53 protein-coding genes, 1 tRNA gene and 2 pseudogenes (1 of these 56 running past the window's edge) are annotated in these 55,920 nt (G+C 62.7%); 34 read left to right on the forward strand and 22 right to left on the reverse strand.

What is annotated here, in order from left to right; all coding sequences use genetic code 11:
- Positions 1–53: 53 nt before the first annotated feature.
- Both Q7J44_RS11125 and Q7J44_RS11130 read left to right on the forward strand, forming a co-directional pair.
- Positions 54–1,490 (forward strand): flagellar hook-length control protein FliK, encoded by a 1,437-nt coding sequence (locus Q7J44_RS11125; RefSeq protein ID WP_304879834.1) that lies wholly within the window; start codon positions 54–56, stop codon positions 1,488–1,490.
- Positions 1,491–1,502: 12 nt separating this feature from the next.
- The gene (locus tag Q7J44_RS11130) at positions 1,503–2,165 is read left to right on the forward strand and encodes a flagellar hook capping FlgD N-terminal domain-containing protein (RefSeq protein WP_304879836.1); all 663 of its coding nucleotides are present in this window, start codon (positions 1,503–1,505) and stop codon (positions 2,163–2,165) included.
- A gap of 144 nt (positions 2,166–2,309) precedes the next feature.
- On the opposite strand, the gene ubiB is transcribed toward Q7J44_RS11130, so the two are convergent.
- Both ubiB and ubiE read right to left on the reverse strand, forming a co-directional pair.
- Positions 2,310–3,839, reverse strand: coding sequence for a 2-polyprenylphenol 6-hydroxylase (ubiB, locus tag Q7J44_RS11135; RefSeq protein ID WP_304879838.1), 1,530 nt, complete (start codon positions 3,837–3,839; stop codon positions 2,310–2,312).
- Positions 3,840–4,592 carry a bifunctional demethylmenaquinone methyltransferase/2-methoxy-6-polyprenyl-1,4-benzoquinol methylase UbiE gene (gene ubiE / locus Q7J44_RS11140; RefSeq protein WP_304879840.1) on the reverse strand — a complete coding sequence of 251 codons (753 nt, stop codon included), beginning with the start codon at positions 4,590–4,592 and terminating at the stop codon, positions 3,840–3,842.
- A 111-nt stretch (positions 4,593–4,703) separates the two neighbouring features.
- Here ubiE and mutM point away from each other — a divergent pair, with 111 nt between their 5' ends.
- The 9 genes from mutM to Q7J44_RS11185 all read left to right on the forward strand — a co-directional run bounded on the left by mutM (position 4,704) and on the right by Q7J44_RS11185 (position 14,744).
- A complete protein-coding gene (mutM, locus tag Q7J44_RS11145; protein WP_304880367.1) occupies positions 4,704–5,555 on the forward strand; it encodes a bifunctional DNA-formamidopyrimidine glycosylase/DNA-(apurinic or apyrimidinic site) lyase in 852 nt (283 codons plus the stop codon).
- A 60-nt stretch (positions 5,556–5,615) separates the two neighbouring features.
- On the forward strand, positions 5,616–6,392 hold the full coding sequence (locus tag Q7J44_RS11150) for an enoyl-CoA hydratase (protein WP_304879841.1): 777 nt from the start codon (positions 5,616–5,618) through the stop codon (positions 6,390–6,392).
- A 154-nt stretch (positions 6,393–6,546) separates the two neighbouring features.
- Entirely contained in the window at positions 6,547–6,822 is a 276-nt protein-coding gene (rpsT, locus tag Q7J44_RS11155; RefSeq protein ID WP_103332077.1) for a 30S ribosomal protein S20, read from the forward strand.
- Between the two features lie 529 nt (positions 6,823–7,351).
- Positions 7,352–8,728 (forward strand): chromosomal replication initiator protein DnaA, encoded by a 1,377-nt coding sequence (gene dnaA / locus Q7J44_RS11160; protein WP_304879844.1) that lies wholly within the window; start codon positions 7,352–7,354, stop codon positions 8,726–8,728.
- Between the two features lie 217 nt (positions 8,729–8,945).
- Positions 8,946–10,064: a DNA polymerase III subunit beta gene (dnaN, locus tag Q7J44_RS11165; protein ID WP_304879847.1), complete on the forward strand. Its 1,119-nt coding sequence runs from the start codon at positions 8,946–8,948 to the stop codon at positions 10,062–10,064.
- Between the two features lie 68 nt (positions 10,065–10,132).
- Positions 10,133–11,221 carry a DNA replication/repair protein RecF gene (gene recF / locus Q7J44_RS11170; protein WP_304879849.1) on the forward strand — a complete coding sequence of 363 codons (1,089 nt, stop codon included), beginning with the start codon at positions 10,133–10,135 and terminating at the stop codon, positions 11,219–11,221.
- On the forward strand, positions 11,218–11,838 hold the full coding sequence (locus Q7J44_RS11175; RefSeq protein ID WP_304879851.1) for a LysE family translocator: 621 nt from the start codon (positions 11,218–11,220) through the stop codon (positions 11,836–11,838). The genes recF and Q7J44_RS11175 overlap by 4 nt, the downstream gene beginning before the upstream one ends.
- An 81-nt stretch (positions 11,839–11,919) precedes the next feature.
- A complete protein-coding gene (gyrB, locus tag Q7J44_RS11180) occupies positions 11,920–14,370 on the forward strand; it encodes a DNA topoisomerase (ATP-hydrolyzing) subunit B (RefSeq protein ID WP_304879853.1) in 2,451 nt (816 codons plus the stop codon).
- A 203-nt stretch (positions 14,371–14,573) separates the two neighbouring features.
- Complete coding sequence (locus Q7J44_RS11185; protein WP_304879855.1) at positions 14,574–14,744, forward strand: hypothetical protein; 171 nt, start codon at positions 14,574–14,576, stop codon at positions 14,742–14,744.
- A gap of 104 nt (positions 14,745–14,848) precedes the next feature.
- Here Q7J44_RS11185 and Q7J44_RS11190 read toward each other — a convergent pair whose 3' ends face one another.
- Positions 14,849–15,151 carry an SH3 domain-containing protein gene (locus Q7J44_RS11190; RefSeq protein ID WP_304879857.1) on the reverse strand — a complete coding sequence of 101 codons (303 nt, stop codon included), beginning with the start codon at positions 15,149–15,151 and terminating at the stop codon, positions 14,849–14,851.
- Between the two features lie 85 nt (positions 15,152–15,236).
- Positions 15,237–15,557, reverse strand: coding sequence for a hypothetical protein (locus tag Q7J44_RS11195; RefSeq protein ID WP_304879859.1), 321 nt, complete (start codon positions 15,555–15,557; stop codon positions 15,237–15,239).
- A gap of 150 nt (positions 15,558–15,707) precedes the next feature.
- Between Q7J44_RS11195 and yiaK the strand changes: the two genes are divergently transcribed.
- From yiaK to Q7J44_RS11215, 4 genes are all read left to right on the forward strand, one after another.
- Positions 15,708–16,736, forward strand: coding sequence for a 3-dehydro-L-gulonate 2-dehydrogenase (gene yiaK, locus Q7J44_RS11200; RefSeq protein WP_304879861.1), 1,029 nt, complete (start codon positions 15,708–15,710; stop codon positions 16,734–16,736).
- A 67-nt stretch (positions 16,737–16,803) separates the two neighbouring features.
- Positions 16,804–17,301: a TRAP transporter small permease gene (locus tag Q7J44_RS11205; protein WP_304879863.1), complete on the forward strand. Its 498-nt coding sequence runs from the start codon at positions 16,804–16,806 to the stop codon at positions 17,299–17,301.
- Entirely contained in the window at positions 17,298–18,575 is a 1,278-nt protein-coding gene (locus tag Q7J44_RS11210) for a TRAP transporter large permease subunit (protein ID WP_304879865.1), read from the forward strand. The genes Q7J44_RS11205 and Q7J44_RS11210 overlap by 4 nt, the downstream gene beginning before the upstream one ends.
- 37 nt (positions 18,576–18,612) lie before the next feature.
- Positions 18,613–19,590: a TRAP transporter substrate-binding protein gene (locus tag Q7J44_RS11215; protein WP_304879867.1), complete on the forward strand. Its 978-nt coding sequence runs from the start codon at positions 18,613–18,615 to the stop codon at positions 19,588–19,590.
- Between the two features lie 48 nt (positions 19,591–19,638).
- Here the strand turns inward: Q7J44_RS11215 and Q7J44_RS11220 are convergent, their stop codons facing one another.
- Positions 19,639–20,391: a GntR family transcriptional regulator gene (locus Q7J44_RS11220; protein WP_304879869.1), complete on the reverse strand. Its 753-nt coding sequence runs from the start codon at positions 20,389–20,391 to the stop codon at positions 19,639–19,641.
- Positions 20,392–20,578: 187 nt separating this feature from the next.
- On the opposite strand from Q7J44_RS11220, the gene Q7J44_RS11225 reads away from it, so the two are divergent.
- From Q7J44_RS11225 to uxuA, 6 genes are read left to right on the forward strand one after another with little or no spacing between them, the layout of a single operon-like run.
- Positions 20,579–21,268: a GntR family transcriptional regulator gene (locus Q7J44_RS11225; RefSeq protein ID WP_304879871.1), complete on the forward strand. Its 690-nt coding sequence runs from the start codon at positions 20,579–20,581 to the stop codon at positions 21,266–21,268.
- A gap of 42 nt (positions 21,269–21,310) precedes the next feature.
- On the forward strand, positions 21,311–22,285 hold the full coding sequence (locus tag Q7J44_RS11230; RefSeq protein WP_304879873.1) for a TRAP transporter substrate-binding protein: 975 nt from the start codon (positions 21,311–21,313) through the stop codon (positions 22,283–22,285).
- A 53-nt stretch (positions 22,286–22,338) separates the two neighbouring features.
- Positions 22,339–22,839 carry a TRAP transporter small permease gene (locus Q7J44_RS11235; RefSeq protein ID WP_304879875.1) on the forward strand — a complete coding sequence of 167 codons (501 nt, stop codon included), beginning with the start codon at positions 22,339–22,341 and terminating at the stop codon, positions 22,837–22,839.
- A complete protein-coding gene (locus Q7J44_RS11240) occupies positions 22,839–24,116 on the forward strand; it encodes a TRAP transporter large permease (protein ID WP_304879877.1) in 1,278 nt (425 codons plus the stop codon). Before Q7J44_RS11235 ends, Q7J44_RS11240 begins: the two co-directional genes overlap by 1 nt.
- 7 nt (positions 24,117–24,123) lie before the next feature.
- Positions 24,124–25,194 (forward strand): L-idonate 5-dehydrogenase, encoded by a 1,071-nt coding sequence (locus tag Q7J44_RS11245; RefSeq protein WP_304879879.1) that lies wholly within the window; start codon positions 24,124–24,126, stop codon positions 25,192–25,194.
- 29 nt (positions 25,195–25,223) lie between these two features.
- Positions 25,224–26,441, forward strand: coding sequence for a mannonate dehydratase (gene uxuA / locus Q7J44_RS11250; RefSeq protein WP_304879881.1), 1,218 nt, complete (start codon positions 25,224–25,226; stop codon positions 26,439–26,441).
- 37 nt (positions 26,442–26,478) lie between these two features.
- Here uxuA and Q7J44_RS11255 read toward each other — a convergent pair whose 3' ends face one another.
- Positions 26,479–27,204: a GntR family transcriptional regulator gene (locus Q7J44_RS11255; RefSeq protein ID WP_304879883.1), complete on the reverse strand. Its 726-nt coding sequence runs from the start codon at positions 27,202–27,204 to the stop codon at positions 26,479–26,481.
- Positions 27,205–27,371: 167 nt separating this feature from the next.
- Between Q7J44_RS11255 and dctP the strand changes: the two genes are divergently transcribed.
- The 4 genes from dctP to Q7J44_RS11275 all read left to right on the forward strand — a co-directional run bounded on the left by dctP (position 27,372) and on the right by Q7J44_RS11275 (position 31,303).
- A complete protein-coding gene (gene dctP / locus Q7J44_RS11260; protein WP_304879885.1) occupies positions 27,372–28,388 on the forward strand; it encodes a TRAP transporter substrate-binding protein DctP in 1,017 nt (338 codons plus the stop codon).
- Positions 28,389–28,479: 91 nt separating this feature from the next.
- On the forward strand, positions 28,480–29,043 hold the full coding sequence (locus tag Q7J44_RS11265) for a TRAP transporter small permease (RefSeq protein ID WP_304879887.1): 564 nt from the start codon (positions 28,480–28,482) through the stop codon (positions 29,041–29,043).
- Positions 29,040–30,335 carry a TRAP transporter large permease gene (locus tag Q7J44_RS11270; RefSeq protein ID WP_304879889.1) on the forward strand — a complete coding sequence of 432 codons (1,296 nt, stop codon included), beginning with the start codon at positions 29,040–29,042 and terminating at the stop codon, positions 30,333–30,335. The genes Q7J44_RS11265 and Q7J44_RS11270 overlap by 4 nt, the downstream gene beginning before the upstream one ends.
- A gap of 38 nt (positions 30,336–30,373) precedes the next feature.
- Positions 30,374–31,303 (forward strand): dihydrodipicolinate synthase family protein, encoded by a 930-nt coding sequence (locus Q7J44_RS11275; RefSeq protein ID WP_304879891.1) that lies wholly within the window; start codon positions 30,374–30,376, stop codon positions 31,301–31,303.
- On the opposite strand, the gene Q7J44_RS11280 is transcribed toward Q7J44_RS11275, so the two are convergent.
- Complete coding sequence (locus Q7J44_RS11280; protein ID WP_304879893.1) at positions 31,300–33,360, reverse strand: TRAP transporter permease; 2,061 nt, start codon at positions 33,358–33,360, stop codon at positions 31,300–31,302. The genes Q7J44_RS11275 and Q7J44_RS11280 overlap by 4 nt on opposite strands.
- A gap of 91 nt (positions 33,361–33,451) precedes the next feature.
- Complete coding sequence (locus Q7J44_RS11285) at positions 33,452–34,462, reverse strand: TAXI family TRAP transporter solute-binding subunit (RefSeq protein ID WP_304879895.1); 1,011 nt, start codon at positions 34,460–34,462, stop codon at positions 33,452–33,454.
- 382 nt (positions 34,463–34,844) lie between these two features.
- Between Q7J44_RS11285 and Q7J44_RS11290 the strand changes: the two genes are divergently transcribed.
- The gene (locus Q7J44_RS11290) at positions 34,845–36,512 is read left to right on the forward strand and encodes a BCCT family transporter (protein WP_304879897.1); all 1,668 of its coding nucleotides are present in this window, start codon (positions 34,845–34,847) and stop codon (positions 36,510–36,512) included.
- A 169-nt stretch (positions 36,513–36,681) separates the two neighbouring features.
- Here Q7J44_RS11290 and Q7J44_RS11295 read toward each other — a convergent pair whose 3' ends face one another.
- The 7 genes and pseudogenes from Q7J44_RS11295 to Q7J44_RS11325 all read right to left on the reverse strand — a co-directional run bounded on the left by Q7J44_RS11295 (position 36,682) and on the right by Q7J44_RS11325 (position 41,178).
- Complete coding sequence (locus Q7J44_RS11295; protein ID WP_304879898.1) at positions 36,682–37,788, reverse strand: tyrosine-type recombinase/integrase; 1,107 nt, start codon at positions 37,786–37,788, stop codon at positions 36,682–36,684.
- A pseudogene (locus tag Q7J44_RS11300) lies at positions 37,788–38,273 on the reverse strand (IS66 family transposase zinc-finger binding domain-containing protein); the annotation flags it as partial. The pseudogene Q7J44_RS11300 and the gene Q7J44_RS11295, both read right to left, overlap by 1 nt.
- A gap of 78 nt (positions 38,274–38,351) precedes the next feature.
- Positions 38,352–38,705, reverse strand: a complete 354-nt coding sequence (gene tnpB / locus Q7J44_RS11305) for an IS66 family insertion sequence element accessory protein TnpB (protein ID WP_304879900.1) — start codon at positions 38,703–38,705, stop codon at positions 38,352–38,354.
- Positions 38,702–39,076, reverse strand: coding sequence for a transposase (locus Q7J44_RS11310; RefSeq protein ID WP_304879902.1), 375 nt, complete (start codon positions 39,074–39,076; stop codon positions 38,702–38,704). The genes tnpB (Q7J44_RS11305) and Q7J44_RS11310 overlap by 4 nt, the downstream gene beginning before the upstream one ends.
- 250 nt (positions 39,077–39,326) lie before the next feature.
- Positions 39,327–40,385, reverse strand: a pseudogene (locus Q7J44_RS11315) (IS66 family transposase); the annotation flags it as partial.
- Positions 40,386–40,438: 53 nt separating this feature from the next.
- Positions 40,439–40,792, reverse strand: a complete 354-nt coding sequence (gene tnpB / locus Q7J44_RS11320; RefSeq protein ID WP_304879904.1) for an IS66 family insertion sequence element accessory protein TnpB — start codon at positions 40,790–40,792, stop codon at positions 40,439–40,441.
- Positions 40,789–41,178: a transposase gene (locus Q7J44_RS11325; RefSeq protein WP_304879906.1), complete on the reverse strand. Its 390-nt coding sequence runs from the start codon at positions 41,176–41,178 to the stop codon at positions 40,789–40,791. Before Q7J44_RS11325 ends, tnpB (Q7J44_RS11320) begins: the two co-directional genes overlap by 4 nt.
- A 268-nt stretch (positions 41,179–41,446) precedes the next feature.
- On the opposite strand from Q7J44_RS11325, the gene Q7J44_RS11330 reads away from it, so the two are divergent.
- Complete coding sequence (locus Q7J44_RS11330; RefSeq protein WP_304879908.1) at positions 41,447–41,695, forward strand: helix-turn-helix domain-containing protein; 249 nt, start codon at positions 41,447–41,449, stop codon at positions 41,693–41,695.
- Between the two features lies 1 nt (position 41,696).
- Positions 41,697–43,022, forward strand: a complete 1,326-nt coding sequence (locus Q7J44_RS11335) for a HipA domain-containing protein (protein ID WP_304879910.1) — start codon at positions 41,697–41,699, stop codon at positions 43,020–43,022.
- Here Q7J44_RS11335 and Q7J44_RS11340 read toward each other — a convergent pair.
- The 4 genes from Q7J44_RS11340 to Q7J44_RS11355 form a co-directional block, all read right to left on the reverse strand.
- Positions 43,019–43,594, reverse strand: a complete 576-nt coding sequence (locus Q7J44_RS11340; RefSeq protein WP_304879912.1) for a helix-turn-helix domain-containing protein — start codon at positions 43,592–43,594, stop codon at positions 43,019–43,021. The two genes, Q7J44_RS11335 and Q7J44_RS11340, sit on opposite strands and share 4 nt — an antisense overlap.
- 289 nt (positions 43,595–43,883) lie before the next feature.
- A complete protein-coding gene (locus Q7J44_RS11345) occupies positions 43,884–44,063 on the reverse strand; it encodes a hypothetical protein (protein WP_304879914.1) in 180 nt (59 codons plus the stop codon).
- Between the two features lie 36 nt (positions 44,064–44,099).
- Positions 44,100–44,744 carry a hypothetical protein gene (locus tag Q7J44_RS11350; protein ID WP_304879916.1) on the reverse strand — a complete coding sequence of 215 codons (645 nt, stop codon included), beginning with the start codon at positions 44,742–44,744 and terminating at the stop codon, positions 44,100–44,102.
- 134 nt (positions 44,745–44,878) lie between these two features.
- A tRNA-Arg gene (locus tag Q7J44_RS11355) sits at positions 44,879–44,955 on the reverse strand.
- Between the two features lie 270 nt (positions 44,956–45,225).
- Between Q7J44_RS11355 and Q7J44_RS11360 the strand changes: the two genes are divergently transcribed.
- The gene (locus Q7J44_RS11360) at positions 45,226–46,260 is read left to right on the forward strand and encodes a LacI family DNA-binding transcriptional regulator (RefSeq protein WP_304879918.1); all 1,035 of its coding nucleotides are present in this window, start codon (positions 45,226–45,228) and stop codon (positions 46,258–46,260) included.
- On the opposite strand, the gene Q7J44_RS11365 is transcribed toward Q7J44_RS11360, so the two are convergent.
- Both Q7J44_RS11365 and Q7J44_RS11370 read right to left on the reverse strand, forming a co-directional pair.
- The gene (locus Q7J44_RS11365; protein ID WP_304879920.1) at positions 46,257–46,877 is read right to left on the reverse strand and encodes an enoyl-CoA hydratase/isomerase family protein; all 621 of its coding nucleotides are present in this window, start codon (positions 46,875–46,877) and stop codon (positions 46,257–46,259) included. The genes Q7J44_RS11360 and Q7J44_RS11365 overlap by 4 nt on opposite strands.
- The gene (locus Q7J44_RS11370) at positions 46,874–47,620 is read right to left on the reverse strand and encodes an SDR family oxidoreductase (protein WP_304879922.1); all 747 of its coding nucleotides are present in this window, start codon (positions 47,618–47,620) and stop codon (positions 46,874–46,876) included. The genes Q7J44_RS11365 and Q7J44_RS11370 overlap by 4 nt, the downstream gene beginning before the upstream one ends.
- Before the next feature lie 128 nt (positions 47,621–47,748).
- Here Q7J44_RS11370 and Q7J44_RS11375 point away from each other — a divergent pair, with 128 nt between their 5' ends.
- From Q7J44_RS11375 to Q7J44_RS11385, 3 genes are all read left to right on the forward strand, one after another.
- Positions 47,749–49,245, forward strand: a complete 1,497-nt coding sequence (locus Q7J44_RS11375) for a DUF2125 domain-containing protein (RefSeq protein WP_304879925.1) — start codon at positions 47,749–47,751, stop codon at positions 49,243–49,245.
- A gap of 104 nt (positions 49,246–49,349) precedes the next feature.
- Positions 49,350–50,690: a TldD/PmbA family protein gene (locus tag Q7J44_RS11380; RefSeq protein WP_304879927.1), complete on the forward strand. Its 1,341-nt coding sequence runs from the start codon at positions 49,350–49,352 to the stop codon at positions 50,688–50,690.
- Positions 50,677–51,447: a 3'(2'),5'-bisphosphate nucleotidase CysQ gene (locus Q7J44_RS11385; protein ID WP_304879929.1), complete on the forward strand. Its 771-nt coding sequence runs from the start codon at positions 50,677–50,679 to the stop codon at positions 51,445–51,447. The genes Q7J44_RS11380 and Q7J44_RS11385 overlap by 14 nt, the downstream gene beginning before the upstream one ends.
- 55 nt (positions 51,448–51,502) lie before the next feature.
- On the opposite strand, the gene Q7J44_RS11390 is transcribed toward Q7J44_RS11385, so the two are convergent.
- Positions 51,503–53,824 (reverse strand): DEAD/DEAH box helicase, encoded by a 2,322-nt coding sequence (locus Q7J44_RS11390; RefSeq protein WP_304879931.1) that lies wholly within the window; start codon positions 53,822–53,824, stop codon positions 51,503–51,505.
- A gap of 278 nt (positions 53,825–54,102) precedes the next feature.
- On the opposite strand from Q7J44_RS11390, the gene hisD reads away from it, so the two are divergent.
- Together hisD and Q7J44_RS11400 are read left to right on the forward strand one after the other, a co-directional pair.
- The gene (gene hisD / locus Q7J44_RS11395; protein ID WP_304879932.1) at positions 54,103–55,389 is read left to right on the forward strand and encodes a histidinol dehydrogenase; all 1,287 of its coding nucleotides are present in this window, start codon (positions 54,103–54,105) and stop codon (positions 55,387–55,389) included.
- Positions 55,390–55,500: 111 nt separating this feature from the next.
- Positions 55,501–55,920: the 5' end (the start) of a D-cysteine desulfhydrase gene (locus Q7J44_RS11400; protein WP_304879934.1), read on the forward strand. It continues 582 nt past the right edge of the window; 420 of the gene's 1,002 nt are visible here — the first part of the coding sequence; the start codon lies at positions 55,501–55,503; its stop codon lies off the right edge, out of view.

Below are 55,920 nucleotides of genomic sequence, written 5' to 3' on the forward strand. Positions count from 1 at the left end.
TAAGCAATTCCGCGCAATTTCAGGGGCAGTCCTGTCAGACAACGGAATGCAGAATGCTGATCACCCCGTTCTCCCCGCCCCTGACACCCGCTGCTGTGGCACCGGGTGGTGTGTCCGGCGATGGGGCCGCGTTTGAAAAGTTGATGACCACGTTTCGCCCGGCAGGGCGGGAAGATGCCGCCTCTGGCCAGAGCAATGGGTCGGGGATGGATAGGGGTGAGAAGGAACCAGTGGATACCGTCCTTGCGGTTGCAGATCCGGCGACGACATCCCCAGAGCCGGATGCCGCAGGCGAAGGCCTGCAGGACACGCTGGCCATCTCTGTACAGACCGCGCCAGTTGCATGGCAGAGCGCGACCGCGCCCCCGGTTGCGGCCCCTGCTTCCGGCGACGCACCCCTGACACAGCCGACAATGCTAGGCGCAGCGATTGTGGCAGCATCCCCAGCCGTTGCGATTGGTGCGGGACAGATGATCGTCGGCGCAATGGATGCAGCGTGGGACCAGACAAAGGCTGCAGCGCAGCAGGCAGAGGGGGCCACGACCACCGGCAGCGCTGCACCACGGTTCGCGGCGGTGGCGGAGGTGCAGACTGCACCAGTCCGGCCACCGGTTGCGGATGCGCCCGATACCGCGGTGCCTGCGCCCCTCCTGAGCGGCTCGCAAGCGGCCGGTCTGGCAATGCAACCGGGCGCGGGCGGCGCAATTCAGGCAGCGCCTGCGGGGCCATCCGGCGGTGGCGCAGACCTGCCGTTGACTGCGGCTGCGGCACCGCCCGTGTCAGAGAAGACAAGTCGAAAACCGGGATCGGCTGCGGCACAAGGCACCGGAGCTGCGGTCGCGGCAAACGCAGCGGCAGAGGCTGGCAAACGCGTAGAGGCGACGGCCAGCGCCTATGACGCAAGCAGGGCACCGCCCGATGCAAGACACGCCAAGCCCACCGATGCCTCGACTCCGGCTCCCAGCCTGTCCAACCCTGTGCCAATGGTGACAGAGTTCTGGCCTGACCTCGCCGCTGCATCCGGCATTGGCCGGGACGGTGTGGCGGGTGCCGGGCCCGCTACCGGCGGCGGCGGCGCGGCCAGCCCCGCCACGCCGCCCCCCGCCAGCCAGCTTTCGCAAACCATTGTGCAGATCATTCAGCGGGGTGCAGATACTCCGGTTGAGGTGACACTGCGGCCGGAAGAACTGGGCAAGGTGCGCTTTGACATGCTGACAACCGGCGACAGGCTGCACATCACGCTGTTTATCGAACGGCCCGAGGCCATGGATCTGATCCGGCGTCATGGCGAACAGTTGCTGAACGATCTGCGTCAGTCCGGGTTCAGCAACCCTTCGCTCAGTTTTGGCGACTGGTCGCAACGCGATACGCGTCCCGCGAAACCCGCCACACCACCCAAACCGGCCGAAGGTGGCACGGCTGCTTATGACATAACCGCCGGTGCACCGGCCCGCACGATTGCTGCCGGGCGGCTGGATCTGCGGCTTTGAAAGGATGTTGACATGAACATTACCTCTACCCAGACCGGCATGAGCTATGCCGGGGCGCAGGCGGACACTGCCACAAAATCTGCGTTTGCAAACTCAGACTTCGAGACCTTTCTGCGCATGCTGACGGTGCAGATGCAGAATCAAGACCCGTTGAATCCAATTGATTCAGCGGATTACGCGGTGCAGCTTGCAACCTTTTCCGGGGTGGAACAGGCGGTTCGCACCAACCAGCTGCTGGAGAGCCTGCAATCGCAATTTGGCCTGCTGGGCATGGCGCAGCTTGCGGGTTGGGTCGGGCAAGAGGCACGGGCGGCGGCCCCGGTCTTTTTTGACGGAACGCCGGTGACGCTGTCGCCCGACCCGGCTGCATCGGCGGACCGGGCGGTTCTTGTCGTCAGAGATGCGCAGGGCCGGGTGGTGTCGCGCGAAGATCTGCCGGTTTCAACCGCGCCTTATGAGTGGGCCGGCACCGATGCGACCGGGGCGGCGCTGCCGCAAGGCATTTATACGCTGACGCTGGAAAGCTATTTCTCGGACGTGCTGCTGGAGAGCGAACCGGTGGAATCCTACGCCCAGATTCTGGAGGCGCGGGGCGGCGTGGACGGGACAAGGCTGGTGCTGCGGGGCGGGATCGAAGTTCCGGCAGATAGCGTGACCGCGCTTCGGATGCATTGAGCCATGTTGCTTCTGTCGGCAGCTCCGTTCGCCGGGGAAGTGTCTGCCCGTGCAAACGCAGTGGGGCGCAAGGCGATGTCGACAGGGTGCGACAGGGCTGAACATTGGCCAGGCCAAGGCTGCCGGGCGCGCGTGGCGAGGGCACTACAGCAAGGTGCCCAGCCACAGCCCCGCCGCCAGCATCACAACCCCCGTCAGCGCGGTCCAGAGCGGCCAGTGGTTGCGCCTGACCTGCACCGGCGGATGGCTGTCGGCCTGCGCGATCAGCGCCATTTCGACCATCTGCGGCAATCTTGGCCCGAAACGGGCCAGCACCCGCGCCGTTTTGGCCAGATCGCGCAGCAGGGCGCGGGGGCCAACGTTTTTGGTGATATAGCCTTCGACCACCGGCTTTGCGACTTCCCATATGTTGATATGGGGGTCCAGGCCGCGCGCCACGCCTTCGACCACCACCATGGTGCGTTGCAGCAAGATCAGCTCGGTCCGGGTTTCCATGCCAAAACGTTCTGTGACCTCAAACAGATAGGCCAACAGCCGCGCCATCGAAATGCGGCTGGCATCCATGCCGAAGATCGGCTCGCCCACGGCGCGCAGGGCGCGAGCGAAGTCGTCGATGTCGCGGTCGGCGGGCACATAGCCCGCCTCGAAATGCACCTCGGCCACCCGGCGATAGTCTTTCCGGATGAAGCCGAACAGAATCTCGGCATAGACCCGACGGGTGTATTCATCAATCCGCCCCATGATCCCGAAATCATAGGCGATGATGTTGCCACTGGCGGCAACCTTCAGATTGCCCTGATGCATGTCGGCGTGAAAATAGCCGTCGCGCAGCGCGTGGTTCAGGAAAAGCTGCAACACACGCGCGCCCAACAGCTTGCGGTCATGCCCGGCGGCGTCGATCAGGTCATTGTCATTCAGCCCGATGCCTTCGGCCCAATCCAGCGTCATCACCGTGCGGCCTGACAGGAACCAGATCGGCTTTGGCACCTGAAACCCGGCGTCGCCTGCGGTATTGGCGGCAAACTCGGCGGCAGCGCTGGATTCGAGGCGGAAATCCAGCTCGCCCATCACCACGCCTTCAAAATGGCGGATCACCTCCAACGGGCGCAGCCGGCGGGAAGAGGGGGAGATGAATTCAATCGCCTGCGCGGCGAAGTAGAAGGCGTCAATATCCTTGCGGAATGCGCGTTCGATGCCCGGTCGCAGCACCTTCACCGCAACTTCGCGCCCGTCTTCGACCAGCCAGGCCTTGTGCACCTGCGCGATAGAGGCGGCGGCGACGGGTTCGGAAAACTCCCGGAACATCTGATCGACCGGCAGACCCAATTCGGCCTCGATCATCTTTTTGGCAATGGCAATCGGGAAGGGCGGCAGCTTGTCCTGCAGGTATTTCAACTGCAGCGCCAGTTCATCCCCCACCACATCCGGACGGGTGGAAAGGATCTGGCCGAACTTGATATAGGCCGGGCCAAGCGCTTGCAGCGCCCGCGTGACCGGGGGCAGCGCCGGATCTCCGCGCAGGCCCAGTGGCTTGAACGGCCAGCCCAGAATCCGCGCCACAAAGCGCAGGCCCGGGGGTGCGCGAAACGCTTCGAGCACCACGCCGATGGCCCCCGTCCGCTCCAGCGTAGCAAGGGTGCGGATCAGCCGCCAGATGTTGTGGGGGCCACGCACTTACAGCTTCCACCCCGAATGAAGGGCGGCAATGCCCATGGTCTGATTGCGGTATTTGACCAGATCAAAGCCTGCCTGACGGATCATTGTGGCAAACGCCTCCTGATCCGGGAATTTGCGGATGCTTTCGACCAGATATTGATAGCTGTCGCGGTCGCCTGCCACGATCTGCCCCATCAGCGGGATTACGTTGAAGGAATAGAGATCATATGCCTTCTGCATCAGATCGTTGGGAATCTGGCTGAATTCCAGCACCATCAGCCGCCCGCCGGGCCGAAGCACGCGGTAGGCTTCGGACAGCGCATCGGCAATGCGGGTGACGTTCCGGATGCCGAAACTGATTGTATAGACATCAAAACTGTTCGACTCGAACGGCAAGGCCATCGCGTCGCCCACCACCCAGCCCAGCCGGTCAGCCATGCTGTCCGCTTCGGCCCGCTGCCGCCCGGCGACCAGCATCGATTCGGTCAGGTCGCAGACCACGGCACTGGCCCCCGGTGCCCGGTTCAGAAAGCGAAAGGCGACATCGCCAGTGCCGCCCGCCACATCCAGCAACCGCTGGCCGGGCCTTGGCGCAAGCCAGTCCATCATCGCGTCTTTCCACAAACGGTGGACGCCGCCCGACATCAGGTCGTTCATGATGTCATATTTGCTGGCCACGCGCGTAAACACGCCGTGGACCATTCCGGCCTTGTCGCCCTCGGGTACGGTCTGATAGCCGAAATGCGTCGTGCCTTTGTCGTCTTCGGTCATGGGCCTTGCCCTTTATTGCCTGCGAGTCTTCTTATAGGGCGCATCCGCGCGGCTGCAATGCGCCACCCTGTCCGGAGGGCGGATCGCGCAATGGATCAGGAGCTTGTGACCATGCCAGAACTGCCAGAGGTGGAAACCGTGCGCCGCGGACTGCTGCCCGTGATGGAGGGGCGGGTGATTGCCCAAGCATCCGTCAACCGCGACGGGCTGCGCTGGCCGTTTCCGCCGGGCATGGCCGGGCGCCTGACCGGCGCGCGGGTGAACGCGCTGCGGCGGCGGTCGAAGTATATTCTGGCCGATCTGTCCACAGGTGAGACTTTGCTGATTCACCTGGGCATGTCCGGGCGGATGCTGATTTCCGGGCAGATGTTGGGCGCGTTTCACCACGACCACCCCGCCCCGCAAAAACATGACCATGTGGTGCTGGGGATGGAGGGCGGCGCGCGCGTGACCTTCAACGATGCGCGGCGGTTCGGCGCGATGGACCTGATGGACACCGGGGCGGCAGACAGCCACCCGCTGCTGGCGGCGCTGGGGCCGGAGCCTTTGGGCAATGCGTTTGACGAAAGCTATCTGATCGCCCGGCTGAAGGGCCGCAACACGCCGATCAAGTCGGCGCTGCTGGATCAGCATATCGTGGCCGGTCTGGGCAATATCTATGTCTGCGAAACCCTGTACCGGGCCCGCATTGCCCCCCAGACCAAGGCCGGAGACCTGGCCGCCAGACAGGTGGCCGCGCTGGTGCCGATCATCCGCGCGGTTCTGGCCGAAGCCATCGAGGCAGGCGGCAGCAGCCTGCGCGATTTCCGGCAGGCAGATGGCGAGCTGGGATATTTCCAGCACAGCTTTCAGGTCTATGACCGCGAAGGCCAGCCTTGTGTGACCCCCGGTTGCGGGGCCACCGTGGGGAGGATCGTGCAGTCCGGACGGTCGTCTTTCTATTGCCCGCAGTGCCAGCGCTGACTTGCCATCGGGCAGGATGGTGCTAGGAGTCACCCAATCGCCCAACCGTGGAGCCCGCGCATGGCCTATGATACGCTGATCGTCGAGGTCGAGGATTACGTTTCCCTGATCCGGCTGAACCGCCCCGATGCGCTGAACGCGCTGAATTCCAAGCTGATGAGGGAACTGGCCAGTGCGGTGCAGGCGGCGGACCGCGATGACAACGTGCGTGTCATCGTGCTGACCGGATCGGAAAAATCCTTTGCCGCCGGCGCGGACGTCAAGGAAATGGCCGAAAAGTCGTTCACCGAGGTCTATTTCGACAACCTGTTCGGGATCGAGGCCGCAGTCATCGGTCAGGTGCGCAAACCGATTATCGCCGCGGTTTCAGGCTATTGTCTTGGTGGCGGTTGCGAGCTGGCGATGCTGGCCGATTTCATCATCGCCGCCGACACCGCAAAATTCGGCCAGCCCGAGATCAATCTGGGAATCGTGGCCGGTATGGGCGGCACCCAGCGGCTGACGCGCTTTGTCGGCAAGTCAAAGTCGATGGACATGCATCTGACCGGCCGCTTCATGGAATCGGCCGAGGCAGAGCGCTGTGGTCTGGTCAGCCGGGTGTTTCCGGCCAAGGATCTGATGACCGAGGTGATGAAGATCGCCCAGAAAATCGTCGAAAAATCGCTGCTGTCGTCGATGGCGGTCAAGGAATGCGTGAACCGGGCGCAGGAAACCACGCTGGCCGAAGGATTGCTGTTCGAACGCCGGGTGTTCCATTCGATGTTCGCCACCGAAGACCAGAAAGAGGGCATGGCGGCGTTTCTGGAAAAGCGGCAGCCGCAGTTCCGCGATAAGTAGGCCGTTTTTTCTGTTTTCTTTCGGTTCAATCCATCCTATACGCCGCCCCACATGCGCGTGGGCCCGCTTAGGCAAGAATCATCCCCTCCTATAAGGTGGGGTCTTGGGGCTTTCGTGCGATTGCATTGAATCAGACCCAGGAAAGGCCACCACAATGGCAAATAGTGAACAGTCCAAAAAACGCGCCCGCCAGTCCGAGGCGCGCTATGCCGTGAACAAGGCGCGCCGGTCGCGCATCCGTACTTTCGTGCGCAAAGTGGAAGAAGCCATCGCTTCGGGCAACTCTGAGGCCGCTGTTGAAGCGCTGAAGAATGCCCAGCCGGAACTGGCGCGTGGCGTCACCAAGGGCGTGCTGCACAAGAACACCGTGTCGCGCAAAATCTCGCGCCTGTCGTCGCGGGTCAAGGCGCTGTCGACCCCGGCTGCCTGAGTCGATTCTATCAGCTTTGTGTCAAGGGCGTCCTCTTCCGGGGGCGCCCTTTTTCTATGGCACCTGCGGATTTTCAGGCGCTTTTCTGCCCGCACGTTGCCGATTTGCCAGAGCCTCCGGATTCGCTGAGACCAAAGCTGTGTCAACTTAATAGTTCGGTTGCGAAGGCCCGCGCGGGCTTGCTACCTTCAGGGTGCGATTCACTTCGTCTTGGGGGACGTGACACCGCCTTGCGCGATATTCCGACCGGCCTTGCTGCCAGCTTGCCGTCAGAATGTTGACTTGGATCAAGGTGTTATGCTGTCTGCGGTCTATTCCGCACTCAGGTGGTTCAACGAATCCGGCTTCTCGGGGCCGGCTTCGTTGTTCTGTGGAATACCCATATCTGGCCCGCTTCCGGGTCAGATCCTTTTGCGTGTGCTGCGAAAGGGGTCGGGTCCGGACGTTCCGGGCCGTGAGGGTGGTGTGTGGGAAACAAGCCCGACCGGGGGACCGGAGGTGGCGGGCAAATAAAAACAGGTCAAAACGAATGACGAACGACACGTGGGGACAGGTTCGGGAAGAACTGATCAAGAGGGTTGGCAAGAACAACTACACGACATGGATCGAGCCGCTTCGCCTTTCCCAGCTGAAAAACGGCGTCGCCAGTTTCGAAGTGCCGACCACATTCTTCGGCGACTGGGTGTCGCGCAATTTCGCTGACCACATCCGGGGCCAGCTTGCGGTAGCGGGATCGCCTGTGGACCGTGTTGAATTTACCGTCGGCGCTGTGGCCGAACGGCCTGCGGCGGCCAGCCCTGCAGCGCGGGCTACGGCTAAATCGGCGGCAAAGCCCGCGCGGGCCCGGGCAAACGGCACCGATGAGGTGACCGGCGCCCAGCTGGAGCAGCGCTTTACCTTTGACAATTTCGTAGTCGGCAAGCCGAACGAGCTGGCCCACGCCGCCGCCCGCCGGGTGGCCGAAGGCGGGCCGGTCACCTTCAACCCGCTGTTTTTATATGGCGGCGTTGGCCTTGGTAAAACCCACCTGATGCATGCCATCGCGCATGAGCTGAAGTTCAGCCGTCCTGACCTGCACGTGCTGTATCTGTCGGCAGAACAGTTCATGTACCGCTTTGTGCAGGCGCTGCGCGACCGGCAGATCATGGATTTCAAAGAGCTGTTCCGGTCTGTCGATGTGCTGATGGTCGATGACGTGCAGTTCATCGCGGGCAAGGACAGCACGCAGGAAGAGTTCTTCCACACCTTCAACGCGCTGGTCGACCAGAACAAGCAGATCGTGATTTCCGCCGACCGCGCGCCGGGCGAGATCAAGGACCTTGAGGAACGCATCCGCTCGCGCCTGCAATGCGGGCTGGTGGTGGACCTGCATCCCACTGATTACGAACTGCGGCTGGGCATTCTGCAATCGAAGCTGGAGCATTACTCCAATCAGTACCGCGGGTTGACGATGGCATCGGGGGTGCTGGAGTTTCTGGCGCACCGGATCACCACCAATGTGCGGGTGCTGGAAGGGGCCTTGATGCGGCTGTTCGCCTTTGCCAGCCTCGTCGGACGTGAGATCAATCTGGATCTGGTGCAGGAATGTCTGTCGGATATCTTGCGCAGTTCGGAAAAGCGACTGACCATCGAGGAAATCCAGCGCAAGGTGGCCGAGCATTACAATGTGCGGCTTTCAGACATGATCGGGCCGAAACGGCTGCGCACGATTGCCCGGCCGCGTCAGGTGGCGATGTATTTGTCCAAACAGATGACCAGCCGCAGCCTGCCAGAGATTGGCCGCCGCTTTGGCGGGCGGGATCACACCACGATCATGCACGGAGTCCGCAAGATTGAAGAGCTGATGGCGGCGGACGGGCAACTGGCTGATGATGTGCAGCTCCTCAAGCGGTTGCTGCAAAGCTGAAAGCATGGGCCTTCCCCCTGTGTTACAGCCGGGCGGGCCATTTGTTTTCAAAGGTTTGGCTTTTTTTGTTTACGGAATTTTAACGCTTCGGTCCCGATGGTGGCTGTTGGCCTTGACCTTGGCGGCAAAGCCCAACAAAGTCGGGTCAAGCACTTGTGAACCCGCAGAAAACGGGTAATGTCGGCGTCCCTTAACCGGCCCGACAGGGGGATGGAAGATGAAGCTTTCGATTGAACGCGGCACGCTGCTCAAGGCCCTTGCGCAGGCCCAGTCTGTGGTGGAACGGCGCAACACCATTCCGATCCTGGCCAATGTGCTGATCGAAGCCGAAGGTGCGCAGATTTCGTTCCGCGCCACCGATCTGGATATCGAGGTGGTGGACCGCGCCCCGGCCATGGTGGAACGCCCCGGCGCAACCACGGTTTCAGCCGTGATGCTGCATGAGATTGTGCGCAAGCTGCCCGATGGCGCGCTGGTGAACCTGACCGAAGATCCGGCCTCGGGCCGGTTGTCGATCATGGCGGGGCGGTCGTCGTTCAGTCTGGCGACGCTTCCCAAGGAAGATTTTCCGGTGATGGCCACCTCGGAATATTCGTCGAACTTCTCGGCCCCTGCCCCGGCCCTGCGCCGGCTGTTCGACAAGGCGAAATTCGCGATTTCCACTGAAGAGACGCGGTATTATCTGAACGGCGTTTACCTCCATGTCTCAACCGGCGAAGACGGCCCGGTGCTGCGCGCGGTGGCGACCGATGGCCACCGGCTGGCGCGGATTGATGCCGCCCTGCCCGAAGGCGCGACCGGAATGCCGGGTGTGATCGTGCCGCGCAAGACCGTGAATGAACTGCGCAAGCTGCTGGATGATGATGAGGCGACGATTGCGGTGTCGGTGTCAGAAACGAAAATCCGCTTTGCCACCCCTGCGTTGACCCTGACCTCGAAGGTGATCGACGGCACCTTCCCCGATTACACCCGGGTGATTCCGACCGGGAACACACGGCGGCTGGAAGTGGATGCGTCTGAATTTGCCAAGGCGGTGGACCGGGTGGCCACTGTGTCGAGCGAGCGCAGCCGCGCGGTGAAGCTAAGCCTTGATGAGGACCGGCTGATCCTGTCGGTCAACGCCCCGGATTCGGGCGCGGCCGAGGAAGAGCTGGCGGTGGCCTATAGCGATGAGCGGCTGGAGATCGGCTTCAATGCCAAGTATCTGCTGGAAATCGCCTCTCAGGTAGACCGGGAAAATGCGGTGTTCCTGTTCAACTCTTCGGGCGATCCGACCTTGATGCGTGAGGGGAATGATACCAGCGCGATCTATGTCGTGATGCCGATGCGCGTGTGACATCGGTCGGACCGGGGGCCAGCCCCCGGACCCCCGGGATATTTATGAACAGATGAAAGGGGCAGCGTTTGGCTGGCCTTGCGATCACATCGCTGGTGCTGTCGCAGTTTCGCAGCCATGGCCTGACGCGGCTGGCCTTTGACGGACGGCCTGTGGCTGTGCATGGGCCGAACGGGGCGGGCAAGACCAATATTCTGGAAGCAGTGTCTTTGCTGTCGCCGGGGCGCGGGTTGCGGCGGGCGGGGGCAGACGAGCTGGCGCGGCGGCCAGAGGCAATTGGCTGGAAGATCTCGGCGCAGGTAGACGGGCTGGACGCACCACATGAGGTGGTGAGTTTTGCCGAGGGCACCGACGCGCGGGTGGTGCGGATTGACGGCAAAGCCGCGACCCAAGGTATGCTGGGCCGGGTGCTGCGCATTCTGTGGCTGGTGCCCGCGATGGACCGGCTGTGGATTGAGGCCGCCGAGGGGCGGCGACGGTTTCTGGACCGGATGACCCTGAGCTTTCAGCCCGAGCATGGCGAGGCGGTGCTGGCCTATGACAAGGCGATGCGCGAGCGCAACCGGCTGCTGAAGGATCAGGTGCGCGATGCGCATTGGTACGGGGTAATCGAGGCGCGGATGACCGAGGCGGCGGCCCTGATCGACGCGGGCCGCGCGGCGGCGCTGGCGCGGCTCGCGCTGGCGCAGAACGGGGCGGAAACCGCGTTTCCGCGGGCCGACCTGACCTTGCTGCATCCTGACGGGAATTATGGCGATCTGGCACTGGCACTGGCCGAGGGGCGGGCGCGCGATATGGCGGCCGGCCGCACCTTGCAGGGGCCGCACCGGGTGGATCTGGCGGCGGTTTATGCGGCCAAGGGCGTGGCGGCTGCGCAATGTTCGACCGGCGAGCAGAAGGCGCTGCTGATCTCGCTTATTCTGGCCAATGCGCGGGCGCTCGCGGCCGATCTGGGCCGCGCGCCGGTGGTGCTGCTGGACGAGGTGGCGGCGCATCTGGATGCGGCGCGGCGGGCGGCGCTGTATGACGAGATCTGTGCGCTGGGCGCGCAGGCGATCATGACGGGGACGGAACCCGGATTGTTCGAGGCGTTGGGCGGTCGGGCGCAAGATCTGGCCGTGAGCGAGGATGGCGGCGTATCGGAGGTTCGTGGATGACGGTGACATTGCATCAGCTGGCGCTGTACGCGCTGGCCATGGTGGGGCTGTGGGTGATTCCCGGGCCGGTCTGGGTTGCGCTGACCGCGCGGGCGCTGTCGGGCGGCATGGCAGGGGCCTGGCCGCTGGCGGTGGGGGTGGCGCTGGGCGATCTGATCTGGCCGCTCTGTGCCATTCTGGGGCTGGCCTGGGTGCTGTCTTTGTACGGCGATCTGCTGGAGGTGATGCGCTGGATTGCGGCGGCGGTGTTCATCGTGATGGGGGTGCTGTTGCTGCGCAAGCCGGCGGCGGTGCCGGGGACGGACAGCCGGATGACGCGGCCCGGGGTCTGGGCCGGGTTTTCGGTCGGGGTGGCGGCGGTGATCGGCAACCCCAAGGCGATTTTGTTCTACATGGGGTTTCTGCCGGGGTTCTTTGACCTGAGCCGGGTGAACGTCTGGGATATTGCGGCGATCTTGCTGGTTTCGGCGGTGGTGCCGATGTTGGGCAATCTGGGGCTGGCGCTGTTTCTGGACCGGGCGCGGCAGCTGTTGCGCAGCCCCGCGGCCTTGCGGCGGCTGAACGTGGTGTCGGGGGTTTTGCTGATTGCGGTGGGTTGCGTGATTCCCTTTACCTGACCCCCAAATCTTGTGTCTTAGGGGTGACATTCCCGGCCCCCGGCGGTATAACTCGCGCACATTATCAGGGGTTCATGACGCATGGCCGAAGCTGCCCGCAAACCCGCCGAATACGGCGCCGATTCCATCAAAGTACTCAAGGGGTTAGAGGCGGTTCGCAAACGCCCTGGCATGTATATCGGTGACACCGATGACGGGTCAGGCCTGCACCACATGGTTTACGAGGTGGTGGACAACGGGATCGATGAGGCGCTGGCCGGGCATGCCACTGCTGTCACCGTGAAAATTCACGCGGATTCCAGCGTATCGGTGCGCGACAACGGGCGCGGGATTCCGGTCGATATCCATCAGGAAGAAGGCGTGTCGGCGGCAGAGGTCATCATGACCCAACTGCATGCGGGCGGGAAGTTCAACAACACCGATGACTCGGGCAATGCCTACAAGGTGTCGGGCGGGTTGCACGGGGTTGGTGTTTCGGTCGTCAACGCGCTGTCGGAATGGCTGGAGCTGACCGTCTGGCGCGATGAGACCGAGTATCGGGCGCGGTTCGAGCATGGCGAGTGCGTCGAGCATGTGCGGGCCATCGGCCCTGCGCCGGGGATGCGGGGGACCGAGGTGCGGTTTCTGGCCAGCGCCAAGGTCAACATCCCCGAAGGGACGTTTTCCAACCTCGATTACAGCTTCAAGACGCTGGAAAACCGGCTGCGCGAGCTGGCCTTTCTGAACTCGGGCGTGCGGATCATTGTTGAAGACGCGCGGCCCGCCGAGCCGCTGCACACAGAGCTGTTCTATGAAGGCGGGGTGCGCGAGTATGTGAAATACCTCGACCGGTCGAAATCCAGCATCATGGCCGAGCCGATCTATATGATCGGGGAACGCAACGGCATGACCGTTGAGGTCGCGATGTGGTGGAATGACAGCTACAACGAAATGGTGCTGCCGTTTACCAACAACATTCCGCAGCGCGATGGCGGCACGCATCTTGCCGGCTTTCGCGGCGCGCTGACGCGGACGATCAACGGCTATGCCCAGGCGACCGGGATTGCCAAGAAGGAAAAGATCGACTTCACCGGCGATGATGCTCGCGAGGGGCTGACCTGTGTGCTGTCGGTCAAGGTGCCGGACCCGAAATTTTCGAGCCAGACCAAGGACAAGCTGGTATCATCCGAGGTGCGACCGGCGGTTGAAAATCTGGTGAACGAAAAGCTGTCGGAATGGTTTGAGGAAAACCCAAGCCAAGCCAAGGTGATTGTCGGCAAGATCATCGAAGCCGCAATGGCCCGCGAGGCGGCGCGCAAGGCGCGCGAGCTGACGCGGCGCAAGACGGCGCTGGATGTGGCCAGCCTGCCCGGCAAGCTGGCCGATTGTCAGGAACGCGATCCGGCAAAGTCTGAGATTTTCCTCGTCGAAGGGGATTCGGCTGGCGGATCTGCGAAACAGGGGCGCAGCCGTTCCAATCAGGCGGTGCTGCCGCTGAAAGGCAAGATCCTGAACGTCGAACGCGCCCGGTTTGACCGGATGCTGGCCAGTCAGGAGATCGGCACGCTGATCACAGCACTGGGCACCGGCATTGGCCGGGATGAGTTTGATATCAAGAAACTGCGCTACCACAAGGTCGTTATCATGACCGACGCCGATGTGGATGGCGCGCATATCCGGACGCTGATCCTGACGTTTTTCTTCCGGCAGATGCCGGAGCTGATCGAGGGCGGGTATCTGTATATCGCGCAGCCGCCACTGTACAAAGTGGCGCGCGGCAAGTCCGAGGTCTACATCAAGGATCAGGCCGGTCTGGAAGATTACCTGATCGACATGGGGCTGGATGGCGCGATTCTGCGGCTTGGCAGTGGCGAAGAGCTGGCGGGCGAAGACCTGCGCCGGGTGATCAACGGCGCGCGGCAGTTCCGCCGGGTGCTCGACTCCTTCCCCACCAATTACCCGCGCAATCTGCTGGAACAGGCGGCGCTGTCGGGCGCGTTCGATCCGGGACAGGCCGATGCCGATCTGCAGGCGGTGGCCGATACGGTGGCGCATCGTCTGAACCTGATTGCGGCGGAGTATGAAAAGGGCTGGGCCGGGCGGATCACGCAGGATCACGGCATCCGCCTGTCGCGCATTCTGCGCGGCGTGGAAGAGCTGCGCACGCTGGACGGTGCCGTGCTGCGGTCCGGCGAGGCGCGGCGGCTGTCGTCAGTGTCGCGCGAGACGCGGGATTCGTTCCGCGATCCGGCGCGGCTGGTGCGCAAGGACCGCGAGCAGCTGGTCTACGGGCCGACTGATCTGCTGAAGTCGATTCTGGCTGAGGGTGAAAAGGGTCTGACCCTGCAACGCTACAAGGGTCTGGGGGAGATGAACCCGGAACAGCTGTGGGAAACCACGCTGGACCCCGAGGCGCGCACCCTGTTGCAGGTAAAGGTGGACGATCTGGCCGAGGCCGATGACATCTTTACCAAATTGATGGGCGATGTGGTGGAGCCACGCCGCGAATTCATTCAGCAGAATGCGCTGAATGTGGAAAATCTGGACTTCTGATCCGTTCCGCCCCGTTTTGCGACGGGGCGGCGCGGAAAGTTCCGGGCGTTCCCCTTGGGTTGGCCGATTGTTCAGCCATGGCACTGGTTTACCGGGTGCCGGATGCCCATCTTGAAATAAGCTGCACAAAGTCTTTGTGCCGTTTCATGGCAGGCTCTGTCCCGGCCGGTTTCCAACCGAATCCAGCCTGACAGGAGCCTAAAATGGGATATTCCCCGCAAAAAACGCCGTTCGACCTGACCGAATTTCTGAGCAAGCCCGCAAACCCCAACACCCGCAAGTGGAAGCGTTTTTCCATGGGCGCGCGCCCTGCTGCCGTAGTGGAAGCGGAAGAGACTGAGGCTGAAACGCCGGAAGCGCCCGCAAAGGGCTGATACCGCGTTCAGGGTCCGTCTCCGGGCCGCGATGATATGCCGGGCGTCGTGTTGAAGAACACCGCCCGGCACTTTCATGTCTGGGGGCTAAAACAGCGCAAAGGTCAGAGTTTGCGCAGGTAGGATGCCGAAACATACCCTTTCAGCCCGCGCGCCTTTTCCATCGTGACGCTGCACCAGCGGGTGCTGCCGGATTGTTCGCAGCTGATGACCCGGACCACTGTGCCGTTCGGCAAGCCGACGATCACCACATAGCCAACCCCCGGCCCGGCGCGCATTTTCAGCATGTCGTCGCCTTCGACGCCATAAACCTCATGCCGGCCCAGCGGCCCTGCTGCGGCGGGGGAGATGCCGGAAACGGTGGCCAGAACGGCTGCCGCGATAATGGCGAAAATTGCTTTGCGCATTGTTGTACCTGTTTGCTGCCTCAGCCACTGTTTTAAGTGGTCTGGGGCGCGAACGGAAGAACCACCTGTTCCGGCGGCGCGGTGGTCAACTGCCGCTGCGCGTGACGTGGTGATGAACCCTGCCGCTGAACAGCCGGGCCAGAACAGCGGCACTGTGATCGCGGGTCAGATAGCGATGCGGGCTGGCGAGCGAGGCGTCGAGCGTGGCATGATCGGGGTAATCCACGGCCAGCACCATAAGAATCTCGGGCGCATCTGCGTCGCGCGTCTCGGCAAAGGTCAGACGCACGCCAGTATTGCCGGGCATCGCCTGCCAGAGTGGCAGCAGCTCCTGGTTGATCTGCTGGCAAAAGCTGTCAGCATCAGTCAGGGCCTGGCCTTCGAAAAAAACGTATCGGGTCAGCATGATGGGCACCTTTGGTCTGCGATTGGCCGCCTGCCCCGATCTGAAAACAGCAGTGTCGGCCAACGGTTGTTGACAAGTATGGTAGTATGCATATGATTACCTAGAGGCAAGCCGCTACGCGACAGCGCAGCGACGGGGGGAGAAAACCAGATGAACAGAGTTCCCTATCAGGAGCTTGAAGATACGATTGCACGCGCATTCGTAAAGGCCGGCATGAGCGAGACCAAAGCGCGGACAAGTGCGCGCTTCCATGCCGAGGCAAGTTGTGACGGCGTTTATTCACATGGGCTGAACCGCGTGCCGCGGTTTGTCGATTACCTGCTGAAAGGCTGGGTCGAACCCGAGGCCGAGCCGGTTCTGGTGCGCCAGATCGGGCCGATCGAAGTGCTGGACGGGCAGCGCGGGCCGGGCATTCTGAATGCGCTGCACGCAACTGACCGCGCGCTGGAACTTGCGGCCGACCATGGAGTCGGCATCGTTGCGCTGCGCAATACCACGCATTGGATGCGGGGCGGTGCCTTTGGCTGGCGTGCGGCAGATCGTGGCAAGGTCATGATCGCATGGACCAATACCGAATCCTGCATGCCCGCTTGGGGTGGCACCGACACCCGGCTGGGGAACAACCCGCTGGTCATGGCGGTGCCGCGTGCCGAAGGGCATGTGGTGCTGGATATGGCAATGTCGCAATATTCCTATGGCAAGTTGCAGACCACGCGTCTGCGCGGGGCACAGCTGCCCTATGCCGGCGGTTTTGACAGTGACGGCACCCTGACGACAGACCCCGGCGCGATTGAAGCATCGCGCCGCATTCTGCCGACCGGGTTCTGGAAAGGGTCGGGTCTGACCATCCTGCTGGATGTGCTGGCTGCTGCCCTGTCCGAAGGCTCGGCCACCCATCAGATCGACAAGATCGACCGGGGAAGCTGCACCGGCTGTTCGCAGATCTTTCTGGCTTTTGACCCCGAACGGCTGGGCTCGGCAGAGCATCTGCAGGACATCGTCGACGGGATGGCCGGTTATGTGAACGGCTCTACTCCGACAGAGCCGGGGCGCAAGGTAACCTATCCCGGTCAGAACACGCTGACCACGCGGCTGGAGCATCGCAAGAACGGCGTGATCGTCGATGCAGAGATCTGGCAAGAGGTTCAGGCGCTGGCAGGGGGGCCGCAAGCAGTCTGACTGACATAGCGCATGCCCGGTCCACAAGGTCCGGGCATGTTCACGATCGCCAAGGGAGGAGGACCCCATGACAGATCAAGACCAGGGACTGGTTGTGCGTCTGGCGGAGCTGACGCTGAAAGTGCTCATGGTGCTGTGCATCCTGACCATGAGTGTGCTGGTGTTCACGAATGTCGTGCTTCGGTACGGCTTCAACACCAGCCTGATACTGACGGAAGAAATCGCCCGCTATGCGTTTGTCTGGCTGACCTTTCTGGGCGGCATTCTGGCCTTTGCCCGGAACCGGCATGTGCGGATGGATCTGTTCGTGAAGATGCTTCCGAAGCGGCCACGGGTGGCGGTGCTGCTGGCCGGGGACGTCATCGTTCTGGTGTGCTGCTATCTGATCGTGCGCGGCTGCTATGAGCTGGCGTCGTTGAATCTGATCAACTTTCTGCCGGTGACCGGGTTGTCTGTCGCCTGGCTTTATGCCGCGGGGATTCCGTTCGGGATTGCGGTGGCCGGGCTTGTGTTGCGGCAGATGGTGCATCGGCTGACCCGCGACGATGAGGGGCAGAAGGCATGACGGTCCTGATCTTTCTGGGCGGGCTGTTTCTGGCGATTGCGATGGGCATTCCGATTGCGCTGGCGCTGCTGGCGGCGGCGGTCGGGCTGATGCTGGAACTTGGTCTGTTTGATGCGCAGATCATGGCGCAGAACCTGATGAACGGGGCCGACAGCTACACCTTGCTGGCGATTCCCTTCTTCATTCTGGCCGGAGAGGCGATGAATGCGGGCGGCATTTCGCGCCGGATCATCGATCTGCCGATGAAACTGGTCGGGCACAAACGCGGTGGCCTTGGCTTTGTGGCCATCATCGCCGCGGTGCTGATGGCCAGCCTGTCGGGATCGGCTGCGGCGGATACGGCCGCGCTGGCCATGATCTTGCTGCCGATGATGAAACAGGCGGGTTACCCCGAGGCCGGGTCGGCCGGGCTGATCGCGACCGGCGGGATCATCGCACCGATCATTCCACCGTCGATTCCGTTCATCATCTTCGGGGCCACGACCGGCGTGTCGATTTCCCAGCTGTTTCTGGCGGGGATTGCGCCCGGTGTGATGATGGGGATGGCGCTGGCGCTGGTCTGGTGGTGGCAGAGCCGCACGCTTGACCTGACCCCGATGCCAAAAGCCACGCGGCGCGAAGTTCTGAGCTCGGTCAAATCGGGGCTTTGGGCACTGCTGCTGCCGGTTATCATCATCGGCGGCTTCCGGTCCGGCATCTTTACCCCGACCGAGGCGGGCGTTGTGGCCGCGGTCTACGCAATCTTTATCGGCACGGTGGTGTACCGCGAACTGGCGCTCAAAGATCTGTTCGAGGTGTTCTATTCCGCAGCGGAAACCACAGCAATTGTGATGCTGCTGGTGGCGGCGGCGGCGGTATCGGCCTGGCTGATCACGATTGCCGACTTTCCGGCGCAGATCGTGGCGATGCTGGAACCGCTGATCGGCAACCCGATTTTGCTGATGGCAACCATCATGCTGGTGGTCATGGCTGTCGGTATGGTCATGGACCTGACACCGACCGTGCTGATCCTGGGGCCGGTTCTGTTGCCGGTCGCAATGGCCGCCGGGATCAACCCGGTATATTTCGGCGTCATGTTCATCCTGAACTGTTCAATCGGGCTGATCACGCCGCCGGTGGGCAATGTGCTCAACGTCATCGCCGGAGTGTCGCGGATGCCGTTTGACCGATGTGCGGTCGGTGTCCTGCCCTATCTGGCCACGATGCTGGCCTTGCTGGCGCTGTTTGTGATCTTCCCGGGCCTGATCATCACGCCGCTGGAATGGCTGCGCTAGTGCCAGACTTTACGAAATCCAAGAGGAGGAGAGAGAAATGAACTATCACAAGAGTCTAATCGCTGCAGGTGTCGCTCTGGCGATCTGCACCGCAGGTGCGCAGGCGCAGACATTCCGCTTTGCCGCCGAAGCCCCCGCTGCGGATTCGCAGGTCAAGGCAGCCGAGCACATGAATGAGCTGCTGGCCGAAAAATCCGGCGGCGACCTTGCGCTGCGGATTTTTCCGGGCGGCACACTTGGCAATGCCCAGGCCGTGATCACCGGGACGCGTGGCAACACCGTGGATATGTTCGTGACAGGCACGTCCAACATCAGCGGGCTGAAGCCTGAAATGGGCATGCTGGATATTCCGTTCCTGTTCCAGGATTCCGACCATGCGTATCGCGTGCTTGATGGTGAGGTCGGTCGTGAGCTGCTGGACCAGCTGGATGATGTCGGCCTGAAGGGTCTGGCGTTCTGGGAAAATGGCTGGCGTCAGATCACCACCAAGGACCGGATTGTCAGCACACCGGCAGATCTGGCCGGGATGAAGATCCGCACCACGGGCGCACCTGTCCACATCCGCGCCTTTGAGCTGCTGGGGTCCAACCCGGTTCCGATGCCGATCGGCGAGCTGTATACCGCGCTGGAAATGGGAACCGTGACGGCGCAAGAGCATCCGCTGGGCGTGTTCATGTCGTCGAAATTCTACGAGGTGCAGGACAACATCACCCTGTCGCGTCACGCCTACAGCCCGCTGGTCGTTGCCATGAGCAAAACCAAGTTCGATGCCCTGTCACCGGAGCATCAGCAGATGCTGCTGGATGCCGCCGTTGAAACCGCCGCCTTCCAGCGCCAGCTGAACAGCGACGCGCTGGCCGGTCAGGTCGAAGAGCTGCGCGCCATGGGCAAGACCGTGTCGGAAGACTTTGTGCAAGAGCCGTTTGTCGCGGCCACAGCCCCGGTGCGGGAAGGCTTTATCGCCGAATTCGGCGGCGCAGAGAAACTGGAAGCCATCGACGCGCTGCGCGACTGATTCTTTGCGATATCAACGAAGGGCCGGGCACAACGCCCGGCCCTTTTGCTATTCCGGCACGGTCAGCGCGACGCGGGCCATGGACTGAATATCGACATCAGCCGCATCAAAAATCTCGGGCGTGCGGGACTGATGGACGGCAAGATCCTGCAGGATTGTACGCAGATGCAGTCGCATTGCCGCTTCGGCGCGCACCGGGTCTTTTGCGGCTATCGCGTCGAAGACAGCGGTGTGCTGCGCGACAAGCCGTTCGATATCAAGGCTTTGCGTGGTCAGATAGCGTACCCTGTCCATCTGTGACTTGACGCCGTCCATATTCTGCCACAGGTGCTTGCGCCCGGCAGCCTCGGCCAGCGTGCGGTGAAACAGATCATCCAGCCGCAGAAATTCGGCCCGTTCCTGCGGGGCGGTCTTGACCCGGCACAGATGGCTTTGCGCGTCGAGTTGCGCCCGCAGGTCGCGCAGCAGGGCAGCGTCGGGATTGACGGCAAGGATGCGCACCAAATCGCCCTCAATCGCCTCACGTATAAAACGCGCGTCTTCGACAGCACGCAGCGAGATCTTGCAGACAAAGGTGCCCCGCTGCGGACGCACCTGCACCAGCCCCTCTTCGGACAGTTTGATGAACGCCTCGCGCACGGGTTGGCGGCTGACACCGAACTGCAGGCTCAGCTCTGCTTCTGACACCCGCTCGCCGGGTGCCATCTGGTTTTCGATGATCCGCGCGCGCAGAATCTGTACCAGCTGCTGGCCCACAGAGCCGCGGGGATCAAGCAGGTTGCTGTTGTCAGGTTTCGTCATGACGTCCTTACTTTTTGCCCGCGCCAACTGTCCACAGCCGGTCCGGTTTCGCCTGTGACCGAAGTTATCGTCAAGACGGTCGCGGGGCAACGAAATCAGATTTTCCCAGACAATCAGGTCACGAACCAGAGGATGCCAGATTGACTGGTATGGTAGTATGGCTTATGGTCAGATCAGGGAGAATATCATGTCTGATCGCATCGAAACGCCGGCAAGGCTTCGACCGCTGCGCACCAGCGTCGTGGACCAGCTTTACACCATGCTGCGGACAGCGATCATCGACAATGCCCTGTGCCCCGGCGCGCGCATTTCCGAAGCGGAAGTGGCGCTGCAACACGGCGTCAGCCGCCAGCCGGTGCGCGAAGCCTTCATCACGCTTGCCAATGAGGGTCTGCTGGAAATCCGCCCGCAGCGTGGCACCTATGTTGCCAAGATCTCGCTGCCCGCCGTTATGGATGCGCGTTTCGTGCGCGAAGCGGTGGAGGCCGATATTGTCAGACTGCTGGCGCAATCACCCGACCCCGAACTGATCACGCTTCTTGAACGGCAGGTCGACCGCCAGATGGGTCTGATCGGCGGATCGGCCCGCGATTTCATGGAAGAAGACGAGATTTTCCACCGGACTCTCGCCGAAGGCGCGGGCAAGGGCAATGCCTGGCGCATCGTGGTCGAGATGAAGGCCCAGATGGACCGCGTGCGGTTTTTGTCGAGCATGCATTTCCCCGTGGGCCGCCTGATCGACCAGCATCGTGAAGTGGTGGCGGCGATTGCGGAGGGCGACCCTGACCGGGCCGAACGTGCCATGCGGCGTCACCTGCAGGGCATCCTGACGGATCTGCCGGTGATCAAGCAGGAACAACCCGAGTATTTTCTGTGATCCCGGCCGGTGCCGGTGATCTTTCATCCTGAGGAGGACACGATGACGTTCTACAAAATCACACAGATGGCGGCAACCTGTGCCGTTGTCGCCCTGATGGGCAGTGCAGCCGCGGCGCAAGAGGTGACGCTGAAGCTGGGGCACCTCGCGAATGAGGAAAACATCTGGCACAAGGCCGCGATGAAATTCGCCGAGGAAGCCAAGACGCTCACCGAAGGCCGGGTAGAGGTGCAGGTGTACCCCAACGAATCCCTTGGCAAGGAAATTGACGTCATCAACGGCATGCAGCTTGGCACGGCCGACATGACGATCACCGGCGAAAGCCTGCAGAACTGGGCGCCGAGTGCGGCTCTGCTGGCGCTGCCCTACGGCTACAAGTCGCTGGAGCATATGGACGAGGTTGCCTCGGGTGAGATCGGCGCGCAGATTGAAGCCGAAATCATCGCAAACGCCGGTATCCGCCCGCTGACCTATTTTGCACGCGGGCCGCGCAATCTGTCGGCCACGCGCGAAATCAAGACACCGGCAGATCTGAACGGGTTCAAGCTGCGCGTGCCGAATGTGCCGATCTTTGTGGCCGCCTGGCAGGCGCTGGGGGCAAACCCGACGCCGATGGCGTTTTCCGAGGTGTTCACATCCTTGCAAAACGGCACCATCGAAGGACAGGAAAACCCGCTGGCGCTGTTTAAATCCGGTGGCTTCTATGAGGTGCAGAAGGTTGTGAACAAGACCGAGCATGTGCGGTCCTGGATCTATCTGACCATTTCCGAACTGAGCTGGGCCAAGCTGTCAGAAACCGATCAGGCCGCCCTGATGGAAGCCGCCAAGCGCACCCAGGCCTATGAGCGCGAGCTGTTCACCGCTGACGAACTGGCGCTGGTGGCCGATCTTGAAGGCCGTGGCGTGACCTTTGTCGAGGTCGATCAGGCAGCCTTTGCCGCCCAGGCGCGTGACGCCGTGATCGGGGCCGTGGCCGAAGACATCCGCCCGCTGGCCGAGCAGATCTTCAACAACTGATACCAACAGGTTCTGCCGGAAACCCTCTGGCAGAACCCTTCCGGAGGGTTTTCATGACACGCGCATTCAAAGGGCTGGAGGGGCTGTGCCGCCTCCTTATCCTTGCGGCTTTTCTGGTGCTGTCTGGATCGGTGCTGTTGCAGGTCTTTGCCCGCACCTTCCTGAGCAGTGCCCCGGTCTGGACCGAGGAGCTGACCCGGTTCTGCCTGATCTACATCGGCGCGCTGGGGGCCGGTCTTGCTCTGCGCAGCGGCGATATGGTGAATGTCGACCTGCTGTGCGAAAGGCTGCCGGGCCGCGCCCCTTGGGTGCTGCGGCTGATCTGCGCAGTGCTGACGGCGGGGTTTGCGATTGCCCTGCTGTCTGCCGCGTGGCGCTACACCGCGATCGGCAGCCGCCAGACGGCGGCCTCGCTTGGGGTGCGGATGGATTTCATCCATGCCTCGATGCTGATCCTGTTCATCACCTTGGCACTCTGGGCGCTGATGCGCGTGTTTGAGATGCTGACCGGCCGCCATGACGGCCGCCCCGTTCGCAGCGCAGAGGAAATCTGATGGGCCTGACACTTCTTCTTGGCACCTTTGTTCTGGGCCTTGCCATCGGTTTGCCGGTGGCGGTGACGCTGGGCCTGTCGTCGATGGCCTATCTGCTGTTTGCCGATATCCCCTTGGTGGTCATCCCGCAGAAGATGTATGCCGGGATGGACAGCTTTGTGCTGCTGTGTATCCCGGGCTTCATCCTTGCCGGCAACCTGATGAATTCGGGCGGCATTACCGGACGGATCATCCGCTTTGCCAATGCGCTGGTGGGCTGGATGCGCGGCGGGCTGGCGCAGGCCAATATCGCGGCATCGATGCTGTTCGGCGGCATTTCGGGAACGGCGGTGGCCGATGTCGCCTCGGTCGGCGGGATGATGATTCCGGGGATGAAAAAGGCGGGTTATCCGGGCGAATTCGCAGCGGCGGTGACGGCAGCCTCATCGACCGTGGGGCCGATGATTCCGCCCTCGGTGCCAATGATCATCGTGGGGTCATTGTCGGGCCTGTCGGTCGGCAAGCTGTTTCTGGCGGGCGCGGTGCCCGGCGTGCTGATGGGGGCGGCGATGATGGTGGTCACCTACTTCATTGCCAAGAAAAAGAACTTCCCGCGTGAGGCGTGGCAAGGCGTGGGCGAGCTGTTCAGCTCTTTCACCAGTGCGGTCTGGGCGATTGCGATGACAGTGCTGATCGTTGGCGGATTGCTGATCGGGGTGACGACGCCGACCGAAACCGCGATCGTGGCGTGTCTCTATGCCATGCTGGTCGGGCTGTTTGTCTACCGCGAACTGCCCGTCGCGCGCATTCCCAAGATCATCATCGACAGTGCGGTCAGCTCTGCCGGGATTCTGGTGCTGGTCGGCACCGCCAATGTGTTTGGCTGGATTCTGGTGTCAGAGCGCATTCCGCAGATGCTGGCGGATGGGGTTCTGTCTGTCACCGGCAACAAGTTCGTTGTCATCCTGCTGATCAACCTTTTGCTGCTGTTCGTCGGTATGTTCATGGAAACCATTGCCGCGCTGATCATCCTGTTCGTGCCGTTGCAGGCGCTGGCCATGGCGGTGGGGATCGATCCGTTGCACTTTGCCTGCTTCGCGGTGCTGAACCTGATGATCGGGCTGACCACGCCGCCGGTGGGGGTTTGCCTGTTCGTGGCGTCAAACATTGCACGGTTGCCACTGTCGCCGGTGATCCGGGCGATCACGCCGTATATCATCTGCAATATCACCGTTTTGCTGCTGGTCAGCTATTTCCCGCTGCTGTCGACATGGCTGCCCAATACCCTGATGCCCTGAGGTCCCTATGAACATCCTACCTGAAAACCGTGTCGTCTGCCTGCACAGCCAGGACGACCTGCGCCTTGAGACAAGGGCGATTGATACGCCCGGTCCGGGTGAGGTGCGCGTCGCCGTTCTGGCGGGGGGCATCTGCGGGTCGGATCTGCATTACTGGCTGGAAGGCGGCATCGGCACCATCCGGGTGCGGGAACCGATCATTCTGGGGCATGAGGCTGCGGGCCGGGTTGAATCGCTGGGCGAAGGGGTGACCGGGTTGTCGGTCGGCGAGCTGGTCGCGATGAACCCGTCACATCCGTGCGGGGTGTGTGCTTTCTGTCAGCAAGGGCTGCCGATCCATTGCGTGGCGATGAAGTTCAAGGGCTCGGCGATGTATCTGCCGCATCAGCAGGGCATGTTCCGCGATCTGATGGTGATCGGGGCCGGGCAGTGCTTTGTGTTGCCCGGCGGCACCGACCCCGGTGCCGCCGCCTGCGCCGAACCGCTGGCGGTGTGTCTGCATGCCGTCAACCGCGGCGAGGCTGTCGGCGGCCCCCTGTCGGGCAAGACGGTGCTGGTCACCGGCGCGGGGCCGATCGGGGCGCTGTGCGTGGCGATTGCCCGCCAGCGCGGGGCTGCCGAAATCATCGTGACCGACATTCAGGACGCGACCCTTGCGGTGGCCCGGCAGATGGGAGCCGATCATACGGTCAACACCGCCAGCACACCCGAGGGGCTGAGCGCGTGGCAGGCCGATAAGGGCAAAGTGGACATGGTCTTCGAATGTTCAGCCGCTGCGCCTGCGATCCGCGATGCGGTCAGCTGTCTGCGTCCGCGTGGCACCATGGTACAGGTCGGCGTGGCCGGACCGACGCCGATGCCGCTGAACGTGATGGTGGGCAAGGAAATTCTGTTCCTCGGGTCGCAGCGCTTTGACACCGAATTTGCCCAGGCTGTCGCGCTGATCGGGTCCGGTGCCATCGACCCCAGACCAATGATCACAGGCACCTTTCCGGTGACCGACGCATCTGCCGCCTTTGACGCCGCCCGCGACCGTGCAAAATCGGTCAAGGTGCAACTTTCATTCGCCGGCGCCTGAGCGCGGCATTTCACACGGAAAGGAACACGATGAAACAGACCTGGCGCTGGTTCGGTCCCAAGGACCTGGTTTCCATCGACGACATGCTGCAAGCCGGGGTGCAGGGCGTGGTCACCGCCCTGCACCATGTGCCGACCGGCACGGTGTGGAGCCCGGAGGATATTGCACAACGTCAGGCCGAGCTGGCGGTGATGAAGGACGGTGCGCCGTCGGGTCTGACATGGGATGTGGTGGAAAGCCTGCCGGTTTCGGAAGACATCAAACGTCAGACCGGCGATTGGAAAACCCATATCGAAACCTGGATCACATCGATGCGCAACCTGCGCGCGGCGGGGATACAGGTGATCTGCTACAACTTCATGCCGATTCTGGACTGGACCCGCACCGATCTGGCCTACCGTCTGGCCAATGGCGCGACCTGCATGCGGTTTGATGCCACCGACTTTGCCGCCTTCGACCTGTTCCTGCTGCAGCGCAAGGGTGTGGAGGCTGACTACAGCCCCGAGGTGACAGAGGCCGCCCGCGCCCGGTTTGCCGCCATGTCAGAGGCCCGCAAAGAAGAGCTGTGCGGCAATGTGGTGTTTGGCCTGCCGGGTTCGGCAGAGCGGATGTCGATGGAGGATGTGAAGACCCATCTTGCGCATTACGACAACATCTCTGCCGAAAAACTGCGCGGTCATCTGATCGATTTTCTGGCCGAAGTCAGCCCGGTCGCGCAAGAGATCGGGATGCGGCTGTGCTGCCACCCGGATGACCCGCCGTTCCCGCTGCTGGGTCTGCCGCGCATCATGTCGACCGAAGCCGATTACAAAGCGGTGATGGATGCGGTCGATATTCCCGCCAACGGCATCACCCTGTGCACCGGATCTTTGGGCGCGCGGGCTGACAATGACCTGCCGGGGATGATGAAGCGGCTGGGCGACCGGGTTCATTTCCTGCACCTGCGCAATGTCGCGCTGGAAGACCGCCATCTGGGCGGTTCGTTCCATGAGGCCGCGCATCTGGAAGGCAACACCGATATGGTGGCGATGATCGCCGCCGTGCTGGCCGAACAGACCCGGCGCAAGGCGGCAGGCCGGGCCGACTGGCAGATCCCGATGCGCCCCGACCACGGTCAGGACATTCTGGATGACCAGACCCGCAAGGCGCAGCCGGGCTATCCGGCCATCGGTCGCCTGAAAGGTCTGGCAGAGCTGCGCGGGATCATGACCGCGCTGTCGCATCCGACGGTGACTGCGGCAGAGTGATGCGGTGCCACGCGGCAGGCCGGGGCCCGGCCTGCCGCTAGCCCTGAATGACACCGCCCAAGGCGAGCGTCAGCGACTGATCTATGTGATGCGACAGCGCGCGGGTTGCGGCATCGGCGTCGCCTGCCAGCATCGGGGTCAGAAACGCCAGATGTTCCTTGATCACCCGGGTGGCATTCTGCCGGGTCACCCGCACCCGTGACTGGGCGGCCATGCGGATCTTGATGGCCGTCACGCGGTAGACATTTGCCATCAGGCTGTTTTCCATCACGCTGACCATCTGCGCGTGCATGTCCCAGTCGTACAGCTGGAAATCCCGCAGAAATTCGGCCAGATCTGCGCCGTCATCCTGCCCCAGCCGCCCTTCGGCGGCGCGGTGCCAGTCGATCCATTCGATGACAAGGCTGCGGTCCAGCCGGGCCAGAATGTCCGGAACCGCGCCAAGCTCGATCAGGCGGCGCATCTGATAGGCCTCACGGATGAAGGTCACATCCAGACTGGGCACCATCAGGCCGCGCTGCGGCAGCGTCAGCAGCAGGCCTTCGGCCTCAAACCTTGGGATGGCTTCGCGGACGGACCCCAAAGTGACATCGGCCATTTCCATCAGCTCGCGCTGCGAGATGATCTGCCCCGGCCGGACCTTGCCCCAGTTCAGCAGCTCTTCGATCCGATCATAGGCGATCTGCCGCAGCGACGGTTCCGCCCCGCTGCTGTGCTGTTCGCGTTTTGGTGTCAGGTGCTGTGTGACCATCGGTTCAGACATCGTTTTGCCTACTGACCTCTTGCTAACATGACACTAACATGTTAGTTGGCGAAGGGTAAGCGCAATGTTTTCCATTCTGGCAGCGGGCAGGGCAGAGGAGAGCCCGATCCGACAAGGCCAAAAGGGACCGGCGCAAGCACCGATACATTCTGGGAGGAACAGACAGCATGACACATCCAACAACACGCCGGGTTTTTCTGGCGTCAGCCGGGGCCTTTGCGCTTTTTGCCGCAAGCCTTTCGCCGTTTTCCGCCATGGCCCAAGACAAGCCGGTCATCCGCATGTCGACCCCGGCGTCAGAGACTGACCAGCGGTCGGCGGCGCTTGCCACGGTCTTTGGCCCGGGAATCGCAGAATTTGCGACCTATCAGCCACATTACAATGCGTCGCTGGTGGCCCAAGGGTCAGAGCTGGAGGCGATTTCTTCGGGCGATCTGGAGATGTCGATTGCCTCTGCACAGGAACTGGCGAATTTCTTCCCCGAGTTTTCGATCTTTGCCACCGGCTATGTGCACCAAAGCGCCGAGCATCAGGTTGCGGTGTTCTACGACGCACTGATGGACCCGTTCAAGCAAAAGGTTGAAGACGAGCTTGGCGTGAAGCTGTTGTCGGTGATGTATCTGGGCAAGCGCCATGTGAATCTGCGCTTTCCCCGGTCCGAAAAAGAAGTGATGACCCCGGCCGATCTGGCGGGTGTGAACCTGCGGATGCCAGGATCTGACGCCTGGCAGTTCCTGGGCCGCGCCATCGGTGCCAACCCGACGCCAATGGCCTTTACCGAGATCTATACCGCGCTGCAGACCGGATCGGTTGACGGTCAGGACAACCCGCTGCCCACGGTCGTTGACGCCAAGTTCTACGAGGTGACCAAGCAGGTCAGCCTGACCGCGCATCTGGTGGACCTGAACTACATCGCCTTTTCCAAATCGGTCTGGGACACAATGACGGCGGACCAGCGGGCAGCCCTGCAAAAGGCGGCAGATGACGCCGCCACCTCGGCCCGCGAAGGCCAGCTGGTGAAGGAAGAAGAGCTGGTCACTTTCCTGAAAGATCAGGGCCTTGAGGTGTACGAGCCTGATCTGGAAGCCTTCCGCACCCATGTGCAGGCGCAATATGTCGGGTCTGAATTCGCTAAATCCTGGCCCGAAGGCGTGCTGGAACAGATCAACGCCCTTGGCAACTGATCTGACCTGATACCCGGGCCGGAGCGTTTGTGCGCCCCGGCCCATCCTTCCCTTTCACCGACCCGTGCCGGTGACCTGCCGGAGGCATCCCGTGGCCCGACTTCAATCCCTGCTGCGCACCTCGGCCGAGGGGTTTGCTGCCGCGCTGATGGCGGCGATGTTCGGCACCTTCATCCTGCAGGTCGTGGTGCGCTATACTGCGCGGATCGAGTGGGTGGCGGTCAACCTGCCATGGTTGCAGCCGATCAACTATGGCTGGACGCTGGAATTCTGTCTGGCACTCTGGGTCTGGCTGATTTTCTGGGGCAATGCCTTTATCGTGCGGCAGCAGGACCATGTGACGTTTGACATCCTGTATCTGGCCGTGCCGCCGCAAGTGCGGCGCGTGTTTGCCATCATCACCGGACTTGCCATCGCCATCGCCCTGCTGGCATCGGTGTTGCCAACCTGGGACAGGTTCATGATCCTGCGGTTGAAACGAACCGCCACGCTGGGCGATCTGTTCGGCGACTGGGTCCGGATGCGCGACATCTATGTGATCTACATCCTGTTCCTGCTGGCCGTTGCCGCGCGCTATTTCTGGCTGGTCTGGAGCGCGTTTCGCCATGGCGTCGAAGAGCCTGTGTTGCCGGGTGAAGAACGGGAAAAACCATGAGCTTTGAATTTCTTCTGTTGCTTGTCGCCCTGATGGGTCTTGCGGCCATGGGCACGCCGATTGCCTATGCCATTCTGGTGGCCTCGATGGCTTATCTGGTGGCGGCGGGTCAAAGCATCGGGATCAGCGGCAAGGTGCTGATGGACGGGCTGTACCAGAGCTTTATCCTGCTGGCGGTGCCGCTGTTCATCGTTGCGGCCAATATCATGAACGCGGGCACAGTTTCTGACCGTCTGTTGCAGTTCTGTATCGCCATCGTCGGGCGGTTCCGGGGCGGGCTGGGGCATGTGAACGTGATGGCCTCGCTGGTGTTTTCCGGCATGTCAGGATCAGCGGTGGCCGATGCGGCGGGCATCGGCAAGCTGATCATCGACATGATGGTGAAGTCCGGCCATTACACGCGCGGCTATGCGGCGGCGATCACGGCGGCTTCGGCCACCATCGGGCCGATCATCCCGCCGTCGATTCCCATGGTGCTGTATGCGCTGGTCTCGAACACCTCTATCGGGTTCCTGTTTCTGGGGGGCATTGTGCCGGGGCTGCTGATGGGCGGGGTGCTGATGGCGATGAACGCCTGGATCTCGCACCGGCGCGGCTTTGCCAAGGATGAGCCGGTTCCGCTGCGCGAACTGCCGAGCATCACCCTCAGGGCCGGCCCGGCGCTGCTGATGCCCGCCATTCTGCTGTACGGTATCTATGGCGGCGTCACCACGCCGACCGAAGCGGCTGCGGTGGCGGCATTTTACGCGCTGATCCTTGCGGCGGTGTTCTACCGGTCCCTGTCGCTGCGCACGTTCTATGAGATTCTAGTCAACTCGGCCCGGTCTTCGGCGGCGGTGGGGCTGGTGATCGGCGGGGCGCTGATCCTGAATTATATCGTGGCGTCAGAGAACATTCCCGGCGTTGTCGCGCAGGCACTGGTCGGGCTTGATATTCACCCGCTGGTGTTCCTGCTGTGCGTCAACCTGCTGCTGTTACTGCTGGGGTGCTTTCTGGATGCGTCGACCATCATTCTGGTCATCATCCCGCTGTTCATTCCCAGCTGCCGCGAGCTTGGGATTGATCTGGTGCACTTTGGCGTGGTGGCGATTGTGAACTGCATGATCGGGCTGATCACGCCGCCCTATGGCATCCTGCTGTTCGTTCTCAACGCCGTGACCCGCATCCCGCTGGCCGAGATCATCCAGGAGGTCTGGCCGTTTCTGGCGGCGCTGATGGCGGCTCTGCTGGTGATGATTCTGGTGCCCGATATCATCCTGACGCTGCCGCGCGCCTTTGGCTATGCCGGCTGACCCCTTTCCCTTTTCCGAAAACTCAAGGACGCTGTTGAATGTCGCATGCCATGCAAGGTATTTTCCCGGTCGTGATCACACCGTTCAAGCCGGACAACACCATTGACTGGGATGGCTATGCCCGGCTGATCGACTGGTACATCTACAACGGCTCACACGGGTTGTTCGCAGTGTGCCAGTCGTCAGAGATGCTGTTCCTGACGCTGGAGGAACGCCGCGATCTGGCCGCCTTTACGGTCAGGCATGTGGCGGGGCGGGTGCCGGTGGTGGCATCGGGGCATATCTCGGCTGCAATGGAAGATCAGAAAACTGAACTGCGCACCATCGCCGACACAGGGGTGGATGCGGTGGTGCTGGTGACCAACCGTCTGGCAGCGGCGGATGAGGGCAGTGACGTGTTCCGCGCGCGGATGGATGATCTGCTGACCGCCCTGCCGTCTGATATGGCACTGGGACTGTATGAATGCCCCGCCCCTTACCGCCGCCTGCTGACGGATGATGAGGTCAGCTGGTGCGCGCAAAGCGGGCGTTTTGCCTTTCTGAAAGACGTGACCTGCGATCTTGACGATGTGAAGCGGCGGCTGACGCTGGTGGCAGGCTCGCCGTTGGCGATCAACAATGCCAATGCCGCGATTGCATGGCCTGCCATTCTGGCGGGCGGGCATGGCTTTTCGGGGGTGATGAACAACTTTCATCCCGATCTCTACCGCTGGCTAATGGATCATGGCCGCAACCATCCCGACCTTGCGGCGGAATTGGATACGTTTCTGGTCCTGTCAGCGATGTCCGAAGGCATGGGGTACCCGAAGCTGGCCAAACATTACCATCAGCGCATCGGCACGTTCGACTGCGTTCACAGCCGCACCATTCCCTATGACATTGCGGAAAAGCACTGGGCGGTCGATGTGGTGCTGGACCACATCATCGCCGGTGCAGCGCGGTTCCGCGACCGGATCAAGGCCCTTTAGGGGGCCTTGACCGGCTGGGCGCGCAGGGCCAGCCATTGACGCAAGGCGACCGCGCCCAGAATGGCCGCGCCCAGCGCGGTTGACACGAACTCCGGCGCGATCATCAGCAGGGCTGCGATGGGCAACAGCACCCGCTCGATCTTCCACAGCGGGGCCATCAGCCAGTTGGTGATCGCGGCAGACAGCGCCAGAATGCCCAGCACCGCGCCGGTGAATGCCAGCGCGAATGACTCCCAGGTAAAGCCGTCTGTCACCAGCAGAAGCGATGGCGAGAACACGAACATGAACGGCACCAGCGCCTTGCCCATCGACAGGCGGAACGCGGTGTTGCCCGCCTTGAACGCATTGGCCCCCGCAATACCAGAGGCGGCATAGGCCGCCAGTGCCACCGGCGGGGTCACATCAGCCAGCACCCCGTAGTAGAACACAAAGAAATGCGCGACCAGCGGTTCGACATTCATCATGCTCAGCACCGGCGCCGCGACGGCGACCATGATAATGTAATTGGCCGTGGTCGGAATGCCGCAGCCCATCAGGATGCAGACCACGGCGGTCATCATCAGGGTGAACAGCAGCGCGAGGGTTTCGATGCTGAACAGCTCGAACGGCAGGAAGCCAAGGACGCCATGCGTGCTGACCGCCCAGCCCTGCGCCAGACTGGTCAGCATGAAGGCGATCTTGAAGCCGATGCCGGTCAGCGTGACAACCCCGATCACCACACCGACCAAGGCTGCAGCGGCAGTGACGGAGAGTGAGCTTTTGGCCCCGGACACAAAGCCCTCAAAAATGCCGACCACGAATTCCTTTGCGCCTTCGGTCACGCCCGATGCCATGATCCGCTGGATCGCATAAACTGCGATACAGGCGGTGATGGCCCAGAACGCCGCCAGAAACGGCGTGCGGCCTGACATCAGCATCCAGACCAGCAGGATCAGCGGCAGCATGGAAAGCCAGCCTTCGCGCAGCACCTTGACCGCGTTTGGCAACTCTTCCTTGGTCAGCCCACGGATGCCCAGCCGCTTCGCCTCAAGGTGCACCTGCACCAGCACGCCGAAGAAATGCATGAAAGCGGGCACGATGGCGGCGATCAGGATCAAGCGCAGCGGAATGCCCAGGTATTCCACCATAAGAAATGCCACCGCCCCCATGACCGGCGGCGTGATCTGGCCGCCGGTCGAAGACGCCGCCTCGACCGCCGCCGCAAAGTGGCGTTTGAAGCCGATCTTGATCATGGTCGGGATGGTCAGCGCACCCGTCGTCACCGTATTGGCAATAGACGAACCGGAAATGGACCCCAGCAGCGCGGAAGACACCACCGAAACCTTGGCTGGCCCCCCGGCATAACGGCCGGTCAAAGCGGTGGCCAGATTGATGAACAACTGACCCAGACCGATTTTCTGCGCCATCACGCCGAACAGCACGAAGTGGAACACATAGGTGGCAATCACGCCCAGCGCGGTGCCGTAAACCCCTTGCGAGGACAGATACAGGTGGTTGACGATCCCCGACCAGTCTGATCCCGGATGCACAAAAATGCCCGGCATCGAGCGGCCGAAATAGGCGTAGCCGATGAACAACAACGCAATCACCGGCAGCGGCCAGCCCATCGACCGGCGCACAGCCTCGAACAGGGTCACCAGCAGGATTGTGCCCATTGCCACATCCAGCGGCAGCGGGTTGCCGATGCGGAAAGCCAGTTGGTCGTAGATCCACGGCACGTAAAGCGCGCTGATCAGCGCCGCAAAGGCAAACAGCCAGTCCAGTACCGGCAAGCCCAGAATGACAAAGCCAGAGGTCTTGGTGCGGCCTGCCGAGAAGGCAGAAAAGCTCAGGTAGATCAGGAACAGCGACACGCCCATATGCACGCCGCGATGCGTGGTCGCGCGCGGGATGCCAAAACCGGCAGTGTAATAGTGATAAACCGCCAGCGCGAACAGGATCACCCCGGACAGAAGCGCCACCGGGCGGGTCACGGTTCTGAACCGCGCCTCTGGGTCAAATTCCTCTTCGATAGCCCGCAGTTCCGCCTCGGTCAGGGCGCGTGTCTCGTTGCTCATGAGGGGGGTCCTTGCAAGCGTATCGTGCAGATGAAAGGGACGCGGCCCCACGTGGTGGCCGCGTCCCGGTCTTCAGGTCAGATCAGACAGATCATTCGATCGCGCCGACTTCTTTATAGAACTTCTCGGCACCGGGGTGGAACGGGATACCCGCACCCTGAACCGCGTTTTCCAGCGTGATGAACTTGCCCTTGGCGTGACCATTGGCAAACAGACCCTGCGTCGTATCGTTGAACAGCGATTTGGTGATACCATAGACCAGTTCTTCGGACAGATCCGCCGAGGTTACCATCTGTGCGCCGACCGAGATCGTGGCCACTTCGGCATCCTGACCCCGGTAAGTGCCTGCAGGGAACACGTCATTTGCAAAGAAGCTGTATTCGGCGCGCAGCGCGTCGATTTCCGGCCCGGTGATCGGAACGATCACCACATCATGCTGGCTGGACAATTCGGCAATCGCACCCGCCGGGTAGCCGCCGACAAAAAAGAACGCGTCCATCGCGCCATCGCGCATCCGGTCGGACGCCTGATCAGGCTTAAGGTATTCCGGGGTGATGTCAGTCTCAGACAGACCAAACGCCCCAAGGATGATTTTGGCATCGACCAGCGTGCCAGAACCCGGTTCATCCAGCGACACCCGCTTGCCGCGCAGATCGGCAACCGAGGCGATGCCGGCATCCGCGCGGGCCACCAGATGGATGCTTTCAGGGTAGAGGTTGGCGATCAGCCGCAGCTTTTCCACCGCTGGCTGGCCGTCAAACAGGCCGGTGCCGGTCTGGGCCCAGTATGCCACGTCAGACTGGCTGAACCCGGCCTCAAGCGTGCCGCCGTTGATCGAGTTCACGTTGCCGACCGAGCCGTTCGAGGCCACCGCCGTGGCGATCAGCCCGGGCACGCCGCAAGAGCCGCCCTCTTCACAGGCGCGCGATCCGGGCGGGTTGGAAATCGCGTTCGCGATCAGACCGCCGATCGGGTAATAGGTGCCCGCCGTGCCGCCGGTGCCAATGCGGAAGAACTGCATGTCCTGCGCCATGGCCCCTTGTGCCATCAGCCCGACCGCAAGCGCGGCTCCGGCCAAAGCTTTGAAGGATACGAATTTCATGCCTACCTCCTTGTAGATCTCAGTGTCTTTGCCGACGCTTCTGCGCGGCCTTCGGAAAGCCTAAGCGATGACTCGCCCGAGGTCTAGGCGCGACATCGTGCGGGATTGACGACGGGCGTTACGTCAAGCCCGCAGGACCGCATTTCCGGTGAAATCTCCCGCGCTGGTTGAACTTCCGGCCAAAACAGGCGAAAAGGCGCCGTGCTGTCGCTCAGGCGGCATAATTTTCGCACGGGTGCGAAGGGCTGCGGGAACACTCCTGTCGCCGCACCTGTTACCGGCCTGTGGTCGCAGGCCGATCCATCCGGGACGACCCGCCGTCATGATCTGACGGGTAAAATCAGCGTAACCGCGCCGGGTCCGACACCAAGAGAGGGACATCATGACCGAAACCCCTAACGCGCCGGAGCGCGATGACGAACCCATTGTCGAGACAGAGGCAATTCCGGAACCCGAGGGCGATACCGAGCTTATCGTCACCGACTATGCCATCGGGCAAGACAACGTTGCCCCCAGCTATATGCTGCAGTTCGACTTTCATCAGAAAGTCTTTACCATTTCAGCACTTGGCATCGTGGCCTTTACCATCCTGACGCTGGCCTTTCAGAACCAGGTCGAGCCGGTGTTCACCGGCATGCGTGACTGGCTGACCGGCAATCTGGGCTGGTTCTTTCTGATCGCGGGCAACATCTTTGTCCTGCTATGCCTGTTCCTCATCGTCTCACCGCTGGGAAAAATCCGCCTTGGCGGGCCGGATGCCACGCCTGATTACGGCTATGTCGGCTGGTTTTCGATGCTGTTTGCCGCCGGCATGGGCATCGGGTTGATGTTCTATGGCGTGTCCGAGCCCCTGTCGCATTACACGGCGGCTTTGGGTGGTGTCACGCTGGATGAAGCTGGCGCGCGCACCGACTGGGCCCCCTTGGGTGGCGCTGTGGGTGACCCGGCAGAGGCCGCGCGTCTGGGCATGGCCGCGACAATCTTTCACTGGGGTCTGCACCCTTGGGCGATCTATGCGGTTGTGGCACTGGCTTTGGCGCTGTTTTCCTACAACAAGGGGCTGCCGCTGACCCTGCGGTCCACTTTCTACCCGATCTTTGGCGAGCGCATCTGGGGCTGGCCCGGACATATCATTGATATCATGGCGATCTTTGCCACGATCTTTGGTCTTGCCACCTCACTCGGTATCGGCGCGCAGCAGGCGGCGGCGGGGCTGGATTACCTGTTCGGCTTTGGCCAGTCGGATTCCCGGCTGATCATCCTGATCGTGTTCATCACCATTCTGGCCATCGTGTCGATCGTGCGCGGGCTGGAAGGTGGGGTAAAGCTGCTGTCGCAGGTCAATATGTTCCTGGCCTTGGCGCTGTTGATCTTTGTCGTGGCGCTTGGGCCCACGGCCAGCATCTTCACCGGCTTTTTCACCAACCTGGTGGCTTATGGTGAATACCTGCCCGCACTTGCCAACCCGTTCGGCCGGGATGACACCAACTTTGCCGCTGGCTGGACCGCGTTTTACTGGGCGTGGTGGATAAGCTGGTCACCCTTTGTCGGCATGTTCATCGCGCGGGTCTCACGCGGCAGAACGGTGCGTGAGTTCCTGATCGCCGTGCTGATCGTGCCAAGCCTGTTCTCGGTGATCTGGATGACCGCCATGGGTGGCACTGCCATCGGTCAGGTGGTCAATGACGGCTTTACCGGCGTACAGAGTGCAGCACTTGAACTGCAGCTGTTCGAGATGCTGGCGCAGTTCCCGCTGGCGTCCTTCAGCTCGCTGATCGGGATCATCCTTGTTGTGGTGTTCTTTGTCACCTCGTCCGACTCCGGCTCTTTGGTGATCGACACCATTGCCGCGGGCGGCAAGACCAATGCGCCGGTGGTGCAGCGGGTGTTCTGGGCCACGTTCGAAGGTCTGGTGGCGATTGCGCTGCTGCTGGGCGGGGGTCTGGCGGCCTTGCAGGCGATGGCGGTGTCAACCGGCCTGCCGTTCACGCTGGTTCTGCTGGCGGCCTGCTATTCGATTGTCCGCGGCCTGATGAACGAACCGCGCTGACGGCGTCGGGCAGCCCTTCGGGGCTGCCCGACTTCCCCGCACCGCACCGTTCTCGGGACGACCCGGGCTGACTTCGCCCAGCCCGATCTCTGCCCCGACGGACCCAAGCTGTGAAGAATCTGGTGATCCCGACAGGACTTGAACCTGTAACCTGCCCCTTAGGAGGGAATCATTCATTTTCCTGATCTTTCTTTGTTTTCTTATGCTTGGGCTTCTGGTCAAGGGTCGGCTGTACATAGTTTGTACGAAACCGCGCCCTGACATCGGCCTCGTCCGTCTCCGCATGGGCATAGATCCGCATGGGCAGATTAGGGTCTGACCAGCGCCCGGCCTTGGCCGCCGTGACCGGATCGACGCCTTGCCGCACCACCAGTTCGGTGAAGAACCCATGCCGCCCGGCGGGGTGCGCGGACAGGTAAGGAATGCCCGCGCGCTTGCAGATCGTCTTCCAGCGGTTGTTGTAGCCGGTCGGGCTGCCATAGCCAAAGACGCGCGGCGACAGCAGTTGCCCCGTTTTGAGGTTCTTGGGCCGCTTGGGTTTCAGCGCCACCAACTCGGCCATCATTTGTGGCGAAACGGTGATCCAGCCTTCGGGATGACCCTTCTGGGCCTTTACCCTGACTTCGCAGGTGGCCGGTCGCAAATCATCCGGTTCGATGGACACTGCCTGATCAATCCGCGCCGCCGTCTCGAACATGAAGCGCACCAAGGCCGCGTTGTAGGGATCGGCGGCTGCACAGAAGGCTTCGATCCAGCCGCGCGTCGCGGGGATACGCTCGATCCGGCTGGGCTTGCGTCGTCGCTGGTCCTGCGCGATCCGCTCGAACTTGTCGTAACGTTTCACGCGCAGCAGCGGGGTGCCCTTGTGCTCATGCGCGTTGTTGATGACTGCCCGCGCCGGGGTCACGATTTCGCGCCACCAGGTATCGGTACAGGCATTCGGCTTCAGCTTGCGGCCAAGGCTTTTCAGCAGCGCTCCCGTGACTGCACCCAGCGGCAGATCCCCGATCTCGTCCAGGATCGGCAGAAGCTGTTTCGCCGTCTTGGCGGATGGGTGGTAGAAATCGACCGCATCGGCAAAGCGCAGACTGTGCTCTTCCCCGATCAGGTACTTGCGGACCTGAAGCTGCGTTTCGTCATTTATCCAGTCCCTTGCGCCAGCTTCAGTAGTCGCTCGCGTGCTTTGGCGGTATGGACCGGCGATCGGCCTGCCATTGTATTCGACCCAGCCCTTGACCCAGAAGACGGAGCCACGCTTGAAGATTTTGAGCGGCATGCCTGAGCAACGCCGTCGGTGCAGGACCGGCAGGCATACTTCGGACGGCGGGTGACGATGACGCGGAACTGGGCGGGCACGATGTCGAGCCGCTCCGAGATATCCACACCGATGCAATGCAGGCAGCCGCCGCAGGCGCAGGTCAGGCTGTCCGGCTCGATGAGCTCCTCGATGCGCGGCAGATGCTTAGGCAATGCACCACGGTTGGCGGCGCGTGGTTTGGTGGGGCGCTTGGCAGCGCGATCCTCGGCATCCTCCTCGGCATGAATGACCGCCATGGCGGTTTCGAGATCCTCCAGCGCCAGTTCGAACTGGTCCGGATCGCTCTTCTCAGACCGCCGTCCGAAGGCCGCTTGCTTGAAGGCCGCGACCAGCTTTTCAAGGCGTTCAATCCGCTCGTCCTTGCGAAGGTTGCCCGCCTCCGCGGCGATCAGCATCGCCTTCAGCGCAGTAATTTCCCCAAGCAGATCAGCGGTATTCGGCATGGCCGGTCTTTACCAAACCGCCTCTGGCTACGCCTCTGGAAAGCACCGGCTGAGTCATCCTGCCGCAGCCTGCACCGTTCACTCCACGGCTTCGGGAGCCTTCGCCTCGATGGCCCGAACCCGCCGCCAATCCAGCCCGGCAAACAGCGCTTCGAACTGCGCGTGGTTCACCAGCATCAACCCATCCGTCACGGCGGGCCAGGTAAACGTATGCTCTTCCAGCCGCTTGTAGGCCATCACCAGCCCGGTGCCGTCCCAATACAAGAGTTTCAGGCGATCCGCTTTCTTGGCCCGAAACACGAAGACCGTTCCGGTGAACGGATCCTTGCGCAGCTCGTTCTTCACCATCGCGGCCAGGCTGTCATGGCCCTTGCGGAAGTCGATGGGCTTGGTCGCCACCATGATCCGCACCCGGTTCGACGGGAAGATCACGAGCAGGCCCGCAGCGCGATCACCAGTTCTGCAACACGAGCTGCAGGCGTGGCAGCATCAAGTCGCACCGTCACGGGGCCAATAACCAGATCAATTGTGCCAGTCACGATGGGCGGCTCTGATGTCTGTGTCACGACCACCGGCGCTGTGAACTCCGCCCCTGCCACCTCCGGCACAACCAGCTTGCCCATGCGCGCCAGCGTCCGCCACGACGACAGATGGTTTGCCTTCACCCCGTGCCGCCGAGCCACCTCGTTCACCGTGACACCCGGAACCAGTGTCTCGGCAACCATCTGACCCTTTGCCTCATCCGACCATCGCCGCTTCGCTGCCGGAGCCGCCAGCAACTCCACAAACCTAACGGCCTCCATACTGCGCTCCCGATGGACTCCCACTGACACCTCCCGTGCAAATCTCCGCACGGGCCGCATCGCAGCTTATGGATTCAGCAGGAAGGTGGGATCAGGACAGCGCTTACGGTGAGGTGCAGTCGCACCTGCGGAGGTATACTGAAACACCGTATGGACGGGAGTGGTTAGGGTCAGGACTCGTTCTCGCATCATAGCCAGAACATGACTGTTGCGGCGTGGGCGACGGCGGAGAGGAAGACCTTCGGGCATCCGAGCCGTCGCGGTCGAAGACTTCCTTCAGTTTGCGCCTTGCATGTGCCCAGCAATGGGCCACCCGAATGGGGGCGCCGCCCTTGCGCGAAGGTTTGGTCAGCCGGTTGTAGCCGGTGTAACCGTCGATCTGCAGGGTGCCGTCGAAGCCGGTCAGGAAGGCTTCGGCATTCTCGCCCGCGCGGCCGGGGGCGTAGAAGTAGACCCCGCCGGGCGGGTCCTCGCCGCCCCACGGTCGGTCATCGCGCGCCAGCGCCCAGAGGTATCCGGTCTTCGTCGTCCCGCGTCCCGGGTCCAGCACCGGGGCGGTGGTCTCATCCATGAACAGCTTGGATGAGCGCTTCAGATGTTCGGCCAGCCGGTCGACAACGGGCTTGAGGTGGAACGCAGCCTTGCCCACCCAGTCGGCCAGCACAGCGCGGTGCAGATCAAGGCCCGCCCGCGCCAGGATCTGGCTCTGGCGATACAAAGGCAGATGGTCCGCATACTTGCTGACCAGCACATGGGCGAGCGTCGCCTCGGTCGGCAGACCGCCTATAATCAGATGGCTGGGCGCAGGGGCTTGGGTCACCCCGTCGGTGCAGGACCGGCAGGCATATTTCGGGCGCACGGTGACGATCACGCGCAACTGTGCCGGCACGATGTCCAGCCGTTCGGTGCGGTCTTCACCGATCTTGTGCATGATGCCACAGCCGCAGGGGCAGATCAGGCTGGCGGGTTCGATGACCTCTTCAATACGCGGCAGCGTGGCTGGCAGATTGCCGATGGTGCGCCTGGGGGTGGGCTTGGCCGTCCCGTCACCCGCCTTGGCGGCACGTTGTTCCTTTTCCGCCTCGACCCCGGCCAGCGCGATGGACAGGTCCTCGAATGCCAGTTGTCGCTCATCCTCGGTCAGCTTTTCCGACCGCTTGCCATGCAGGGCATGGTTCAGCTCGGCGATCAGATGCTCCTGGCGTTTGGTGATATCCTTGAGGGCCGCCACCTCTTCCAGCAACGCCTGAACCGCCGCGCGCTGCGCGTCGGGAATGGCGGAAAGGTCAAGGACAGAGGCTGCGGACATGCCCTGATTTATCAAGGATCTCCAGTAAAACCACGCAGAATCAAGTGTCTGATTCATTCTGCCGCAGCTGGCGGGCGAGTTTCCAGCGCCTTGACGCGGCGCCAGTCCAGCCCGGCAAACAGCGCCTCGAACTGGGCATGGTTCAGCGCCATGATCCCGTCTTTGATGGCGGGCCAGGTGAAGGTTGTGTCCTCCAGCCGCTTGTAGGCCATCACCAGACCGGTGCCGTCCCAATATAAAAGCTTCAACCGATCTGCCCGGCGCGAGCGGAACACAAACACCGTGCCCGTGAACGGATCCTTGCGCAGCACCGATGACACCAGTGCAGCCATGCCATCATGCCCCTTGCGGAAGTCGACCGGCTTCGTCGCGACCATGATCCGCACCCGGTTCGAGGGGAACATCATGGGCTGGCAGCCAGGGCTCGCACGACCGACGCAATCCGCTCCGCCGAGGCTCCGGTTTCCAGACGGATCGCCACCGCGCCCGCGACGATCTCGGGCCGGTCCGCGGCGCCCACGGCACAACGGGGTCCATCACCAACCGGGCCGATCATCAACGATGCAAATTCTACCGGATCCTCCGGCGCTGGCAACACCAGCCGCCCTTTCCGCGCCAGCGTGCGCCAGGCCGAAACGTGGTTCGCCGGAACACCATGACGCCGCGCGACAGCATTCACCGTGATACCCGGCGTCAGCGTCTCCGCCACGATCCGGGCCTTCACCTCATCAGGCCACTTCCGGTTCCGACGGCCGCGACCGCCAACCGGGAGAACCTCCAATGTAGTCTCCATGGAGAAAATCCATTCCAACAATCACCAAGGTCCAAAGAACCGATCAGGATGAGAGCCGGAAGGTGGGAGCCAGGAAACGCTTACGCTGCGGCTGTGATAGGTGGCTTTCCGCCCTTTGTGACGCCGGCGTCTCAGAGTAACGCTGCAGGGTCGATGAGCTCTAAGGTGAAAGCCGTGGTACTAGCAAATATAGCCTTAAAGCTATTATAGTATAAAATAGCGCATAAGCTATATTTACAAAATATCACTGCAAGGCTATCAGTACGCCATGACAAACTCTACCGCAAATCCCATTCGAAGCCTGCGCCAAGCCGGGGCAGTTCTGCGTGCGCGGCGGGCTGCGCAGAAGATCAGCCAGAAGCAACTAGGCCTGATGACGGGCACTGCTCAGTCCACCATTTCGGACATCGAAAATGGCGTCGTGTCCGTCAGCCTCGACGTTTATCTGCGGCTTCTAGAAACCCTTGGCTCAGAGTTGTCCGCGACGGACCGTCTGTCCGACCGGGATATGCCCTGAGATGACGCGCATCGCCCGAGCTGGTCGCCGCACACGCCAAAGCAAGACTACCGTCTGGTACGAACGATCCAAGGTCGGCACCCTGACGCGAGCGAACGATGGTGCCATAGGCTTCACCTATGACCCCGCATGGCTAGCGTCCGACATCGCCTTTCCCGTGGCCAGTGCCTTGCCGCTATCCAAGGCCAAGTGGCAAGGCGATCCTGTCGTCGCTGCTTTCGACAACCTGCTGCCCGATGCCGAGGGTGAACTGCGCGAGAAGATTGCCGCAAGGGTCGGGGCGCAGGGTAAGGATGTGTTCTCGCTGCTCTCAGTGCTGGGGCGCGATTGCGTCGGTGCGCTCCAGTTTCTGCCGATGGATGAGACCCCTGCAGAACAGGACATGCAGTATCGCCTTATCTCGGAAGAGGAGATGGTCGCCGATCTGAAAAATCTTGCGGCTGCCCCCCTCGCACAAGGCGACGATGAGGATTTCAGGATTTCCATCGCAGGCGCGCAGGAAAAGACTGCCTATCTGCATGTGGCTGGTCAATGGGCCAAGCCACGCGGCATTACGCCCACCAGCCATATCTTCAAGACACCGATGGGCATCCTGCCCGGACCGGACCAGATCGACCTGAGCGACAGCGTCGAAAACGAGTTGTTCTGCATGAGGCTTGCCCGTGAAATCGGGCTGCCTGCCGCGCATGTCGAGAAGATCACCCTTCGGGGACAGGTCGTGCTGTCGGTCGAACGGTTCGACCGGGTTTGGCAGGGCGAGACTCTCAAGCGTCTGCCGCAGGAGGATATCTGCCAGTCGCTGGGCTATCCTTCCGCGATAAAGTACCAGAAGCTCGGCGGCCCTGGCATCGCGCAGATAATGGAGCTTTTGCGGGAGTCCGACACGCCGGTCGATGATCGGGAGACGTTCTTTCGGGCGCAGATATTCTTCTTCCTGATCGGTGCTTCGGACGGGCATGCCAAGAACTTCAGCCTGCGTCTGGGGCGTCGCGGACGATTCAGGCTTGCGCCCCTCTATGACATCCTGAGCATCGCCCCGGTGGTGCGCGCCGGACGCTTGCAGCGGAAGCGCTACCGCCTCGCCATGTCGGTCGATGGCCATTACGGTATCGACGAGATCGTGCCCCGCCACTTTGAGGCCGAGGGTCGCGCCGCTGGTCTGCCAAAGGGGCGCGCTTTGGAGCTATTGCAGGACATGACCGATCGGCTCGGTCCCGCACTGGAGCGGGCGCTTCTGGCGGTCGGCGATCATGTGCCGGTAGCGGTCAGCGAACCGATCGCAACCGATGCGATGCAGCGGGCGGCGCAGATGAAAGATCTGCTCTAGGGGGCCGGTGCCTTTGTCGCCAACCCCTCCAGCGCCTTGTTGACCTCGCGCGTCATCGCGGCCTGCTGTGCCTCCCAGAGGATGCGGAACCCCTCAGCGAACGTGAGAAAGCCCCGCGCGAAGGTGCGGATCGTGGTCAGGTCCTCTTCGGTGAAAGGCAGCGGGCGACCGCGCAGCTTGGCCTCGTTGAGCTTACGGGCGATGTGGTTGACAGCAGCGCCTTGGGTGGCGACCTGCGCGCCCCAAGCCTTCAGATGATCGATTACGGCCGGATCTGCCGGACGCAGCAGGGCATCCGCAGCACCCATCAGGCAACGCAGTGCGGCGGGGTGGTCGGTGATGCCCCGCTTCTCCATCCCGTCCTTGAAGCCTGCCAGTTCGCGCCGACTGACGCGTATGCTGATCGTTTGGGTGCGCGCCGGGTGCGCGCCTTGGGCCTTGTTCAACGTGTTGTAGATCGTCCGGCGCGAGACCCGGAATTGACGGGCAAGCGCCTTGACAGGCGTGCCTGCGGCGCGGGCCTCGATGATCTGGTGGCGTTCGTCGTCGGTCAGTTTGCGATGGTGGCGCATGTGAAGTTTACGTTCCTATTTCTTGCCAACTTCATCCAAGCCTCCCGCCTCCCAGCGTCAGCGGCGGCGGATCAGAGGCTTGGATTCAATTTCAGTGATTTTGCGAGGTGAGGCGGGATGCAGCGGGCACTGCGCAGAAGACGCGATGCGCCAAGCGAAAAGCACTGAACGCGCCGCAAAGAACGCAATGCGGTGGGCGCGGTGCAGAAGGCACGGGACGCGATGCACGGTCCAGCAAGCGCAATGCACAGGACGCGGTGCGCGATACGCCCAGCAAAGAGCGCAACTCTCATACCGCCAATCCCGCCGCGCGCAGCTGGCAATCGGTCACCAGCCCAGTCGTCACCAGCGCCGCCACCTGCGGGGCGGTGATGTGTTTGCACATCGGGCTGCGGTCGCGGACCCAAGCGGCCAGCCGGGCGTGGTGGTCGGCTGCGAGGGTGGTCTGCGCCTGCCGCTCCTCGGCCAACGCATCGAGGAAGCGCTGCCACCGTCGGTCGGCGAATTAGTTATCCGCGAAACAGACCTTCGACCTCGTGAAGCCCACGCTCTCGGTGGCGTAGGCCTGCACAGCGCGGAGCAGGTCTTCGGGGTCAACACCCTCCTTCACGGCCTCCTCGATCCGGGCAAGGCACGCAGCTTTGCCGCGTTGCCGGTCCTTCGGGTAGGCGGTCCAGATCTTCTCGAACCTTTCATCCGCCGCCGCCGCTTCCGCGCGCTTGCGCGTGGGTGGTTTACGGATGGCTTTAGGGTGGTTTGGGGTCCACCGTGGACCCCCTACCCCGTCCACCGTGGACCCCGTACCGGGTTCAGGCTGGACGGGGTCCACGGTGGACCCCGTCTCGTCATCGGGTTCCGCCATCGATTCCAGTGCCATCACGCGCGCCAGCACAATCCGGTAGATGACGGTGAAACCATTCTTGCAGGGACGGCGTCCGGTCTCGATCAGGATGCCCTCTTTCAGGAAATCGCTGATCGTCCGCTTCACGGTGCTTTCGCCCAGCTCGGTGTGGCGCTGGATTGTCCCTTTGGAGCACCAGATGCCCGAGCCGTCGTCGCTCGCCTTGTCGGCGAGGAACATGATGATCTGTTTACGGGCGGCGCTGCCGAAGCGGCGGTCGGCGCATTCATTCGCGACGCGCCAGCTCATTGCAGGGCCTCAACTTGTACAGGTTTTGTACAGAAATCCCGTTTGCAGCGCTCAATTTCCCGGGAAATCAAACGGGCGTTCTTGCAGCGCCCTTTGCAAGCATCTGAGAAAACGCCATATTTTACTGGGTTTTTTGGTGATCCCGACAGGACTTGAACCTGTAACCTGCCCCTTAGGAGGGGGCTGCTCTATCCAGTTGAGCCACGGGACCACGCGGGATCTTCATGCGGAAAAATGCGTCTGGTTTCAAGCGCGGACTTTGGAGCGTGCTGGGCGGGGGAAAGAAAAAGGGGGAGTGAGTTTTGGCCCACCACTCCCCCTCTGTGTCCGTTGCGTCCGGGTTGAGAGCTTGCAGAACGCGCAGGATTTCACCAGCCGGTCATTGTGGCTGTTAGCGTTAACATATCATCTGATTCGGCCTTGGACAAGGGCTGTATTTGGCGCTAACAAGAAAGGACCCTGCCGCAGAAGGCCGCATCCATTGGCAAAGCCCGTCACGCCCGATTTCCGCCGCACCCTTACCCTGCGCGATGTCTCTGAAGCATCTGGCGTCAGTGAAATGACGGTTAGCCGCGTGTTGCGCAGCCGGGGTGACGTGTCTGACACCACGCGCGAACGGGTGCTGGAGGCGGCGCGGCGGCTGGGCTATGTGCCCAACAAGATCGCAGGGGCGCTGGCGAGCCAGCGGGTCAATCTGGTGGGCGTCATTATCCCGTCGCTGTCAAACATGGTGTTTCCCGAGGTGATGACCGGGATTTCCGATGTGCTGGAAGACACCGGATTGCAGCCGGTTGTGGGCGTCACCAACTACCTGCCGGAGCGTGAAGAGACGGTGATCTATGAAATGCTCAGCTGGCGGCCCTCGGGGCTGATCCTGGCGGGGCTGGAACATAGTGAGGCCAGTCAGGCGATGCTGGCGCAGGCTGGTGTGCCGGTGGTCGAGATCATGGATATTGACGGCACGCCGGTGGATTCCGCCGTGGGCATTTCGCACCGCCGCGCCGGGCGGCAGATGGCCGAGGCGATTGTAGCGGCGGGATACCGGCGGATTGCGTTTCTGGGCACACAGATGCCGAATGATCACCGCGCGAAAAAACGGCTGGCGGGATTTGAGGAAGCGCTGGCGCGTGAGGGGCTGGTGCTGGCCGACCGGGAGTTCTACTCGGGCGGATCGGCCCTGCTCAAGGGGCGCGAGATGACCGAAGCCGTGTTAAAGCGCAGCCCTGATGTCGATTTCCTGTATTATTCCAATGATATGATTGGTGCGGGCGGCTTGCTGTACTGCCTTGATCAGGGCATTGATGTGCCCGGGCGCGTGGGTTTGGCCGGGTTCAACGGTGTTGAACTGCTGGACGGGCTGCCACGGCGGCTGGCCACGATGGATGCCTGCCGTCTGGACATCGGGCGGCTGGCCGCCGAGATCATCGCCGGTAAACGGCCGGACGGGATTGTTGGCGGTGAGATCATCGAACTGTCACCGACCCTGCAGCCGGGCGACACCATCCGGAAGATCTAGGTGGGCGGTACCAGCCGTTTGATCGCCGCCACATGGTCTGCACTGGCAGCCATGGCGTCCTGTGCCAAAGTCTGCGCCTCTGTCATCAGCGCCTCGGGCGCGGTGATGCGGTCAATCAGCCCCCAGTCCAGCGCTTCGGCCGCGTCTATGCGCGCCCCGCCCATCAGGATCATCTTGGTACGCGCGGGGCCGATCAGGGCGGACATGCGCCGCGGATCGGTCGGCTGCGGCAGAAAGCCGAGCTTCATCACCGGATAGAAGAACTTGGCCGAGGCCACTGCCAGCCGCACATCACAGGCCAGCACCATCCCCATTGCCCCGCCGGCCAGCGTGCCATTCAGCGCGGCGATGGTCAGACAGGGCAGCCCGGCCACGCGCGCCGACAGACGTTCCCACACCGGATCGACCGCCAGCCCGGCACGGGCGTCGTCCAGATCCGCCCCGGCCGAAAACACCGTTCCGGCCCCGGTCACGATAACCGCGCGCACGCCTTTCAACTCGGCATGGGCAAGGGCTGCATCCAGCTCTTCCAGCATAAGCCGCGTCAGCGAATTGGCCTTGTCCGGACGGTTCAGCGTCAGGGTCAGCAACCGGCCGTCAAGTTCGACATTGATCATTCCAACACTCCGATAGCGCGGCGGATCGACTCGTCGCGCAGTTTCACTTCTTCGCCCAGCCAAGGGTCGCCCCCCGGACCGCACATCCACACAAGGCACCTGGCGGGCCACTCAGGTGGCACATGAACCGTAGGGTCGAGCGTTGATACCGGGTTGATACCGCTGGCCTTTATCCTGACCTGCATGTCGGTGGCGACCGTTCCCGGTGACAGACCCATGATTCGCAATCCGTTACTGCCTTCTTCCAGATGTGCGGCGCGGGTCAGCATGGCGGCCCCGGCCTTGGCAGCACAATAGGCGCTCCACCCTTCATAAGGGTTACTGGCGGCACCGGAACTGACGGTAATGATTGTGCCGCCACCGGCGGCCTTCATCACCGGAAGTGCCGCGCGCATGCCGTGGAACACCCCTTTCAGGTTGATGTCGATGGACTGGCCCCAGCTGTCTGCATCCGCATCTTCCAGCCGGGCGATGGGGTCGATCATGCCGGCATTGTTGATCAGCGCATCCAGCCGCCCCCAGCGGGCCAGCACCGTCTTCACGGCGGCCTGCATTGCACCTTGGTCCGCCACATCGCAGGGCAGCGCCATCGCGGCACCACCGATCTGGTCGGCCAGCGCCGAGATGTCACCGGCAGACCGGGCCAGCAGCGCCACGCGCCAGCCTGCGGCCGCAAATTCACGGGCCGCTGCCGCCCCGATCCCGCGACTGGCCCCGGTGATGATGACGGTCTTGTCTGTCATGGTCCGCTCCGTTCTGTGGCTGAGACACAGTGTTAGCAGCACCGGCCTGCGTCCGGAAGGTCTTGACCCGCCCGCACTGCGGGGGGAGGATACCGGCCAATCGACAGGCAATTTTCAAGAGGTGCATTATGCGACAGTCAACAGGGGCAGCATCCCTGGCCATTCTGGGGATGTTCCTTGCGTCGCCCGTGATGGCGCAAGTCACGCCGGAAGAGGTCTGGCAAAGCTGGCAGGATCTGGGCGAATCCTACGGTCAGACCCTGGCCGCCGATCAGGTCGCGCGCGAGGGGGATACGCTGGTCGTCACTGGCTTGACGTCCAGCATGGTTCAGGACGGCGCAAGGATCGACGGCCGGATTGACGAGGTACGGTTCCGCGATCTGGCCAATGGCACGGTCGAAGTGACGATGACCGAAACCTACACGATCGACATGACCATGCCCGGCGAAGACGGCAAAACGCAGGAAATTGCCCTTGTCCTGACCCAGCCGGGGCTGAACATGATCGCAGGCGGCAGTGCCGCGCAGACAGATTACAGCTATACTGCACCGTCGATCACAGTGGATATGCAGATCCGCGAAGATGCGGTGACTCTGGCCGATGTGGACAGCACACTGACCGGCCTGACCGGCACCTATGTGATGGAGACCGCAGGCGACGCAAGCGTGCTGGACAGCGCGCTTGCCATTGACAGCATGGCCTTCACCGTGACCGCAGGCGACGTGATCAATGGCGCCACCGCCGTCGGCACTTTGGCTGCCCTGAAACTGGGGTCGGCGGGAAATTTCCTTGGCGTGGCGGCCATGGAAAACATGGTGCAGGCGCTGCGCGACGGGTTCAGTGCCGATGTTGATTTCAGCTATGGTGCCGGTGAATTCACCATTGATGCGGTCAATGAGGGGCGGGCGACCAAGGTGGTTGCCACCAATGAAACCGGGCATTTCCGCGCCCTGATGGGGCAAGAGGCCCTGCGCTATGGTGCTGGCGGCACCGGCGTTTCAATGGTGATGACCGGGGCCGATATCCCGTTTCCGGAACTGAAGCTGACCTATGGTGAGGCGTCTTTTGATTTTCTGGTGCCGGTGATGGCATCCGAAGCGCCCGTCGACTTCACCTTTGTGACCCGGATCGTCGATCTGGCGATCTCGGACGAGATCTGGGCGATGTTCGATCCGACCGTGGCCCTGCCGCGTGATCCGGCGACCGTGATCCTTGATACCAAGGGCAAGGTCCGTCTGACCGCCGACCTGATGGACGACGCGGCAATGGCGGCGCAGGGCGAGGACGCACCGGGCGAGATTCATGCGCTGGATGTGACCGACCTGACCATCAGATTTGCAGGGGCAGAACTGACCGGCACCGGCGGGGTGACCTTTGACAACAGTGATCTGGTCAGCTTTGACGGGGTGCCTGCGCCCACCGGCAAGTTTGATCTGCTGATCCGGGGTGGCAACGGGCTGCTGGACAAGCTGGTCACCATGGGCGTGGTTCCGCAGGATCAGGCGATGGGCGCGCGGATGATGATTGCAATGTTTGCCAAGCCGGGCGACGGACCCGATGTGCTGACCTCCACGCTGGAATTCCGGGACAAGGGATTTTATGCCAACGGGCAGCGCCTGAAATAAGGGGGATGACCGGCCCCCTGTTGCGGGCGGGGGGCTGTTGAGATGACTTGCAGGTAAGGCCCTGACGGACTACCTCGGCCAGAGCACAGTGCAAGGAAACCGCCATGACCGATCTTTCGCGCCTGACCGACGCCCTTCTGTCTGCCGCCCGGCGCGCCGGTGCCGATCAGGCCGATGCGCTGGCGATGGATGGCACCTCGCTGTCCATCGACATCCGGGCCGGCAAGCTGGAACAGGCGGAGCGGTCCGAAGGGGTAGAGATCGGGCTGCGGGTGATGATCGGCGGGCGACAGGCCTGCGTATCGGCATCGGATGTGTCTGATGCGACGATTGCAGCACTGGCGGAACGCGCGGTGGCGATGGCCCGCGAAGCCCCGGTTGACCCTTATGTCGGCCTTGCCGGTTCTGACCAGATCGCCCGCGACTGGGATCTTGCAGCGCTGGAACTGTCCGACCCGGCCCCGGAACCGGGTGCTGCAGAGCTGGAGGCGGCGGCACGGGCGGTTGAGGCTGCGGCGATGGACCGGGCCGGGATCACGCAGGTCGAGGCTTCGGCCAGCTATGGCCGCCGGGCGATGCATCTGGCGGCGTCGAACGGGTTTTCGGGCGGCTATGGCCGCACTTCGCATTCGCTGTCCGCCGTGGCCTTCACCGGGGAAGGCACTGCGATGGAGCGGGACTGGGCCGCCGAGGGGCGCATCTATGCCAGCGACATGCCGGGTGCTGCAGGCATCGGCCAACTCGCCAGCGAGCGCGCCCTGCAACGCGCAGGCGCGGTGCGGCCTAGGACTGGCACGTGGCCCGTGCTGTTTGATGAACGGGTGGCCTCCAGCCTGATCGGGCATCTGCTGTCGGCCACCAACGGTGCTGCGATTGCGCGCGGGGCGTCGTGGTTGCGCGACGCTTTGGGTCAGCAGGTGCTGCCTGCGCATCTGTCGGTGATTGAAGACCCGCACCGGGTGCGCATCGGGGCCAGCCGCCCGTTTGACGGCGAAGGCCTGCCAACGCAACGCCGGGTGATCGTGGAAAACGGCGTGCTGACCGGCTGGACGCTGGATCTGGCGACCGGGCGCAAGCTGGGGATGCCATCGACCGCCAACGCGGCGCGCGGGGCGTCTTCGCCGCCCTCGCCCTCGACCAGCAACATCGACCTCACTCCGGGCACGCACAGCCGCGACGATCTGATCGCGCAGATGGGAACGGGGCTTCTGGTCACCTCGATGATCGGGTCCACCATCAGCGCCACCACCGGCGATTATTCCCGTGGCGCGGCAGGGTTCTGGGTAGAAAACGGGGTAATTCAGTACCCGGTGAACGAATGCACCGTCGCGGGAAATCTGCGTGACATGCTGATGCGGATCATCCCGGCCAATGACGCGCGCGCGCATCTGTCGACGCGCGTGCCGTCGCTGCTGATCGACGGGATGACCCTTGCCGGGGCGTGATCTGGACCTGCTGACCGATGCGGCCCGCGCGGCGGGCGATATTGCCATGCGGTTCTGGCGGCAAAACCCGCAGGTCTGGGACAAGGGCGGCGATCATGGCCCGGTGACCGAGGCGGATCTGGCGGTCAATGACATGTTGAAAGCCACGCTGCTGGCGGCGCGGCCCGATTATGGCTGGTTGTCGGAAGAAACGCCGGACTCGGCAGACCGGCTGTCCGCGCAGCGCGTGTTCATTCTGGACCCGATTGACGGCACACGTGCCTTTGTGGCGGGGGAAGATAACTTTGCCGTGTCACTGGCGGTGGCCGTTGCCGGGCGGGTGGTCGCCGGGGCGGTGATGATGCCTGCGAAAAACAGGCTCTATACCGGCGAAATCGGCGGTCCGGCGCGGTGCAATGGTGTTGAAATCAGGGCGGGCACCCGGGCCGATCTGGTCGGGTCGAACCTGCTGGCGACCAAGGCCAATATGGAAGCCTCGCACTGGCCCGGCGGTGTGCCCGATCTGAAACGCAGCTTCCGCACCTCGCTCGCCTATCGCCTGTGTCTGGCGGCCGAGGGGCGGTATGACGGGATGATCACCTTTCGCGACACCTGGGAATGGGACATCGCGGCGGGCAGTCTGATCTGCGACTGCGCCGGGGCACGGGTGACCGACCGGACCGGAACAGCGTTGCGGTTCAATTCGCCGGGCGCGATGACGGCGGGGGTGATCGCCACCAACCCGGCGCTGCACAGCGCGATCATGGCGCGGCTGTAACGAAAAAGGGGAAAGCCGCAGCTTTCCCCTTTTTTGGTTTTACGCTTTCGCAGGTTCAGCGTTTTGCGCCCTTTGGTGGCACAAAGCGCTTGGACGTGTCCTTGGCATCGGCGCGCGGGCGGGCCGGGGCATCGGACTTGCGGGCAAAGGGCTTTTTGCCATCGCCAGCCGGTTTGAACCCGGCCGTTTTGCCAGCCGGTTTACCATCACGCTTGGCATAGGGGCGGGACTCATCGCCTTTGGGCGCATAGGTGCGCTTTTCGGCGCGGTCGCCTTCGGCCTTTGGCTTGTAGCCGGTGCCTTCAGCCGCATGGCTTTTGAAGCCTGCCGCGCGGGCCGGTTTGCCCTCACTGCCGCCAAAGGATTTGAACCCTGCCGATTTGAACTTGGCACCGCCAGCTGGGCCGTCTTCGCGCTTGGCATAAGGCTTGCGCTCTGCGCCGTCACGTGGGGCGTAGGGCTTGCGGTCACCGTCTTCGCGCTTGGCGTAAGGCTTGCGCTCTGCTCCGTCACGCGGGGCGTAGGGCTTGCGCTCTGCGCCTTCGCGGGGCGCATAGGGTTTACGCTCGGCGTCATCACGCTTGGCATAGGGCGTGCGTTCTGCGGCTGCACGTGGCGCGTAGGGCTTGTCTTCACGCGGCGCATAAGGCTTGCGCTCGGCATCGTCGCGCTTGACGTAAGGTTTGCGCGCCGGGGCCGGGGCGGAGATGATCGCGTCATCCTCGACCACGCGCGGCGACTTGGGCTTATAGGCCGGACGATCTTCGCGCGGGGCACGTTCTGGCCGCTCAAGGCTTGGCTCGCCTTCCATCCGCTCCATGATCAGACCCGGTTCCAGCTCCAGCTGCGGGCCGAAACGGCCTGCCAGTGGTTCGGCGATCTGCACATAGGTGATGTCTTCCTTTACCCGGATCGCGCCGATCCCGTCCTTGGAAATGCCAGCCCCATCGCAGATTTTCGGCAGTATCCAGCGCGCTTCGGCACGGCCGGAATGGCCGACGGTCAGGGTAAACCAGACGGAAGGGCCAAATTCGCTGCGTTCGCGCGGGGCCGATGCTGGCGGTGGCGGCAGGCTGTCGGACAGCACTTCCGGGGCCGACCGGCCTTCGCGCCACAACCGGATGAAGGCGGCGGCGGTCTGTTCAGCGCCAAAGCGTTCGATCAGGGTGCCGACCATGGCGGCATCGTCGCCGACAGCCTCGGTCAGAGCCGGGTGTTCCAGAATGCGCTGGTCATCGCGGGCCTGCACTTCTTCGGCGCTGGGGGCCTTGACCCATTGCGCCACGACCTTGGCGCCAGCCAGCAGACGCTGCGCCTTCTTCGCCTCGGCCGGGGGCACGATCAGCGCCGACACGCCCTTGCTTCCCGCGCGGCCGGTCCGGCCAGAGCGGTGCAGCAGGGTATCAGAGTTCGACGGCAGATCGGCGTGGATCACCAGTTCCAGACCCGGAAGGTCGATGCCACGCGCCGCCACATCAGTCGCAATACAAACCCGCGCCCGCCCGTCGCGCAGCGATTGCAGCGCGTGCGTGCGTTCCTGTTGGCTCAGCTCGCCCGACAGCGCCACGGCCTGAAAGCCACGGTTGGTCATGCGGGCCATCAGATGGGTCACGTTCATCCGGGTTTTGCAGAACACGATGGCCGTCGGCGCATCGTAATAGCGCAGCGCATTGAAAATCGCATGTTCACGGTCGCGCGAGGCGACCGACATGGCGCGATACTCGATATCGGCGTGCTGCTTGGTCTCGCCCTTGGCGATGATGCGCATGGCATCGCGCTGGAAGGTACGGGCCAGCGTCTCGATCTCTTTCGGCACGGTGGCCGAAAACATCAGCGTGCGACGATCCTGTGGGGCAGCGCCCAGAATGAATTCCAGATCCTCGGCAAAGCCCAGATCCAGCATCTCATCCGCTTCGTCCAGCACAGTTGCGCGGCAGAACGACAGATCCAGCGACCCGCGTTCGATGTGGTCGCGCAGACGGCCGGGCGTGCCGACAACAATATGCGTGCCACGGTCCAGCACGCGCTTTTCGGTGCGGTAGTCCATGCCGCCGACACAGGACGCAATCTGTGCGCCCGCCACGCCGTACAGCCAGTCCAACTCGCGCTTGACCTGCAGGGCCAGTTCGCGCGTTGGGGCCACGACCAGCGCAATCGGCTTGTCAGCGTAGAGCAGACGGTCAGAGCCTGCCAGAATTTCCGGCGCAATCGCCAGACCAAAGGCCACGGTCTTGCCCGACCCGGTCTGCGCCGAAACCAGCAGGTCACGGCCTTCAACGCCATCGGCCAGAACAGCCGTCTGCACTGCCGTAAGGGCTTCATAGCCCTTGGCTTCCAAAGCCTGCGCCAGCGGCGCGGCCACGTTCATATCGATCATTATATTTTCCAAAAGAGAGGATGCCATTGCATCCGTGAAGCCCTGTGCGGCGCCTTCTTTCCCTTTTGGCCGCGGGCCTCCTCGCCCGACGCGCCCCCGGAATCCTCGGGCCGACATCGGTGGCAATAGCGCAAATGCAGCCGGATGTATAGCGAAACTGACAAATAGCCGGGTTTCAAGCCGTGGAACGCCCGGCTCCAATTACTTGAAGCCGGGAATTGGCCGTTGTCACAAGGGGGCAGAGGGCCTGACAGTCACCTCAAAGATCAGGGGCTGACATGAACGGAACGCATTTCAAAAAGGGCACCACAGAGGACGCACAGGGCGCTGACCTGACTGCCAGTGTCAGCGCCTTGCTGCACGATCTGGAAATCGGGGGTGAGGCGGCGGCGCACCGCATGGCGCGGGAGCTTGATGGCTTTGACGGCGAGATCGTGCTGTCAGACCAGACCATCGCCGATGCCTGCGCCCGCGTGCCGCAAGGACTGAAAGACGACATCGCCTATGCGCATGAAAACATTGCCCGCTTTGCCCAGGCCCAGCGCGACAGCATCCGCGAGACCGAGGTCGAACTGCGCCCCGGCCTGACCGTCGGGCAGCGGTTGATTCCGGTGCAGGCGGCGGGCTGCTATGTGCCGGGGGGGCGCTACAGCCACATCGCCAGCGCGATGATGACGGTGACGACGGCGCGGGTGGCCGGCGTGCCCCATATCGCCGCCGTCTCGCCGCCACGCGCGGGCGCGCCGGGGGGGATTCCCGATGCCATCCTGTACACTTTGCACCACTGCGGGGCCGACCGGATTCTGGCGCTGGGCGGCATTCAGGGCATCGCCGCCATGGCTTTCGGGCTGTTCGGTCTGCCGCGCGCCGACATCCTTGTCGGCCCCGGCAATCAATATGTGGCCGAAGCCAAGCGTCTGCTCTATGGCCGCGTCGGCATCGACATGGTGGCGGGGCCAACCGACTCGCTCGTCGTCGCGGATGCGACGGCGGACCCGTTGACGGTGGCCTGGGATCTGATCGGGCAGGCCGAACACGGCGCGAACTCGCCGGTCTGGCTGGTGACCGACTGCGCCGCGCTGGCGACCGAGGTGGCGCGGCTGGCACCGCTGTGCGCCGCAGACCTGCCGCAACCGAACCGCGCGGCGGCCGAGGCGGCGTGGCAGGCTTTGGGTGAAATCATCCTGTGCCCCGACCGCGAGGCCATGGCGCGTGAGGCCGACCGCATCGCACCCGAGCATCTGCATGTGCAGGCCGCCGACCTGGACTGGTGGAAGGCCCGGCTGACCGCCTATGGCTCGCTGTTTCTGGGTGAGGAATCGACCGTGGCCTTCGGCGACAAGGCGGCGGGCACCAACCATGTGCTGCCAACCTCGGGGGCCGCGCGCTATACCGGCGGGCTTTCCGTCCACAAGTTCCTGAAAACCGTGACGTGGCAGCGGGTGACGGCAGAGGCCCTGCCCCGCCTCGCCTCAGTCACCGCCAACATCAGCCGCTTTGAAGGCATGGAGGGCCACGCCCGCACCGCCGATCTGCGGCTAAAGAAATATGCGACTCGCCTCTGATTCGCATTCTTGGCAAAAATACTCCGGGGTTGCCCGCTTGTTCGCCACTGGTTCGAGAACCAGCCGGCGACGGGCAGAGCCCCGGGGTCCTCAACCAGAAAGACACTCATCATGCACCTCTCCCGCTTTCCCCGCATCCGCCTTGCCCATCTGCCGACCCCGCTGGAACCTATGCCGCGCCTGACGGCCCTGCTGGGCGGGCCGGAGCTGTGGATCAAACGAGATGACTGCACCGGCCTTTCTACGGGCGGCAACAAGACCCGCAAGCTTGAATACCTGATGGCTGAGGCACTGGCGCAGGGCGCCGATATGGTGCTGACCCAAGGGGCCACGCAATCGAACCACGCCCGCCAGACGGCCGCAGCGGCGGCCAAGCTGGGGCTGGATTGCCATATCCTGCTGGAAGACCGTACCGGCTATAACGAGCCGAACTACCGGCTGAACGGCAACGTCCTCCTCGATGTGCTGCATGGGGCCACCATCGAACATCGCGGGCCGGGGCTGGATATGAATGCCGAGCTTTTGGCCGTA

It is taken from the genome of Pseudotabrizicola sp., from assembly GCF_030656345.1.
Lineage (GTDB): Bacteria > Pseudomonadota > Alphaproteobacteria > Rhodobacterales > Rhodobacteraceae > Pseudotabrizicola.

Bases quoted from the DNA above. Each gene is read 5' to 3' on its own strand.
- Q7J44_RS11125 (WP_304879834.1), top strand. From the start codon at position 54: ATGCTGATCACCCCGTTCTCCCCGCCCCTGACACCCGCTGCTGTGGCA.
- Q7J44_RS11130 (WP_304879836.1), top strand. From the start codon at position 1,503: ATGAACATTACCTCTACCCAGACCGGCATGAGCTATGCCGGGGCGCAG.
- ubiE (WP_304879840.1), bottom strand. From the start codon at position 4,592: ATGACCGAAGACGACAAAGGCACGACGCATTTCGGCTATCAGACCGTA.
- mutM (WP_304880367.1), top strand. From the start codon at position 4,704: ATGCCAGAACTGCCAGAGGTGGAAACCGTGCGCCGCGGACTGCTGCCC.
- Q7J44_RS11150 (WP_304879841.1), top strand. From the start codon at position 5,616: ATGGCCTATGATACGCTGATCGTCGAGGTCGAGGATTACGTTTCCCTG.
- rpsT (WP_103332077.1), top strand. From the start codon at position 6,547: ATGGCAAATAGTGAACAGTCCAAAAAACGCGCCCGCCAGTCCGAGGCG.
- dnaA (WP_304879844.1), top strand. From the start codon at position 7,352: ATGACGAACGACACGTGGGGACAGGTTCGGGAAGAACTGATCAAGAGG.
- dnaN (WP_304879847.1), top strand. From the start codon at position 8,946: ATGAAGCTTTCGATTGAACGCGGCACGCTGCTCAAGGCCCTTGCGCAG.
- Q7J44_RS11175 (WP_304879851.1), top strand. From the start codon at position 11,218: ATGACGGTGACATTGCATCAGCTGGCGCTGTACGCGCTGGCCATGGTG.
- gyrB (WP_304879853.1), top strand. From the start codon at position 11,920: ATGGCCGAAGCTGCCCGCAAACCCGCCGAATACGGCGCCGATTCCATC.
- Q7J44_RS11185 (WP_304879855.1), top strand. From the start codon at position 14,574: ATGGGATATTCCCCGCAAAAAACGCCGTTCGACCTGACCGAATTTCTG.
- Q7J44_RS11190 (WP_304879857.1), bottom strand. From the start codon at position 15,151: ATGCGCAAAGCAATTTTCGCCATTATCGCGGCAGCCGTTCTGGCCACC.
- Q7J44_RS11195 (WP_304879859.1), bottom strand. From the start codon at position 15,557: ATGCTGACCCGATACGTTTTTTTCGAAGGCCAGGCCCTGACTGATGCT.
- yiaK (WP_304879861.1), top strand. From the start codon at position 15,708: ATGAACAGAGTTCCCTATCAGGAGCTTGAAGATACGATTGCACGCGCA.
- Q7J44_RS11205 (WP_304879863.1), top strand. From the start codon at position 16,804: ATGACAGATCAAGACCAGGGACTGGTTGTGCGTCTGGCGGAGCTGACG.
- Q7J44_RS11210 (WP_304879865.1), top strand. From the start codon at position 17,298: ATGACGGTCCTGATCTTTCTGGGCGGGCTGTTTCTGGCGATTGCGATG.
- Q7J44_RS11215 (WP_304879867.1), top strand. From the start codon at position 18,613: ATGAACTATCACAAGAGTCTAATCGCTGCAGGTGTCGCTCTGGCGATC.
- Q7J44_RS11220 (WP_304879869.1), bottom strand. From the start codon at position 20,391: ATGACGAAACCTGACAACAGCAACCTGCTTGATCCCCGCGGCTCTGTG.
- Q7J44_RS11225 (WP_304879871.1), top strand. From the start codon at position 20,579: ATGTCTGATCGCATCGAAACGCCGGCAAGGCTTCGACCGCTGCGCACC.
- Q7J44_RS11230 (WP_304879873.1), top strand. From the start codon at position 21,311: ATGACGTTCTACAAAATCACACAGATGGCGGCAACCTGTGCCGTTGTC.
- Q7J44_RS11235 (WP_304879875.1), top strand. From the start codon at position 22,339: ATGACACGCGCATTCAAAGGGCTGGAGGGGCTGTGCCGCCTCCTTATC.
- Q7J44_RS11240 (WP_304879877.1), top strand. From the start codon at position 22,839: ATGGGCCTGACACTTCTTCTTGGCACCTTTGTTCTGGGCCTTGCCATC.
- Q7J44_RS11245 (WP_304879879.1), top strand. From the start codon at position 24,124: ATGAACATCCTACCTGAAAACCGTGTCGTCTGCCTGCACAGCCAGGAC.
- uxuA (WP_304879881.1), top strand. From the start codon at position 25,224: ATGAAACAGACCTGGCGCTGGTTCGGTCCCAAGGACCTGGTTTCCATC.
- Q7J44_RS11255 (WP_304879883.1), bottom strand. From the start codon at position 27,204: ATGTCTGAACCGATGGTCACACAGCACCTGACACCAAAACGCGAACAG.
- dctP (WP_304879885.1), top strand. From the start codon at position 27,372: ATGACACATCCAACAACACGCCGGGTTTTTCTGGCGTCAGCCGGGGCC.
- Q7J44_RS11270 (WP_304879889.1), top strand. From the start codon at position 29,040: ATGAGCTTTGAATTTCTTCTGTTGCTTGTCGCCCTGATGGGTCTTGCG.
- Q7J44_RS11275 (WP_304879891.1), top strand. From the start codon at position 30,374: ATGTCGCATGCCATGCAAGGTATTTTCCCGGTCGTGATCACACCGTTC.
- Q7J44_RS11280 (WP_304879893.1), bottom strand. From the start codon at position 33,360: ATGAGCAACGAGACACGCGCCCTGACCGAGGCGGAACTGCGGGCTATC.
- Q7J44_RS11285 (WP_304879895.1), bottom strand. From the start codon at position 34,462: ATGAAATTCGTATCCTTCAAAGCTTTGGCCGGAGCCGCGCTTGCGGTC.
- Q7J44_RS11290 (WP_304879897.1), top strand. From the start codon at position 34,845: ATGACCGAAACCCCTAACGCGCCGGAGCGCGATGACGAACCCATTGTC.
- Q7J44_RS11295 (WP_304879898.1), bottom strand. From the start codon at position 37,788: ATGCCGCTCAAAATCTTCAAGCGTGGCTCCGTCTTCTGGGTCAAGGGC.
- Q7J44_RS11310 (WP_304879902.1), bottom strand. From the start codon at position 39,076: ATGGAGGCCGTTAGGTTTGTGGAGTTGCTGGCGGCTCCGGCAGCGAAG.
- tnpB (WP_304879904.1), bottom strand. From the start codon at position 40,792: ATGATGTTCCCCTCGAACCGGGTGCGGATCATGGTCGCGACGAAGCCG.
- Q7J44_RS11325 (WP_304879906.1), bottom strand. From the start codon at position 41,178: ATGGAGACTACATTGGAGGTTCTCCCGGTTGGCGGTCGCGGCCGTCGG.
- Q7J44_RS11330 (WP_304879908.1), top strand. From the start codon at position 41,447: ATGACAAACTCTACCGCAAATCCCATTCGAAGCCTGCGCCAAGCCGGG.
- Q7J44_RS11335 (WP_304879910.1), top strand. From the start codon at position 41,697: ATGACGCGCATCGCCCGAGCTGGTCGCCGCACACGCCAAAGCAAGACT.
- Q7J44_RS11340 (WP_304879912.1), bottom strand. From the start codon at position 43,594: ATGCGCCACCATCGCAAACTGACCGACGACGAACGCCACCAGATCATC.
- Q7J44_RS11350 (WP_304879916.1), bottom strand. From the start codon at position 44,744: ATGAGCTGGCGCGTCGCGAATGAATGCGCCGACCGCCGCTTCGGCAGC.
- Q7J44_RS11365 (WP_304879920.1), bottom strand. From the start codon at position 46,877: ATGATCAATGTCGAACTTGACGGCCGGTTGCTGACCCTGACGCTGAAC.
- Q7J44_RS11370 (WP_304879922.1), bottom strand. From the start codon at position 47,620: ATGACAGACAAGACCGTCATCATCACCGGGGCCAGTCGCGGGATCGGG.
- Q7J44_RS11375 (WP_304879925.1), top strand. From the start codon at position 47,749: ATGCGACAGTCAACAGGGGCAGCATCCCTGGCCATTCTGGGGATGTTC.
- Q7J44_RS11380 (WP_304879927.1), top strand. From the start codon at position 49,350: ATGACCGATCTTTCGCGCCTGACCGACGCCCTTCTGTCTGCCGCCCGG.
- Q7J44_RS11390 (WP_304879931.1), bottom strand. From the start codon at position 53,824: ATGATCGATATGAACGTGGCCGCGCCGCTGGCGCAGGCTTTGGAAGCC.
- hisD (WP_304879932.1), top strand. From the start codon at position 54,103: ATGAACGGAACGCATTTCAAAAAGGGCACCACAGAGGACGCACAGGGC.